At 65.0% G+C, this 54,061-nt stretch carries 57 protein-coding genes and 2 pseudogenes (2 of these 59 running past the window's edge); 30 read left to right on the plus strand and 29 right to left on the minus strand.

Annotated elements, in window-relative coordinates; translation table 11 throughout:
* The 3 genes in view from M1L61_RS21365 to M1L61_RS21375 are tightly spaced (each overlapping or abutting the next) and all read left to right on the plus strand, a layout consistent with a single transcriptional unit that may run on beyond the window.
* A protein-coding gene (locus M1L61_RS21365) for a Na+/H+ antiporter subunit E (protein WP_043399391.1) crosses the window boundary here: on the plus strand, positions 1-401 show its 3' portion. Its footprint begins 106 nt before the window's first position; the window shows 401 of its 507 coding nt (coding positions 107-507); its start codon lies beyond the left edge, outside the window; the stop codon is at positions 399-401.
* A complete protein-coding gene (locus tag M1L61_RS21370) occupies positions 398-682 on the plus strand; it encodes a K+/H+ antiporter subunit F (RefSeq protein ID WP_005411334.1) in 285 nt (94 codons plus the stop codon). Before M1L61_RS21365 ends, M1L61_RS21370 begins: the two co-directional genes overlap by 4 nt.
* Positions 679-1,068, plus strand: coding sequence for a Na+/H+ antiporter subunit G (locus tag M1L61_RS21375; RefSeq protein WP_010482673.1), 390 nt, complete (start codon positions 679-681; stop codon positions 1,066-1,068). The genes M1L61_RS21370 and M1L61_RS21375 overlap by 4 nt, the downstream gene beginning before the upstream one ends.
* 135 nt (positions 1,069-1,203) lie before the next feature.
* Here M1L61_RS21375 and M1L61_RS21380 read toward each other — a convergent pair whose 3' ends face one another.
* Positions 1,204-2,169, minus strand: a complete 966-nt coding sequence (locus tag M1L61_RS21380; RefSeq protein WP_159360658.1) for a sodium:calcium antiporter — start codon at positions 2,167-2,169, stop codon at positions 1,204-1,206.
* Between the two features lie 74 nt (positions 2,170-2,243).
* Positions 2,244-2,876 carry a hypothetical protein gene (locus tag M1L61_RS21385; protein ID WP_043399395.1) on the minus strand — a complete coding sequence of 211 codons (633 nt, stop codon included), beginning with the start codon at positions 2,874-2,876 and terminating at the stop codon, positions 2,244-2,246.
* Between the two features lie 125 nt (positions 2,877-3,001).
* On the opposite strand from M1L61_RS21385, the gene M1L61_RS21390 reads away from it, so the two are divergent.
* Positions 3,002-3,538: a hypothetical protein gene (locus M1L61_RS21390; protein WP_197601561.1), complete on the plus strand. Its 537-nt coding sequence runs from the start codon at positions 3,002-3,004 to the stop codon at positions 3,536-3,538.
* A 203-nt stretch (positions 3,539-3,741) separates the two neighbouring features.
* On the opposite strand, the gene hmgA is transcribed toward M1L61_RS21390, so the two are convergent.
* Both hmgA and hppD read right to left on the minus strand, forming a co-directional pair.
* On the minus strand, positions 3,742-5,049 hold the full coding sequence (gene hmgA / locus M1L61_RS21395) for a homogentisate 1,2-dioxygenase (protein ID WP_248854075.1): 1,308 nt from the start codon (positions 5,047-5,049) through the stop codon (positions 3,742-3,744).
* Between the two features lie 102 nt (positions 5,050-5,151).
* Positions 5,152-6,264, minus strand: a complete 1,113-nt coding sequence (hppD, locus tag M1L61_RS21400) for a 4-hydroxyphenylpyruvate dioxygenase (protein ID WP_191850138.1) — start codon at positions 6,262-6,264, stop codon at positions 5,152-5,154.
* Positions 6,265-6,393: 129 nt separating this feature from the next.
* Between hppD and M1L61_RS21405 the strand changes: the two genes are divergently transcribed.
* Entirely contained in the window at positions 6,394-6,888 is a 495-nt protein-coding gene (locus M1L61_RS21405; protein ID WP_010482680.1) for a MarR family winged helix-turn-helix transcriptional regulator, read from the plus strand.
* An 81-nt stretch (positions 6,889-6,969) separates the two neighbouring features.
* On the opposite strand, the gene M1L61_RS21410 is transcribed toward M1L61_RS21405, so the two are convergent.
* The 4 genes from M1L61_RS21410 to M1L61_RS21425 all read right to left on the minus strand — a co-directional run bounded on the left by M1L61_RS21410 (position 6,970) and on the right by M1L61_RS21425 (position 11,492).
* Entirely contained in the window at positions 6,970-8,109 is a 1,140-nt protein-coding gene (locus M1L61_RS21410) for a hypothetical protein (protein ID WP_126560931.1), read from the minus strand.
* 201 nt (positions 8,110-8,310) lie between these two features.
* Positions 8,311-8,916, minus strand: a complete 606-nt coding sequence (locus tag M1L61_RS21415; protein WP_248854076.1) for a thioredoxin family protein — start codon at positions 8,914-8,916, stop codon at positions 8,311-8,313.
* A 19-nt stretch (positions 8,917-8,935) separates the two neighbouring features.
* On the minus strand, positions 8,936-10,435 hold the full coding sequence (locus M1L61_RS21420; RefSeq protein WP_248854077.1) for an oligopeptide:H+ symporter: 1,500 nt from the start codon (positions 10,433-10,435) through the stop codon (positions 8,936-8,938).
* A gap of 181 nt (positions 10,436-10,616) precedes the next feature.
* Positions 10,617-11,492, minus strand: coding sequence for a tryptophan 2,3-dioxygenase family protein (locus tag M1L61_RS21425; protein ID WP_019338596.1), 876 nt, complete (start codon positions 11,490-11,492; stop codon positions 10,617-10,619).
* Between the two features lie 336 nt (positions 11,493-11,828).
* Here M1L61_RS21425 and pdhA point away from each other — a divergent pair, with 336 nt between their 5' ends.
* The 4 genes from pdhA to M1L61_RS21445 are packed head-to-tail and all read left to right on the plus strand — an operon-like array spanning position 11,829 to position 15,705.
* The gene (pdhA, locus tag M1L61_RS21430) at positions 11,829-12,911 is read left to right on the plus strand and encodes a pyruvate dehydrogenase (acetyl-transferring) E1 component subunit alpha (RefSeq protein WP_019338597.1); all 1,083 of its coding nucleotides are present in this window, start codon (positions 11,829-11,831) and stop codon (positions 12,909-12,911) included.
* Entirely contained in the window at positions 12,904-13,971 is a 1,068-nt protein-coding gene (locus M1L61_RS21435) for an alpha-ketoacid dehydrogenase subunit beta (RefSeq protein ID WP_019338598.1), read from the plus strand. Before pdhA ends, M1L61_RS21435 begins: the two co-directional genes overlap by 8 nt.
* A gap of 1 nt (position 13,972) precedes the next feature.
* Complete coding sequence (locus M1L61_RS21440; RefSeq protein WP_005411349.1) at positions 13,973-14,326, plus strand: SH3 domain-containing protein; 354 nt, start codon at positions 13,973-13,975, stop codon at positions 14,324-14,326.
* The gene (locus tag M1L61_RS21445) at positions 14,323-15,705 is read left to right on the plus strand and encodes a dihydrolipoamide acetyltransferase family protein (protein ID WP_049480616.1); all 1,383 of its coding nucleotides are present in this window, start codon (positions 14,323-14,325) and stop codon (positions 15,703-15,705) included. The genes M1L61_RS21440 and M1L61_RS21445 overlap by 4 nt, the downstream gene beginning before the upstream one ends.
* Before the next feature lie 120 nt (positions 15,706-15,825).
* Here the strand turns inward: M1L61_RS21445 and M1L61_RS21450 are convergent, their stop codons facing one another.
* The 3 genes from M1L61_RS21450 to M1L61_RS21460 all read right to left on the minus strand — a co-directional run bounded on the left by M1L61_RS21450 (position 15,826) and on the right by M1L61_RS21460 (position 17,764).
* Complete coding sequence (locus tag M1L61_RS21450) at positions 15,826-16,212, minus strand: VOC family protein (RefSeq protein ID WP_019336706.1); 387 nt, start codon at positions 16,210-16,212, stop codon at positions 15,826-15,828.
* A 209-nt stretch (positions 16,213-16,421) separates the two neighbouring features.
* The gene (locus M1L61_RS21455) at positions 16,422-17,129 is read right to left on the minus strand and encodes a YafY family protein (RefSeq protein WP_126560933.1); all 708 of its coding nucleotides are present in this window, start codon (positions 17,127-17,129) and stop codon (positions 16,422-16,424) included.
* Complete coding sequence (locus M1L61_RS21460) at positions 17,129-17,764, minus strand: NAD-dependent dehydratase (RefSeq protein WP_248854078.1); 636 nt, start codon at positions 17,762-17,764, stop codon at positions 17,129-17,131. The genes M1L61_RS21455 and M1L61_RS21460 overlap by 1 nt, the downstream gene beginning before the upstream one ends.
* A gap of 107 nt (positions 17,765-17,871) precedes the next feature.
* On the opposite strand from M1L61_RS21460, the gene M1L61_RS21465 reads away from it, so the two are divergent.
* A complete protein-coding gene (locus M1L61_RS21465; protein ID WP_049453972.1) occupies positions 17,872-19,410 on the plus strand; it encodes a GGDEF domain-containing protein in 1,539 nt (512 codons plus the stop codon).
* 95 nt (positions 19,411-19,505) lie between these two features.
* On the opposite strand, the gene M1L61_RS21470 is transcribed toward M1L61_RS21465, so the two are convergent.
* Positions 19,506-20,432: a DUF808 domain-containing protein gene (locus M1L61_RS21470; RefSeq protein WP_043399421.1), complete on the minus strand. Its 927-nt coding sequence runs from the start codon at positions 20,430-20,432 to the stop codon at positions 19,506-19,508.
* Positions 20,433-20,593: 161 nt separating this feature from the next.
* Here M1L61_RS21470 and M1L61_RS21475 point away from each other — a divergent pair, with 161 nt between their 5' ends.
* Positions 20,594-22,285, plus strand: coding sequence for an AarF/UbiB family protein (locus tag M1L61_RS21475; protein WP_043399423.1), 1,692 nt, complete (start codon positions 20,594-20,596; stop codon positions 22,283-22,285).
* A gap of 240 nt (positions 22,286-22,525) precedes the next feature.
* A complete protein-coding gene (locus M1L61_RS21480; protein WP_241874078.1) occupies positions 22,526-24,631 on the plus strand; it encodes a phosphoglycerol transferase I in 2,106 nt (701 codons plus the stop codon).
* 533 nt (positions 24,632-25,164) lie between these two features.
* On the opposite strand, the gene M1L61_RS21485 is transcribed toward M1L61_RS21480, so the two are convergent.
* Positions 25,165-27,534, minus strand: coding sequence for a DUF3772 domain-containing protein (locus M1L61_RS21485; protein WP_126560840.1), 2,370 nt, complete (start codon positions 27,532-27,534; stop codon positions 25,165-25,167).
* Positions 27,535-27,675: 141 nt separating this feature from the next.
* Positions 27,676-27,924: a hypothetical protein gene (locus M1L61_RS21490; RefSeq protein WP_006474562.1), complete on the minus strand. Its 249-nt coding sequence runs from the start codon at positions 27,922-27,924 to the stop codon at positions 27,676-27,678.
* A 182-nt stretch (positions 27,925-28,106) separates the two neighbouring features.
* Between M1L61_RS21490 and M1L61_RS21495 the strand changes: the two genes are divergently transcribed.
* The 4 genes from M1L61_RS21495 to M1L61_RS21510 all read left to right on the plus strand — a co-directional run bounded on the left by M1L61_RS21495 (position 28,107) and on the right by M1L61_RS21510 (position 30,972).
* Positions 28,107-28,601, plus strand: coding sequence for a lipocalin family protein (locus M1L61_RS21495; protein WP_248854079.1), 495 nt, complete (start codon positions 28,107-28,109; stop codon positions 28,599-28,601).
* A gap of 121 nt (positions 28,602-28,722) precedes the next feature.
* Complete coding sequence (locus tag M1L61_RS21500; RefSeq protein ID WP_191863443.1) at positions 28,723-29,151, plus strand: SMI1/KNR4 family protein; 429 nt, start codon at positions 28,723-28,725, stop codon at positions 29,149-29,151.
* Between the two features lie 3 nt (positions 29,152-29,154).
* Entirely contained in the window at positions 29,155-30,363 is a 1,209-nt protein-coding gene (locus M1L61_RS21505; protein WP_248854080.1) for an FAD-dependent oxidoreductase, read from the plus strand.
* Between the two features lie 126 nt (positions 30,364-30,489).
* Positions 30,490-30,972: a hypothetical protein gene (locus M1L61_RS21510; protein ID WP_019661543.1), complete on the plus strand. Its 483-nt coding sequence runs from the start codon at positions 30,490-30,492 to the stop codon at positions 30,970-30,972.
* 83 nt (positions 30,973-31,055) lie between these two features.
* Here the strand turns inward: M1L61_RS21510 and M1L61_RS21515 are convergent, their stop codons facing one another.
* Positions 31,056-31,490 (minus strand): PepSY domain-containing protein, encoded by a 435-nt coding sequence (locus tag M1L61_RS21515; RefSeq protein WP_248854081.1) that lies wholly within the window; start codon positions 31,488-31,490, stop codon positions 31,056-31,058.
* A 151-nt stretch (positions 31,491-31,641) separates the two neighbouring features.
* Between M1L61_RS21515 and M1L61_RS21520 the strand changes: the two genes are divergently transcribed.
* The 3 genes from M1L61_RS21520 to M1L61_RS21530 are packed head-to-tail and all read left to right on the plus strand — an operon-like array spanning position 31,642 to position 33,907.
* Positions 31,642-31,932, plus strand: coding sequence for a PepSY domain-containing protein (locus M1L61_RS21520; protein WP_010482069.1), 291 nt, complete (start codon positions 31,642-31,644; stop codon positions 31,930-31,932).
* Positions 31,932-32,591, plus strand: a complete 660-nt coding sequence (locus M1L61_RS21525; protein ID WP_248854082.1) for a response regulator transcription factor — start codon at positions 31,932-31,934, stop codon at positions 32,589-32,591. The genes M1L61_RS21520 and M1L61_RS21525 overlap by 1 nt, the downstream gene beginning before the upstream one ends.
* Positions 32,588-33,907, plus strand: coding sequence for a sensor histidine kinase (locus tag M1L61_RS21530; protein ID WP_248854083.1), 1,320 nt, complete (start codon positions 32,588-32,590; stop codon positions 33,905-33,907). The genes M1L61_RS21525 and M1L61_RS21530 overlap by 4 nt, the downstream gene beginning before the upstream one ends.
* A 142-nt stretch (positions 33,908-34,049) precedes the next feature.
* On the opposite strand, the gene M1L61_RS21535 is transcribed toward M1L61_RS21530, so the two are convergent.
* On the minus strand, positions 34,050-34,370 hold the full coding sequence (locus M1L61_RS21535; RefSeq protein WP_006474656.1) for a DUF6122 family protein: 321 nt from the start codon (positions 34,368-34,370) through the stop codon (positions 34,050-34,052).
* 43 nt (positions 34,371-34,413) lie between these two features.
* Entirely contained in the window at positions 34,414-36,303 is a 1,890-nt protein-coding gene (speA, locus tag M1L61_RS21540; protein WP_021201931.1) for an arginine decarboxylase, read from the minus strand.
* A gap of 191 nt (positions 36,304-36,494) precedes the next feature.
* On the opposite strand from speA, the gene speE reads away from it, so the two are divergent.
* Complete coding sequence (gene speE, locus M1L61_RS21545; protein ID WP_049480036.1) at positions 36,495-37,346, plus strand: polyamine aminopropyltransferase; 852 nt, start codon at positions 36,495-36,497, stop codon at positions 37,344-37,346.
* 190 nt (positions 37,347-37,536) lie between these two features.
* Here the strand turns inward: speE and M1L61_RS21550 are convergent, their stop codons facing one another.
* On the minus strand, positions 37,537-38,442 hold the full coding sequence (locus M1L61_RS21550; RefSeq protein ID WP_029550749.1) for an aspartyl/asparaginyl beta-hydroxylase domain-containing protein: 906 nt from the start codon (positions 38,440-38,442) through the stop codon (positions 37,537-37,539).
* Positions 38,443-38,878: 436 nt separating this feature from the next.
* On the opposite strand from M1L61_RS21550, the gene M1L61_RS21555 reads away from it, so the two are divergent.
* A complete protein-coding gene (locus tag M1L61_RS21555) occupies positions 38,879-39,538 on the plus strand; it encodes an RIO1 family regulatory kinase/ATPase (RefSeq protein ID WP_217014450.1) in 660 nt (219 codons plus the stop codon).
* 125 nt (positions 39,539-39,663) lie between these two features.
* On the opposite strand, the gene M1L61_RS21560 is transcribed toward M1L61_RS21555, so the two are convergent.
* Entirely contained in the window at positions 39,664-40,002 is a 339-nt protein-coding gene (locus M1L61_RS21560; protein WP_005411374.1) for a P-II family nitrogen regulator, read from the minus strand.
* A 155-nt stretch (positions 40,003-40,157) separates the two neighbouring features.
* Here M1L61_RS21560 and M1L61_RS21565 point away from each other — a divergent pair, with 155 nt between their 5' ends.
* Entirely contained in the window at positions 40,158-40,409 is a 252-nt protein-coding gene (locus M1L61_RS21565; RefSeq protein ID WP_005411375.1) for an accessory factor UbiK family protein, read from the plus strand.
* Positions 40,410-40,535: 126 nt separating this feature from the next.
* A complete protein-coding gene (arr, locus tag M1L61_RS21570) occupies positions 40,536-40,970 on the plus strand; it encodes an NAD(+)--rifampin ADP-ribosyltransferase (RefSeq protein ID WP_043401276.1) in 435 nt (144 codons plus the stop codon).
* Here the strand turns inward: arr and M1L61_RS21575 are convergent.
* Together M1L61_RS21575 and M1L61_RS21580 are read right to left on the minus strand one after the other, a co-directional pair.
* Positions 40,963-41,409, minus strand: a complete 447-nt coding sequence (locus M1L61_RS21575; protein ID WP_248854084.1) for a DUF4279 domain-containing protein — start codon at positions 41,407-41,409, stop codon at positions 40,963-40,965. The two genes, arr and M1L61_RS21575, sit on opposite strands and share 8 nt — an antisense overlap.
* A 767-nt stretch (positions 41,410-42,176) precedes the next feature.
* Positions 42,177-42,779: a DUF998 domain-containing protein gene (locus tag M1L61_RS21580; RefSeq protein ID WP_248854085.1), complete on the minus strand. Its 603-nt coding sequence runs from the start codon at positions 42,777-42,779 to the stop codon at positions 42,177-42,179.
* Between the two features lie 649 nt (positions 42,780-43,428).
* Between M1L61_RS21580 and M1L61_RS21585 the strand changes: the two genes are divergently transcribed.
* Positions 43,429-43,785, plus strand: a complete 357-nt coding sequence (locus M1L61_RS21585; protein ID WP_197654073.1) for a hypothetical protein — start codon at positions 43,429-43,431, stop codon at positions 43,783-43,785.
* Positions 43,786-43,830: 45 nt separating this feature from the next.
* Positions 43,831-44,319 (plus strand): cold-shock protein, encoded by a 489-nt coding sequence (locus M1L61_RS21590; RefSeq protein WP_197654072.1) that lies wholly within the window; start codon positions 43,831-43,833, stop codon positions 44,317-44,319.
* Between the two features lie 63 nt (positions 44,320-44,382).
* On the opposite strand, the gene M1L61_RS21595 is transcribed toward M1L61_RS21590, so the two are convergent.
* The 7 genes and pseudogenes from M1L61_RS21595 to M1L61_RS21625 all read right to left on the minus strand — a co-directional run bounded on the left by M1L61_RS21595 (position 44,383) and on the right by M1L61_RS21625 (position 49,797).
* The gene (locus M1L61_RS21595) at positions 44,383-45,288 is read right to left on the minus strand and encodes an Abi family protein (RefSeq protein ID WP_248854086.1); all 906 of its coding nucleotides are present in this window, start codon (positions 45,286-45,288) and stop codon (positions 44,383-44,385) included.
* Between the two features lie 319 nt (positions 45,289-45,607).
* Positions 45,608-45,874, minus strand: a pseudogene (locus M1L61_RS21600) (DDE-type integrase/transposase/recombinase); the annotation flags it as partial.
* Between the two features lie 54 nt (positions 45,875-45,928).
* A complete protein-coding gene (locus M1L61_RS21605) occupies positions 45,929-46,693 on the minus strand; it encodes an IS6-like element IS6100 family transposase (RefSeq protein WP_001389365.1) in 765 nt (254 codons plus the stop codon).
* Positions 46,694-47,199: 506 nt separating this feature from the next.
* The gene (locus M1L61_RS21610) at positions 47,200-47,700 is read right to left on the minus strand and encodes a GNAT family N-acetyltransferase (RefSeq protein WP_000376623.1); all 501 of its coding nucleotides are present in this window, start codon (positions 47,698-47,700) and stop codon (positions 47,200-47,202) included.
* Between the two features lie 127 nt (positions 47,701-47,827).
* Positions 47,828-48,667 carry a sulfonamide-resistant dihydropteroate synthase Sul1 gene (gene sul1, locus M1L61_RS21615; protein ID WP_000259031.1) on the minus strand — a complete coding sequence of 280 codons (840 nt, stop codon included), beginning with the start codon at positions 48,665-48,667 and terminating at the stop codon, positions 47,828-47,830.
* The gene (locus M1L61_RS21620) at positions 48,661-49,008 is read right to left on the minus strand and encodes a quaternary ammonium compound efflux SMR transporter QacE delta 1 (protein WP_000679427.1); all 348 of its coding nucleotides are present in this window, start codon (positions 49,006-49,008) and stop codon (positions 48,661-48,663) included. Before M1L61_RS21620 ends, sul1 begins: the two co-directional genes overlap by 7 nt.
* A 156-nt stretch (positions 49,009-49,164) precedes the next feature.
* On the minus strand, positions 49,165-49,797 hold the full coding sequence (locus M1L61_RS21625; RefSeq protein ID WP_000186237.1) for a type B-3 chloramphenicol O-acetyltransferase CatB3: 633 nt from the start codon (positions 49,795-49,797) through the stop codon (positions 49,165-49,167).
* Positions 49,798-49,980: 183 nt separating this feature from the next.
* On the opposite strand from M1L61_RS21625, the gene M1L61_RS21630 reads away from it, so the two are divergent.
* From M1L61_RS21630 to M1L61_RS21650, 5 genes and pseudogenes are all read left to right on the plus strand, one after another.
* On the plus strand, positions 49,981-50,232 hold the full coding sequence (locus M1L61_RS21630) for a type II toxin-antitoxin system prevent-host-death family antitoxin (RefSeq protein ID WP_032492621.1): 252 nt from the start codon (positions 49,981-49,983) through the stop codon (positions 50,230-50,232).
* Positions 50,229-50,483, plus strand: a pseudogene (locus tag M1L61_RS21635) (Txe/YoeB family addiction module toxin). The gene M1L61_RS21630 and the pseudogene M1L61_RS21635 overlap by 4 nt, the downstream one beginning before the upstream one ends.
* Before the next feature lie 83 nt (positions 50,484-50,566).
* Positions 50,567-50,839, plus strand: a complete 273-nt coding sequence (locus tag M1L61_RS21640) for a hypothetical protein (protein ID WP_063945332.1) — start codon at positions 50,567-50,569, stop codon at positions 50,837-50,839.
* A gap of 136 nt (positions 50,840-50,975) precedes the next feature.
* The gene (gene intI1 / locus M1L61_RS21645; RefSeq protein ID WP_000845054.1) at positions 50,976-51,989 is read left to right on the plus strand and encodes a class 1 integron integrase IntI1; all 1,014 of its coding nucleotides are present in this window, start codon (positions 50,976-50,978) and stop codon (positions 51,987-51,989) included.
* A gap of 539 nt (positions 51,990-52,528) precedes the next feature.
* Entirely contained in the window at positions 52,529-54,034 is a 1,506-nt protein-coding gene (locus M1L61_RS21650; RefSeq protein ID WP_248854087.1) for a YifB family Mg chelatase-like AAA ATPase, read from the plus strand.
* 7 nt (positions 54,035-54,041) lie between these two features.
* Here the strand turns inward: M1L61_RS21650 and M1L61_RS21655 are convergent, their stop codons facing one another.
* On the minus strand, positions 54,042-54,061 hold the end of the coding sequence (locus tag M1L61_RS21655) for a hypothetical protein (RefSeq protein ID WP_031269210.1). The gene runs 277 nt beyond the window's last position; 20 of the gene's 297 nt are visible here — the last part of the coding sequence; its start codon lies beyond the right edge, outside the window; it ends in the stop codon at positions 54,042-54,044.

Consider the following 54,061-nt stretch of genomic DNA (forward strand, 5'->3'; position numbering starts at 1 on the left):
AGATCGTGCTGGGGCTGGTGCTGGGCGTGGTGGTGCCGCTGTTCGCTGCACGCCTGGACCGCGAGTTCGCGCGCATCGGCACCCTGCGCCCGTTGCCGAAACTGCTGTGCGTGACCCTGTGGGACATCCTGATGTCCAACATCCGCGTCGCCCTGCAGGTGCTGGGCCCGGAGAAGAACATCCACCCGGGTTTCATCTGGTTGCCGCTGGACATCGCCAACATCCACGGCATCGCCGCGCTGACCAGCATGATCACTCTGACCCCGGGCACGGTCTCGGCCGCGCTCAGTGACGACCGCAAGTACCTGCTGGTGCACGTGCTGCACCTGGAGGACCCGCAGGACCTGATCGATACGATCAAGCGCCGTTACGAGGCGCCGTTGATGGAGATCTTCCCATGACCGGTTTTGAAGTCATCCAGACCACCCTGGTGGTGTGCATGCACGTGGTCGGCCTGGCGATGCTGCTGGCCACCTGGCGCCTGCTGCGCGGGCCGACCGTGCCCGACCGCATCCTCGCGCTGGACACCCTGTCGGTGACCGCGATCGCCGAGCTGATGCTGTTCGGCATGTACCTCAACTCGCCGATCTACTTCGAGGCCGCGCTGATCATCGCCATGCTCGGCTTCGGCAGCACCGTGGTGCTGAGCAAGTTCGTGCTGCGCCGGGACATCGTCGAATGATCACCGCGATCCAGATCGGCCTGTCGATCCTGCTGCTGTTCGGCTGCTTCTTCATCCTGGTCGGCGCACTGGGCCTGGTGAAGCTGTCCACCTTCTTCAAGCGCCTGCACGCACCGACCAAGGCCAGCACGCTGGGCGTGGGCTGCGTGCTGGTGTGCTCGGTCTGCTACCACATCTTCCTCGGCCAGGACCCGCAGCCGCGCGAGCTGCTGATCACCGTGTTCCTGTTCATCACCGCGCCGATCAGCGCACACATGATGGCCAAGGCCGCGCTGTCACTGCTAATGGAAACCCGCCCCAGCCTGCCGGGCAACGAGCCGGCCGCCGAAGAGCAGCTGCCGCCGCCGGAACCGGTGCGGGAAGAAGAGACCACGCAGGGCCGGTAAATCCGGTAGCGGCCGACCTTGGTCGGCGCATTGTTTGCGCGAGTGCCAACCAAGGTTGGCACCCACCGGGTGATCGGTGGTGGGTGCCGACCGTTGGTCGGCACGAAATCAACCGCATCCACGCATGGCGTGGATCTACAACGCCGGTGCGCCCACCAGCAGCAGCTCCAGCACGAACCAGCCGACGAACGCGACCAGCAGGATTGCGCCCTCGCCGCGGCTGATCTTCAGGTCGCCACGCAGCATCGGGTACAGCACCAGCGCGAACGCCAGCAGCGCCGGCAGCTCCAGGCGCACGAACGAGGCCGGCAACGCCAGCGGCTGCAGCACTGCCATCGCACCAATCACCAGCAGCAGGTTGACCACGCTGGAACCCAGCACGTGGCCCAGCACCATGTCGCCATGCCCGCGACGCGCGGCGGCGATGGCGGTGGCCACCTCCGGCAGTGCGGTGCCGATTGCCACCGGCAGCAGGCCGACCAGCAGGGGCGTCCAGCCCAGGGCTACGCCGAAGTCCGCGGCGGCGCCCACCACCAGGCGCGCGCCCCAGTACAGGGCCAGCACGGCGATCAGCACCCGCAGCACGTTCAACGGCAGGCTGGTGCGGCTCAGTGCGGATTCGGCGATGGCCGCCTGCACCTCGGCGCTCTCGCTACGGCCACGGCGCAGCAGCAGCACCTGCACCACGATGAAGCCGGCCAGCAGTATGCCGCCCTCCCAACGTGCGAGGCCGCCATCAAGCCCGAACAGGATCAGCAGCACACCCGCCGCCAGCAGCGACCACCACAGCACCGTCTGCAGGCGTGCGCGCAGCAGCAGGGGCGCAGCCATGGCCGCCACGGCGAGGGTCAGGCCCAGGTTGACGATGCTGCTGCCCACCGCGTTGCCCAAGGCCAGCTCCGGTTGGCCCACCGCCAGCGCGCGCGCATTGACCGCCAGTTCCGGCAACGAGGTGGTTACCCCGAGCAGCAGCAGCCCGGCAGTGAACGGGCTGGCCCCGAAACGTTGGGCCAGGCCGGACACGGCCTTGACGATGGAGTCCCCGCCCAGCGCCAGCAGCAGCAGGCCGAGCAGGAACCAGGCAATGGCAATGGCGATCATCGAGCACTCCCCCCAGCAGTGGTGGCGCGATTCTACGCTTGGCCCGCACGCGCGGCTGGGCCGTGGATCAAGGATCAGCCACACCCTTCCGCATAATCGACCTGCGGGGTCTGCCCGACGCGCCAGGCACCCACCCGGCCATCGGCACCGAGCGCGAAGTCGATCACCGCCCCGCCCTCCTGCGCCGGGCGAACGCGCAGGTGCTGGGCCTTCTCGTCGTACTTGTCAGGGCCGACATCGGCCCGCTCCGGGTACAGCACCTGCAGCTCACCCAGGGTCATGCCGACCTTGCCGCCGCCTGGTGCGGTGATGGCGGCGCTGCGCACGTCGTAACGCACCAGCTTGCGGCCTTCGATCATCAGGCGCGGGTCCTCGGCATCCTGCGGGCGCAGGAAGTAACAGCCATCGTTGCCATCGTCAGCCGGCAGCGGCTTGCCGGCGGCATCGGTGCCCAGCCCCTGCAGGGGCTTCCCGAAACCGCTGCGGACTTCGGCAATGCCAGCGCCCAGCTTTACGCCGGCGAAGCCATCCAGCTGCGCCGGGCTGTCGGTGCGAGGATCGGCCGGCGACTGGGTCGCCAGATCGGCATCAGCTGTGGCAGCAGCCGGCGTAGCGCCCTTGGCCGAGGCATCAGCAGGTGTCTCAGGCGTGCGGTTGCAAGCGGCAAGTGACAGCAACAACAGACCGGCAATCGGAAGGTGCTTCATCGGTGCGGTTCCCTGGCACGAAGGTAGCTGCACGCTAGCGCAGCACACGTGCAGATGCTGCATTGTCATCGCGGTTTCATCGCCTTCGTTCAGGCTCGGCGAGCACCGACCTGGCCGTCCCTTCCATGCAACCGCGCAAGACCGATCTCGCCCGAACCGCGCTGCAGGCCCACCGCGCGCCGCTGGACATGCGCCAGCGCCGGCTGCTGATCCTGTGCGACGGCCAGCGCACCGTTGCCGACCTGACCGGCCTGCTCGGCCAGGAAGCACCGGCCATGGTCATCCAGCTGGTGCAGGCGGGATACCTGAGCACCGGCACTGGCGCCACAGCCCCGGCACCGTCGCCCGCAGCCGCGGTAGCGTCGGTGCCCACAGCACCGGCAGCGGCGCCTGCTACACCCGCGATCGAACGTCGCCGCTCGCTGGTGGCCGCGCGCATCTACGTGCTGGGCATATTGGAGATGCAGCGCCACCCGCAGGCGGCAGCACTGTTCCGCGACCTGCAGCAGGCGCGTGCGGAAGAAGAGGTGCTGCAGCGGCTGCAGTCAGCGATGCAGATGCTGCCCGGGCTGACCTCGGAGGGCTATTGCCAACGCGTGCGGCAGCGCCTGCTGGAGGCGTTGCCGCTGGAGCATTGCGACGCGTTCGCCGAAGTGGCGTAAGCGCAAGTTCCGGCGGAGAGCATCCACGCATGGCGTGGACCTACTGCATCACGACCGCCTTTCGCTAGATCCACGCCATGCGTGGATGCGATCAGGATCCGTGCCGACCAACGGTCGGCACCCACCGAGGCAGCGGTTGGTAGATCCGCGCCATACGTGGATGCGATCACGATCTGTGCCGACCAAGGTCGGCACCCACCACGCTAGCGGGACGACCGGAAGTTGTTACGCAGGCCGTTCCAGCACTGCTGGTAATCGCCCTGGCGGTGGCCGGCGGCCAGCGCCTGTGCGGTCGGGCGGATCACCGCACGGGTCTCGAACATGAAGGCCATCGTGTCCTTGATCACATCGGCCTTGGACAGATCGGCATTGGACGCCTTGTCAAAGGTCGGCGCGTCCGGGCCGTGACCGCTCATGCAGTTGTGCAGCGACGCGCCACCCGGCACGAAGCCTTCGGCCTTGGCATCGTAGGCGCCATGCACCAGGCCCATGAATTCGCTGGCGATGTTGCGGTGGAACCACGGCGGGCGGAACGTGTTCTGCGCCACCAGCCAACGCGGCGGGAAGATCGCGAAGTCCATGTTGCTGGTTCCCGGCGTGTCGCTTGGCGAATGCAGCACCAGGAAGATCGACGGGTCCGGGTGGTCGTAGCTGATCGATCCGATGGTGTTGAAGCGACGCAGGTCGTAGCGGTACGGCGCGTAATTGCCGTGCCAGGCCACCACGTCCAGCGGCGAATGGTCGATCGGCGCACGCCACAGGCGGCCTTCGAACTTGGCGATCAGTTCGAAGTCGCCATCCACATCCTCGAACGCCGCATGCGGGGTCTCGAAGTCGCGCGGATTGGCCAGGCCGTTGGAACCGATCGGGCCGAGGTCGGGCAGCTTCAGCAACGCACCGTAGTTCTCGCAGATGTAGCCGCGGCTCGGGCCATCGGGCAGTTCGACGCGGAAACGCACGCCGCGCGGAATCACCGCGATCTGCTGCGGCTCGATCTCGATCACGCCCAGCTCGGTCAGCAGGCGCAGCGCGCCCAGCTGCGGCACGATCAGCAGTTCACCGTCGGCGTCGTAGAAGTAGCGGCCGACCATGTCGCGGTTGGCAGCGTAAAGGTGGATGCCCACGCCGGCATGCGCGTCGGGCGAACCGTTGCCGCCCATCGTGTACAGGCCTTCGACAAAGTCGGTCGGCAGCTCCGGCAGCGGCAGCGGGCTCCAGCGCAGCTGGTTCGGCGAGGCCGGCTGTACGCCGAAATCACACTGCAACTGCGACTGCGCAAACGGAGTGAACTCGCCATGGGTCACCGCCGGGCGGATCCGGTACAGCCAGCTGCGGCGATTGCTGCCACGCGGCGCGGTGAAGGCGGTGCCGGTCAACTGTTCGGCGTACAGGCCGTGGGCCACCTTCTGGGGCGAGTTCTGCCCGACCGGCAGCGCGCCGGCGACGGCCTCGGTGGCGAATTCGTTGCCGAAGCCGGACTGGTAGCCGCGGGCGGTGATGGCGGGGGACATGGGGGCTCCTGGGTACGGCGAGACCGGAACGGAAAGCAGCCGAGCATGGCCCGGCTCTACAGATGGGCAGGCGCCGGGACTGGCCCGGCGCTACCGATGACCTTACAGCACGCCGCGGCGGATCTGGTCGCGTTCGATGCTCTCGAACAGCGCGGTGAAGTTGCCTTCGCCGAAGCCTTCGTTGCCCTTGCGCTGGATGATCTCGAAGAAGATCGGGCCGATGCAGTTCTGGGTGAAGATCTGCAGCAGCTTGCGCTGGTGGGTTTCCGGATCGGCATCGATGAGGATCTTGTTCTTCGCCAGGCGCGGCACGTCTTCACCGTGGTTCGGCACGCGCTGGTCGATCACATCGAAGTAGGTCTCCGGCGTGTCGAGGAAATCCACGCCCTGCGCGCGCATCGCTTCGACGGTCTCGTAGATGTTCTCGGTGAAGCAGGCGATGTGCTGGATGCCTTCGCCCTTGTACGCGTCCAGGTACTCGTTGATCTGGCTCTTCGGGTCGGACGATTCGTTCAGCGGAATGCGCACGATGCCGTCCGGCGCGGTCATCGCCTTGGACACCAGGCCGGTCTTCAGGCCCTTGATGTCGAAGTAGCGGATCTCGCGGAAGTTGAACAGGCGCTCGTAGTAGTCCGACCACTGCTGCATGTTGCCGAAGTACAGGTTGTGGGTCAGGTGGTCGATGAAGGTCAGGCCGAAGCCCACCGGGTGCAGGTCGGCACCGGCGATCGGCTCGTAGTCGCCGTCGTAGATGCTGCCGGCCGCGCCGTAGCGGTCGACCAGATACAGCATGCAATCGCCGATGCCCTTGATGACCGGGGCGCTGACCGCCTTGCTGTCCGGCTTGAAGGCGATGGCTTCGGCACCGTTGCCCAGCGCGGTCTGGTAGACCTCCTGGCCCGGCTTCTTGAAGCGGATGGCGAAGCCGCAGGCGCACGGACCGTGCTTCTCGGCGAAGTCGGCGGCGAACGAATCGGGGTCTTCGTTGACCAGGAAGTTGACGTCGCCCTGGCGATAGACGGTAATCGGACGCTGCTTGTGCTTGAGCACCGCGCTGAAGCCCATCTTCCGGAAGTACTCGTGCAGCTCCTGGCCACGGCCGGCCGGGGCGGCGAATTCGACGAACTCGAAGCCGTCGATGCCCATCGGGTTCTCGAAGGTGGTGACCTGCATGCCGGGGTTGGGGTGCGAGGCGGTCGGGACTGCGGTATTCATGGCGTGGCTCCGAATCGGTACCGCATCGGTACAAACCAGGTGCGGGCAGGTAGGGACCCGGCGAGAATGCAGGGTCTGGACCTACCCCTTATAGTTACACTTGAAACCACCAGCAAGGTGCACCGCAACATGAGCCCCGCCGATCCCGCCTCGACCCGCCTGCGTGCCTCGCACGTCCTGCTCGACCTGGAACAGTTCCTGCCGTACCGGCTGAGCGTGCTGTCCAACCGGGTCAGCGGCAACATCGCCAAGCTGTACGGTGATCGTTACGGTCTGGCGATTCCCGAATGGCGGGTCATCACCATCCTGGCGCTGTACCCGGGCTCCTCGGCCAGCGAGGTCTCCGACCGCACGGCGATGGACAAGGTGGCGGTCAGCCGCGCCGTGGCCCGCCTGCTGGAGCGCGGCTTCATCAAGCGCGAGACCCACGGCGACGACCGCCGCCGCTCGGTGCTGGCGCTGTCCGCAGCCGGCTTCGAGGTCTACGAGACCATCGCGCCGATGGTGATCGAGATCACCCGCAAGCTGATGTCGGTGCTGAGCGAGGAGGAGGAGCAGCTGCTGGAAAAGCTGATCCTGCGCCTGGCCGGTGACGGCCTGGAGCGGATGGGCGAAGGGGTCTGAAAGAAAAAGGGGACGGAGGGGATTAAGTCGTTTCAGGCACACGAGTGCTGATTACGGCTTAATCCCCTCCGTCCCCTTATTTCAGCTCAGATGCTTGCGGCGCGCATGGATCCACGGCACCGCCAGTGCGGCAATGGCACCGCCGGCGAAGCCGAGCGAGGCGGCAACCGTGGCCGCTTCGACCGCCCCCGGCAGCGCCAGCGCGGCAGCTACAAGCAGCAGCGACGGCAGGCCGACGAAGGTGCCCAGGAAGAAATGCCAGCGCGGCGACCAGGTGTTGAGCTGCAACAGGCTGACCGGCTGCCAAGCATCGGATGCGGCATCTTCGGCGATCTTCGCCACCGCCTTGGCCAGGTCCACTTCCGGCAGCGCGCGCCCCTGCCGTGCGATCGCCAGCAGCTCGGCCACGGCCTCCACCGGCGGGAAACTGGACGGCCACGCAACCGGCGCCGGCACGCCATAGGCGGTCAGCACCGGCACGCTCAGCCACGGCGCTACCAACGGACGCATGCGACGGCGACCGTGCACGCACCAGATCTGCGACTGGCCGTGCGCGGTGACGCTGTACAGCGCCAGTTCGTTGGCCGGCGGATAGCCGAGCATGGTCACCCGTGCCGCCAGGCTGTCCTGGCCCATCGCGCGCAGGAAACCGGGGCGGCTGCGCCCTTCCTGCATCCACGCCAGGCCGAGTGCACCCACCAGATAGGCCTCGGCCACGTCCTTGCTGCCGGCGGCGGCGCGTTCGTCGCTAGCCAGGTACCAGGCCAGCGATTTCGGTTCGGACACATCGTCCAGGCCCCAACGGCTGTCGTCCCCCAGCACATGGCGCACTGGCAGGCGCGCGGGCGCGGTTTCGCCACGCTCGCCTGGCTGCAGGAACGGCAGCACGCCCTGGATGAAGGTGGACAGTTCGATCGCACGCACGCCATGGCCCTGCCATTCCGGCGGCAGCAACCCGGCCAGCTGGCCGTCGGCGGCCAATGCATCGAGCCGTGATTTCTGCTCGACCAGTTTCTGCACCGCCCCCTTCAGCACCACGTTGTCGGGCAGCGCGATCTGCGGCAGGCGATGGCGCGGCGGGGCCAGTTCAACACTGTCCTCGCCGGTACCGGCGTCATCCAGCAGCGCCTCCTGCGGCGGCAGGGTCACACCCTCGCCTGCTTCGCCTTCGGCCAGAGTACTGGCAGGTTCGGGCAGTCGTTCGGCGTGGTCGCTGTGCATGGGCGTTCCGGTAGGTTGCATCGACGGGTGTCGACTGAGGTCCTTGCCGGTAACGGCGAGCGCGTTGCGATATTGAGATGCCGATTTCGGGAATGTGACCGCAACCACAGTAGATCCACGCCATGCGTGGATGCGACCCGACATCAGTGCCGGCCAACGGTCGGCACCTGCCGAGCATGCCGGCCAGCAACCGGCACTACCCTATTCCGGTTTGTCAGGTGCCCACTGCTTGAGGAACGCGGTCACGCGCGCGGGCTGGAAGGCTTCGCCCTTGCGCAGCTCGCCGGTGGCCTGCGACACCAGCAGTCCGCCATCGGCATCGAGCACCAGCAGGTACGGGTAGTCGCGCTCCATCATCGGGAACTGGCCGAAGAAAGCGGTATTGGGTTGTTCGTCGCTGGCGTTGACCTTTACCCACACGTAGTGGGCATCGCGGAAGCGGCGCAGATCACCGTTGCCTTCCACCAGCTCGTCCAGCGCCCGGCAGCGATCGCAGGCGGCATTGCCGACCTCGAGCAGGATGCGCTTCTTGCCGCGCTGGGCTTCCACCTTGGCGGTGGCCAGATCGTCGGCGGGGTTGCGGGCCGGGTCGAACTGCGCGCCGAGCCCGGCGATGGCGGCAATATCCGCCGCCACCGGGGTGTTGCCCGAGGCCACCGGTTCGCTGGGGTCAGCGACCGGTGGCTCGGTGGGTCGGGTATCCAGCGGCTGCGTAGGCTCGGCGGCGGCAGGCGGTTGCGGTTCGGAACAGGCGCCGATCAGCGCCGCACAGACCACCACCATTGCACCACCGAGCTTGCTGCGCATGCCTTCTACCCTCTCATCATCATTTGACGCCGTGCATCAGCTTGTTGATCAGCGGGGCGACCAGGAACAGCACCACGCCGGAGCCGATCAAGGCCCAGAACCCGAAGGTATACCCCTTCAGGGCCGACTCGACCGTCATGCCGCCTTCACCACTGACAACGCCAGCGAAGATGCCCGACAGGTTGTTGCCGATGCCGGTGGACAGGAACCAGCCACCCATGCCGAAGCCGACCAGGCGCACCGGGGCCAGCTTGGTCACCATCGACAGGCCGATCGGCGACAGGCACAGCTCACCCACCGACTGGATGACGTAGACCATGAACAGGGTCCAGAACGGGATCTTGCCGTCCACGACCATCTGCGACAGCGCGTACATCAGCAGGGCGAAGGCGGCGCCATTGAACAGCAGGCCCAGGCCGAACTTGCGCGGGATGGACGGATTGGCGCGGCCCATGGCCACCCAGATCCAGGCGATGATCGGGGCCAGGGTGATGATGGCCACCGAGTTGACCGACTGGAACCACGCGGTCGGGAACGTCCATTCACCGAACTGGCGGTTGACGATGTTCTCGGCCAGGAAGGTAAACGAGCTGCCGGCCTGTTCGAAGAACATCCAGAACATCACGTTGAAGGCGAAGATGATCAGCATGGCGATCACGCGGTCGCGCTGCACCTTGCCCTCGCGGATGCCCTCGACCAGCAGCAGGATGGCCAGCGCGGTGAACATCGCACCCAGGATCCAGGCCAGCGCGGTGGCGCCGGTGGCCAGCAGGAAGTACGCGACCGGGATGGCGACCACGGCACCGGCCAGCACCATGATGATGCGGCCGAAGCCTTCAGCGCCGGCCGGCGGTGCACCGATGCCCTTCAGGCCGGCGCGACCGATGTAGAACCACACCAGCGAGATCAGCATGCCCACGCCCGAAGCGATGAACACGACCTTGTAGGACGGCATGGCATCGGTACCGAAGACCTTGCGGGCCAGGTACTCCGTCAGCACCGGGGCGATCATCGCGCCAATGTTGATGCCCATGTAGAAGATGGTGAAGCCCGAATCGCGGCGCTCGTCCTTCAGGCCGTACAGCTTGCCGACCATGGTCGAGATGTTCGGCTTGAACAGGCCATTGCCGACGATGATCGTGGCCAGGCCGAGCTTGAAGATGTGCTCCTGCGGCAGCGAGATCATGAACAGGCCGGCGGCCATGATGATCGCGCCGGTCAGGATCGATCGCTGATAGCCCAGTACCCGGTCAGCCACGTAGCCACCGAAGATGGCTGCGGCATACACCAGGGCCAGGTAGGCGCCGTAGATGCGGCTGGCGTCGCCTTCACCGGCAGCGCTGCCGTTGTAGAACTGGGCAACGATGTACAGCACCAAGGCCCAGCGGATGCCATAGAACGCAAAGCGCTCCCAGAACTCGGTCATGAACAGCATCCACAACGGGCGCGGGTGGCCCAGCGTGGTCTTGAAGTCCGGCAGCGCCGGCTCTGGGGTGTTCGCAGTGGCGTTTACGCTCATGCGGGTTTCCTGGTTCGGTGGATGACGAGCACGTCCGCTGTGCAGTTGGAGCAACGCGCGAGGATCACCGACTTCTGGCGTTCACGTCAAATACACGCCGTTTGAGGCAGGTGCCAGCCTGCTCGCTGAACTTGCATCTGAAACGATCCAGCCAGTGGCCGGGATCCAAGCTGAATACGGATCAGCCCTGCGCTGACGGGGGCCCGGCCTGCAGGCTGGTGCGCACCTGGAACAGCTCGGGAAAGAAGGTCAGTTCCAGCGCCTTGGCCAGGAAGCCCACCCCGGACGAGCCGCCGGTGCCGCGCTTGAAGCCGATCACCCGCATCACGGTGCGCATGTGTCGGAATCGCCATAGCTGGAAGGCGGTCTCAAGGTCCACCAGGTCCTCGCACAGCGCGTACTCGCGCCAGTAGCGGTCGGTGTCCTGGTAGATGCGTTCGAAGACCGGCTGCAGTGCGTCGTCGGCCACATGCGGCTGGGTCCAGTCGTGGTTTTCATACACGGCCGGTACGGCGTGGCCGAAGCGGGCCAGGTACTTCAGGAACTCCTCGTACAGGCTGGGCGCCTCCAGCACGGTGCGCAGCTGCGCCTGTCCGGCCGCATCGTGCTCGAACACCTGCAGCATCTGCGCGTTCTTGTTGCCCAGCAGGAACTCGATGTAGCGGTACTGCAGCGACTGGAAACCCGACGACGGGCCCAGCACGTCGCGGAAGCCCATGTATTCGGACGGGGTCAGCGTTTCCAGCACCGACCACTGCTCCGTCAGCTGGCGCAGCACCTGCTTGCTGCGCGCCAGTACCTTGCGGCACTGCCAGACTTCATCGCGCTGCAGGAAGCCGATTGCGGCGCGCAGCTCATGGCCCAGCAGCTTCAGCCACAGCTCCGAGGTCTGGTGCTGGATGATGAAGAGCATCTCGTCATGGTGCGGCGGGTTGGACAGCGGCTGCTGCGCGCTGAGCAGCTGGTCCAGCCGCAGGTAGCCGCCGTAGGTCAGGCGCCCCTGCAGGTCGGTGTGGATGCCGGCTTCGAGATCGCGTTGGTTGTTGTCGACGGACATGGGTGCGGCCAGATCGGGGGCGGCAAGGGTAGCGCGTTGCCAGCCGCGCGGGCAGCCGCGCTGTCCATACCGGGGCGTGCGGTGCCCCGTGGAGCATTGGCCGATGCGGGGCCTGCGCGTGGAACCGATCGGGTCGTTGCGCCAGCAGTCAGCCAGAGGCGTATTCTGATGCTTTGCAGCAACGACTGAATACGTTGTTGTTATTGGCCCCCCACCCGCCGGCAGGGGTAAAACAGGGCGTTGCCGTGTTGCGGCGCAGGAAGGCTATTCCGTACGCGTTCCTTAACATGGCGATTCATATCATTTGTAACTTCTCTGTCGAAGGTGCAGTACGCAATGACGGTTGCCGCTGAATTCAAGATCGAATACCTGCAGTACCTGGACGCGGACGGCAAGCTCGTCCGCGATGACCTGCCCGCGTCGCTGCGCGACCCAAAGGTCCTGGTACCGCTGTTCAAGCAGATGCTGTTCGTACGTACGTTCGACAGCAAATCCATCGCGCTGCAGCGCACCGGCAAGCTGGGCACCTATGCCGCCTGCCTGGGCCACGAAGCGGCGCACGTGGGCATCGGCGCAGCGATGCAGAAGGACGACGTATTCGCGCCTTCGTACCGCGAGTATGGCGCGATGTTCATGCGTGGCGTGCGCCCGCACGACGTGCTGATGTACTGGGGCGGCGACGAACGCGGCAACGATTACGGCGGCAACGCGGCCAAGGATTTCCCGTTCTGCGTGCCGATCTCCACCCAGTGCCTGCATGCCGCAGGCGCCGCGCTGAAGTTCAAGCTCAACAAGGAACCGCAGATCGCGGTGGCCGTGTGCGGCGACGGTGGCAGCTCCAAGACCGACTTCTACGCGGCACTGAATTCGGCCGGCGCCTACAAGCTGCCGCTGATCCTGTGCATCGTCAACAACGGCTGGGCCATCTCGGTCCCGCGCTCGGCCCAGACCGGTGCCGAAACGCTGGCGCAGAAGGGCCTGGCCGGCGGCCTGCACTGCCTGCAGGTGGACGGCAACGACCTGATCGCCGTGCTGGCGGCGATGGAGCAGGCACGCGAGCGTGCGCTGGCCGGCGACGGTGGCACCGTGCTGGAACTGATGACCTACCGCCTGTCCGACCACACCACCGCCGATGACGCGCGCCGCTACCGTGACGACGCCGAGGTGAAGGATGCCTGGCAGCGCGAGCCGATGCTGCGCCTGCGCAAGTACCTGATCAACGCCGGTGTGTGGAGCGAAGAAGAGGAAACCGCCTGGGTTGCCGAGTGCGGCACGCGCGTGGACGAGGAAGTGAACCTGTACCTCAACACGCCGGTGCAGCCGGTCGAGGCGATGTTCGACTTCCTGTATGCCGATCCGCCGCCGGACCTGCTGGCCCAGCGTGCCCAGGCGATCGCCCTGGAGAAGCGCCATGGATGAGATCAAGAACGGCGCGCCCGGCGCGCACACCAACGCCGCCGACAGCGCTGCTGTCGCGCGCGGAGAAGAGAGCATGACCACCACGCCGATCACCCTCATCGAAGCCATCACTCAGGCGCTGGCCTGGGAGCTGGAGCACGACCCGTCGGTGCTGGTGCTGGGCGAGGACGTGGGCGTCAACGGCGGCGTGTTCCGCGCCACCGCCGGCCTGCAGCAGCGCTTCGGTTCCGAACGCATCCTCGACACCCCGCTGGATGAAACCACCATCGCCGGCCTGACCATCGGCCTGGCCGCGCAGGGTATGAAGCCGGTGGCAGAAGCCCAGTTCGATGGCTTCATGTACCCGATGGTCGACCATATCGTCTGCCACGCCGCACGCCTGCGCTACCGTACCCGTGGCCGCCTGCACTGCCCGATGGTGCTGCGCGTGCCGTGGGGCGGTGGCATCCGCGCGCCGGAACACCACAGCGAAGCCAACGAGGCGATCTTCACCAACGTGCCGGGCCTGCGCGTGGTGCTGCCGTCGTCGCCGCAGCGTGCGTACGGCCTGCTGCTGGCCGCGATCCGCGAACCGGATCCGGTGATCTACATGGAGCCCAAGCGCATCTACCGCCAGTACAAGGAAGTGGTCGTCAACGACGGCGAAGCCTTGCCGCTGGACGTCTGCTTCGTGCTGCGCGATGGCACCGACGTGACCCTGGTGACCTGGGGCGCGCAGGTGAAGGAAGCACTGGAAGCGGCTGACAAGCTGGCCGGCGAAGGCATCAGTGCCGAAGTCATCGACGTGGCCACGCTGCGCCCGCTGGACTTCGCCACCATCGCCGAATCGGTGGCCAAGACCGGCCGCTGCGTGATCGTGCAGGAGGCCCCGAAGACCGCGGGCTTCGGCGCCGAGATCGCCGCGCGCCTTGCCGAGGAATCGATCTACGACCTGCTGGCGCCGGTCGAACGCGTCACTGGCTACGACACCCACATTCCGCTGTTCCGCCTGGAAATGAAGTACCTGCCGAGCGTTGAGCGGATCGTGGCTGCAGCCAAGCGCGCGGTGGCGGCCGGCTGACGTGCGGGCCCGCCTTCTGGGGGCTTACCGCAGCCAGTATCCCAACCCGCTCCGGTTCCACACCGGCCAGATCGTCGAAGTAGGTGTCCGTGACGAGGAATGGCCGGCGTTTGCCTGGGTACGCACCAACGATGGGCGCGCTGGATGGGCGCCCATCGCCTGGTTGCAGCTGCTGGACGAGGGTCGCGCCGAAGCCCTGTGCGACTACGACGCCCGCGAGCTGGATGTGGAAAGTGGCGAGATGGTGAAGCTTCATCACGAACACGGTGGGTGGTGGTGGTCCGAGCGCGCCAATGGCGCGACGGGCTGGCTGCCGGCCCGCGAACTGGAACTGCTGGAAGAGAACTGCAAATGAGCCAGACCAAGAACTTCAACCTGCCCGACCTGGGCGAAGGCCTGCCGGACGCGACCATCGTCGAGTGGTTCGTCAAGGAAGGCGATGTGATCAAGCTGGACGAGCCGCTGGTGTCGATGGAGACCGCCAAGGCCGTGGTGGAAGTGCCCTCGCCGTTCTCCGGCAAGGTGCTGAAACTGTCCGGCGGCGCCGGCGATATCATCCCGACCGGCTCGGTACTGGCCAGCTTCGAACTGGACCCGAACCTGCCGCAGCGTGCCGATGGCCAGGACACCGGCCACAGCCATGGCCACGCAGCGCCTGCAGCCGCCCCGACCCCGCCGCCGCTGCCGGCTGCACCGGTCGTTGCGGAAGAAGCCAAGCCCGCCGCTGCCGAGCGTGATGACGCCGGTACCGTGGTCGGCGCGATGCAGAGCTCCAACACCGTGCATGCCGAACAGGCGCTGGCCGTCGGCGGCGTCAAGGCCGTGCCGGCCGTGCGTGCGATGGCGCGCAAGCTGGGCGTGGACCTGAGCCGCGTGGCCGCTACCGGCACCGATGGCGCGGTGACGATGGCCGACGTCAAGCAGGCCGCCGCCAACGGCACCGCCAAGCTTGGCGCCGCTCCGGCACCGGTCGCTGCCGCGGCGTATGCAGCGCCGGCCCCGGCGCAGGTGTCTGCCCCGGTGCAGAGCGAAGCCCGCACCCCGCTGTCTGCCGCCGGCAAGCCGATGCGCACCCAGCCGCCGGGCGTGGTCGCCAAGGGCCAGCCGGAACCGCTGAAGGGCGTGCGCCGCAACATGGCCCGCGTGATGGCCGACGCACACAGCAAGGTCGTGCCGACCACGCTGAACGACGACGCCGACATCCACGCCTGGCTGCCGGGCAACGACGTCACCGCGCGCCTGGTGCGTTCCATCGTGGTCGCCGCGCAGAAGGTGCCGGCGATGAACGCCTGGTTCGACGGTGAAGCGCTGACCCGTACCCTGCACGCGCAGGTAGACATCGGCATCGCGGTGGACACCGACGACGGCCTGTTCGTGCCGGCCCTGCGCAATGCCGACATGCTCGATGCACGCGGCATCCGCGAGGGTGTAAACCGCCTGCGCGAGCAGGTGGAATCGCGTTCGATCGCCGCCTCGGAACTGAGCGGCTACACCATCTCGCTGTCCAACTTCGGCATGTTCGCCGGCCGCTACGCGACCCCGGTCGTGGTGCCGCCGTGCGTGGCCATCGTCGGTGCCGGCCGCGCCCGCCACCAGATGACCCCGGTGATGGGCGGCGTGGAAGCACACAAGGTGATCCCGCTGTCGGTCACCTTCGACCACCGCGCGGCGACCGGCGGCGAAGCCGCCCGCTTCCTGCGCGCGATGATGGACGACCTGGCGCTGGCCAGCTGATCCAGCTGATCGGTGGGTGCCAACCTTGATTGGCACATGAACTGGAAAAACGCCGGGCACTGCCCGGCGTTTTTTTGTGCCCGCATCCACGCATGGCGTGGATCCACAAAATGCCCGCGATCAATCGCGAGCGACCATACCCTCGGCGCGGCTGTAGACACGCAGGCGGTGCCCGTCAGGATCCGCTCCGACGAAGGTGTGGCCGAACTCCAGCGTCACCGGCGCCTGCAGGATCTCCACACCGAGCGCGCGCCACGCATCGTGCGTCTGCTGCACGGCGACGGGGTTGGCGACCACCATCGCCAGTTCCGCCGCGCCGGCCTGCGCCGACACCGGCGGTTGCACATCGTCGCGCTGCCACAGGCCCAGTGCGGCGCCATCGCCGAGCAGGAACAGCGCAAACCCGGGCGACTGTTCGACCGGCGGCTTGCCGAGGATGCCGCTGTAGAAGGTGGCGCTGGTGGCGACGTCGCGCACGTACTGCAGCAGGGTGCTGGGCGTGAACATGGGGAGGCTCCGTTGTTGGGAGCCTCCATGGTGGTACGCGCCTGCTGACAGTTTCTGTCAGCAGATTCATCTGTCGGTGGATTCGTCTGTCGGTAGAGTCGACTGTTAGTCGACTGCTCTTCCTTCAGCCTGCTTGAAACCCCGCGCTGCGCGCGATGGTCGACCAACAGTCGACTCTACCCCCCGCCCGCTTCCCGCTGTTGCTGTGGCTACGAACGGTCCAACCAGTCCGGCGCGATGCCCTGCGCCTTCTGCCAGCGCCGCAGCAGCGTGGCGCGTGGCACGAGGTAGTGATTCTCCAATGCGCGCACCTGGCGGATGCGGTCCAGCCGGAAATGGCGGAAGTCCTCGCGGCTCTCACACCACGCCGCCAGCATCGGCACTTCGTCGAAATAGCCTAGCGCGAACGGCCAGACGATGCGCTCGCTGCGCTGGCCGTGCGCGTCCTGGTAGCCGAACTTCAGGCGCTGCTGCGCGCTGACTGCTTCACGCACAACCTGCAGACGTGCGGCGGGCACCTTGGTTCCCATGCGCGAAGGGCCCACGCGCAGGCCGCTATCACGCAAGGCTTCCCGGCGCGCGGCTGGCAGCACATGCGCGATACGCGCCAGGGCGTCACGTGCTGCCTCGGCCAGCGCAGGCTCGGTGCGGGCCGCGACCCAGCGCAGGCCCAGCACCAGCGCATCGATCTCGGCCGGTGGCAGGGTCATCGGCGGCAGGGTATCGCTCGGCGCCAGCTGGTAGCCGACGCCGGCCTCGCCACGCAGGTCGGCGCCCTGCTCGCGCAGGGTCTCGATATCGCGGTACAGCGTGCGCAGGCTGATACCCAGCGCATCGGCCAGCACCTGCCCCGCGACCGGCCGTCGATGACGACGCAGCAGCTGCAGCAGCTGGGTCAGGCGCAGCGCACGCGACATCAGCCGACCAGCGCGCGCGATGCCACCACGTGCTCGCCCGGTTGCGGGGCCAGCGCGGCCTCGACCAGTACTTTGGAGATTTCAGTGGCCGGATTGATCCGCCACGCACGCGGCAACACCGGCCCCAAAGCACCCAGCACCGTCAGCGCTAGGCGCTCGCCACGACGCACCTCGTTGCGCTCGCCCCCGATCAGTCCTGGACGGACCAGGGTCAACGAGTTGAATCCCAGCGCGCGCAGGTCACGCTCCAGCTCGCCCTTCACCCGGCTGTAGAAGATCGACGACTGCGGGTTGGCGCCGGCCGCGGAATTCAGCACATAGGTACTGGCCCCCTGTGCCTGTGCGAGCCGTGCGAACGCCAGCGGATAGTCGTGGTCGATGCGATGGAAGGCCTCGCGGCTGCCGGCCTGGGCAATGGTGCTGCCCAGCGCGCAGATGACCGCGTCTACGCGCGCCCATTCGGGCGAGGTGGGCAACGCGTCGAAGGCCAGCACCGGGTTCTCCAGCTTCCCGTGGGTTACGCCCAACGGGCGGCGGGTGGGCGCCACCACGGCGCTGCAGCGCGGGTCGTCCAGCAGCCTGGGAAGGGTCAGCCCGCCGACCAGGCCGGTCGCCCCCAGCAACATCACGCGCATCACCACCTCCACTGCGGCATCCTGTCGCCCATCCTAGCCGTTCAAGCCGTCGGCGGCCGCGCCGATATGCTGGAACCAGTCCCTGCCAGCCCCCCAGGATTCGCTCCATGACGGACCAGCCCGACCACCGCCCTGCCCCCGGCACCGCCCTTGGGCCGCCGGCACGCGTGCGCGCGGTGGTGGACGATGGGCTGGGTGACCGCGTGGTGCTGCAGGGCGGCGGTGGCGTGGCCCTGCAGCAGCTGTTCGCAGGCGCCGACGCGCCGGAACCGCTGCTGGCGGCGTTCGCCAACGGCATGGCCACCCTGCCGGGCGAGCTGGGCGACATGGGCGACCGCCTGCAGTCGGCGCAGGCCAGCGCCGATTGGCCGCGCTACGGCCGCGCGATGCGGCAGCTGATCGACAAGTACATCCGCACCATCGAGCAGCATTCGCCGGACGGGCAGCCGGAAAGCCTGCGCTTGTCCGAGCAGCTGCGGTTGCTGCTGGGCGGTGCGGTGGTGGCCCTGCTGCAGCACGACCCGGACCTGCGCGAGCAAGCGCAGGCCCTGGCCACGCGCCTCCGCCAGTGGCAACCGGGTACCGCACTGGAGCCGATCGAACAGGGCGTGCGCGAACTCGGCCACCAGGTCGGCGTGCGCGCCGAGAGCTGGCAGGAGCAACAGGCGCTGCTGCTGGAGCTGTTCGCCCTGTTGCTGGAGAACGTGAGCGAGCTGCTGGATGACCGCAGCTGGCTGCAGGGCCAGATCGCGGCGGTGCGCCAGTTGCTGGACGGTCCGTTGGAAGCCGAAGCGGTCGAGCGCACCCGCGCCGAGTTGCGCGAAGTGATCTACAAGCAGGGCCTGCTGCGCCAGGGCATTGATGATTCGAAGGCGGCGATGCGCGGGTTGATGGGCGAGTTCATCGAGCGCATGGATGGCATGGCCACCAGCACCGGTGAATACCACGACCGCATCGGCAGCTACGCGCTGCAGCTGCGTGAGGCGCGCAGCATCGCCGACCTCAACCAGCTGCTGCAGGAGGTGATGCGCGATACCGGCAAGGTGCAGCAGCAGGCCGCGCAGGCCCGCGATCATCTGGCCAGCGCGCGGCAGGAAGTGGAACGCGCAGAGCAGCGCATTGCCGAGCTGGAGCAGGAACTGCGTGCTGCTGGTGACCTGGCGCGTATCGATCCGCTGACCCAGGCACTGAACCGCCGCGGCCTGGACGAACTGCTGCAGCGTGAGCTGGCGCGTGCCATGCGCAACAACTCGCCGCTGGGCGTGGCGGTGATCGATCTGGATGATTTCCACCTGACCAACGAGGCGCACGGTCACGCGGGTGGCGATGCTTTGCTGCAGCACCTGGTGGCCGTGTGCAAGCTGCTGCTGCGCGCCACCGACGGCATCGCACGGTTGGGCGGCGACGAGTTCGTTCTGGTACTGCCGGAAACCCAGGGCGCCGACAGCATGGCCACCGTGCAGCGCCTGCAACGTTCACTGGCGCACCGCGTGCTGACCGTGCAGGACCGGCGGGTGCCGGTGCATTTCAGCGCCGGGCTGGCGCAATGGCAGCCCGGTGACGATACCGAGACCCTGCTGCGCCGCGCCGATGACGCGCTGTATGCGGCCAAGCGGCAAGGCAAGAACCGGGTGCAGGCGGGCTGATGATCCAGCGTGCAGACGCTGTAGCGCCCGAGCCCATGCTCGGGCGGCGGCGCGCAGCGCCGTAGAGCAGCCGAGCGTGGGCTCGGCTCTACAGATCACTTCCCGCGCAGCTTCTGGAACCCGGTCACCGCCGCCAGCACGATGGCGCCGGCGATGATGCCGACCACCATGTTGGCCGCAGCACTGATCAGCCAGCCCCACTGCCCTTCACCGCCCAGCGCCTGCACCGCGTGGTGCAGCGCCGGCACGTTGTGCACCAGGATGCCGCCGCCGACCAGGAACATGGCGATGGTGCCAGCCACCGACAGGAACTTCATCAGCCACGGCGCCGACGCCACCAGACCGCGACCGAAAGCGGCAATGGCTCCGCCCTTGCGCGACAGGTACAGGCCGACGTCATCAAGCTTCACGATGCCCGCGACCAGCCCATAGACGAACACCGTCATCGCCAATGCAACCACGGCCAGCGTGACCACCTGGTTGGTGAACGGCGCGGTGGCCACCACGCCCAGGGTCAGCACGATGATCTCGGCCGAGAGGATGAAGTCGGTGCGGATCGCGCCCTTCACCTTGTCCTTCTCCCACGCCACCATGTCCACCTGCGTATCGGCCAGCGCCTTGCGCCGTTCGGCCTGATGCTCGGCGTCGTCCTCGGCTGAGTGCAGGAAGCGGTGCGCCAGCTTCTCCACGCCTTCGAAACAGAGGAAGGCACCACCGATCATCATCAGCGGCACGATCAGCGGCACGTTCCAGCCGCGGCTGTGCAGCCAGGCCTCCAGGGCGCTGATCGCCAGTGCTGCCGGTACCAGGATCACCTTGTTGACCAGCGAGCCCTTGGCCACCGCCCACACCACCGGCAGCTCGCGGTTGGCGTTGACCCCGGTCACCTGCTGCGCGTTCAGCGCCAGGTCGTCGCCCAGCACACCGGCGGTTTTCTTCGCCGCGACCTTGGTCAGGACCGAGACATCGTCGAGGAGGGTGGCGATATCGTCGAGCAGGGCGAACAGGCTGGCACCGGCCATGGGAAGTCCAGAGAGGGAATGAGCGGATTCTGACCGATACCGGGGCGGCTGCGGAAGCGGTCGGATTCACCGCGTGCCTACCGCCCCCCGGCGACACTGCGGAATCCGGACATTGCTGGCCAGCGGCCGGCACGACCGTCTTTGCCGCATGGGAGTTCCGCTTGAGCAATCCGCCCACCGCCAATGGCAATCCCCCGCTGGTCAAAGGCATGAACCGGCGCAGCCAGATCCTGCGCCTGTTGATGCGCTACCGCCATTCAGGCGTATTTTCCGGCATGAACCTGGATGCCGCGGGCAATCCGGCCGACGTACCGGCAGATGGCAACCCGGAACAGTTCGTCAGTGACCTGGAAGCCTTGGGGCCCACCTTCGTCAAGCTGGGCCAGATGCTCTCTACCCGCCCGGACATGGTGCCGGTGGAGTTCGCCACGGCGCTGGAGCGCATGCAGGAGAAGGTGGCCGAGATTCCGGTCGAGCGCATCCATGCCATCGTCGAGCAGGAACTGGGCGCCCCGGTGAACAAGCTGTTCGCTGCGTTCGATCCCGAGCCACTGGGCTGCGCGTCAATCGCGCAGGTGCACCGCGCGGTGCTGCACGATGGCCGCCAGGTAGCAGTGAAGGTGCAGAAGCCTGAAGTCGCCGCGCAGCTGCGCTCGGACCTGGAGGCGCTGCGCAGCTTCGCGCTGGCCGCCGACCACCTGACCCAGGTCGGCCGCCGCGTGCGCCTGCGCGACTGGCTCAACGAGTTCGCCAAGACCCTGATGCAGGAGCTGGACTACCACGCCGAGGCCGAGAACCTGGCCCGTTTCGGCCGGCACCTGAAGCCGTTCCGCCGCCTGTGGATACCGCAGCCGCTGTGGGACTACAGCAGCCAGCGCGTGCTGACCATGGAACTGGCCACCGGCGTGCGCGTGGATGCGATTCCCGATGTGCGCCGCACCGAGCAATCGATGGATCCGCTGGCGGCGGCGCTGATCCGCGGCTACCTCGACCAGATCTTCGTGCACGGCGAGATCCACGCCGACCCGCACCCCGGCAACCTGCGGGTGATGCCCGATGGCCGGCTGGCGATCTTCGACCTGGGCATGGTCGCGCACATGCCGCCGCGCCTGCGCGAGCGCTTGCTGAAGATCCTGTTCGCCGCGGTCGACGGCCGTGGCGAGGAAGTGGCCGACGACCTGATCAGCATCAGCACGCGGCTGGAGGCGTTCGACGAGGAACGTTATCTGCGCGAGACCGGCCAGTTGATCGCGCGTTACGCCGCCAGCGGCACGTTCTCCGAAGGCCGCGTGGTGCTGGACATGGTGCGCATCGCCACCGCCTGCGGGCTGCGCACGCCGCCGGAACTGAGCCTGCTGGGCAAGGCACTGCTCAACCTGGAAACCGTGTGCCGGCTGCTGGCACCAGAGCTGGAAACACGTCGCATCGTCGAGCGCCAGCTGCAGCACGTGATGCGCGCACGCCTGAAGAAATCGCTGTCTGCCGCCAACCTCGCCAGCGAGGCGATGGAGCTGCAGCAGCTGCTGCGCGATGGGCCGCGCAAGCTGTCGGACATCATGGCCCTGCTGGCCGAAAACCGCCTGCAGATGAAGGTGACCGGCCTGGAAGAATCGCGGTTGATGGAGAACCTGCAGAAGATCGCCAACCGCGTCGCGGCCGGCATCATCAGCGCCGCGTTGATCATGGCCGCCGCGATGATGATGAAGATCGACACCGGCTGGCATCTGTTCGGCTACCCGCTGATTGCGCTGATTCTGTTGTTCATCGGCGTGGTGCTCGGCCTTGGCATCGTGACCAGTGCATTGCTGTTCGACCGTCGCGCACGGGCACGCGAAGAACGCGGGCATCGCTAGCGCATCAACGAAAACGCCGTATTCATGCGGTTTTTAATGCAATCCAACGTAGCCTTTCACGCTCGTTTTACCTTCTGAGCGCGATTTCGCGCGCGTCATTCCAACAAACATTTCAGTCAGGTTCGTGCATGCACTATCGAGTCATCGGCCTGTCATGTGCATGTGCTTGCGACAGCGCCGGTCGGATGGACACGCGTCGGTACGACGTCCATCAACATCCCGTCACTGCCGAAGCTGCCTATGCTCTGGATACTGTTGTTGTCGTTGTTGCTGCTGTGCTGGCTGTTCCTCGCGTCCGACAAGTGGGTGTGGTGGAAGGCCAGCGCATTCTCGCTGCTGCTGCTCATGCTCAGCGCATGGTGGCTGATCGACAAGCTGTCCGGTGATGGACTCAACGCTGCAACCCTGTACCACCTCGGCGCCGACATGGAAGGCGCCGGTGTCTCCGACTTCAAGGGCTACATCGCCGGCTTCATCGTGCTGGCGCTGGTCTCGCTGCTGCCGCTGTTCGCCACGCGGGTGAAGCGCTGGCGCCGGCCCGGCCACGGTGGCGCGTTGTTCGCCGGTTTCGCGGCCGTGTGGGTGGCCACGATCATGATCAGTCCACTGGCCCGCGACGGCCAGCGCCTCTACCAGCAGCTGCGCCCGGTCGACTTCGCCCGCATCGCCCCCGAGTACCAGGTGCCGACGCAGCCGCTGCAGCGCCCGCGCAACATCGTCTGGATCTACGGCGAAAGCCTGGAGCGCACCTACCTGGATGAGAACGTGTTCCCGGGCCTGATGCCCAATCTCAACCGGCTGGCCACAAAGTCGCTGGACGTGCGCGGGCTGGCCTCGGCCGAAGGCAGCGGCTGGACCATCGCCGGCCTGGTGTCGTCGATGTGCGGCGTGCCGTTGACCACCTCGCAGGGCGATGAGAACAGCATGGACCGCATGGGCAGCTTCCTGCCCAAGGCGGTATGCCTGGGCGACTACCTGAAGCAGCAGGGCTACACCAACCACTATCTGGGCGGTGCCAACGGCCAGTTCGCCGGCAAGGGCCAGTTCCTGGCCAGCCACGGTTTCGATGAAGTGCATGACCTGGCCTGGTTCAAGCAGCAGAAGAAGATCGGCCGCATCCACTACTCGGCCTGGGGCGTGCACGACGACGTGCTGCTGGACACCGCCTACCAGCGCTTCGAGCAGCTCTCGCGCGCCGGCTCGCCGTTCATGCTGACCACGCTGACCATGGATACCCATCACCCAGCCGGCCATCTGCCGGTGTCGTGCAAGGGCGAGCGCTACCAGAGCCAGTACGGCAACATCAACATGCTCAACGCGCTCAAGTGCAGTGACCGGCTGATCTCGCAGCTGGTGCAGCGCATCCAGGCCAGCCCGTACGGCAAGGACACGTTGATCGTGATCGCCTCCGATCACCTGGCGATGCCCAACGATCTGACCCACATTCTGACCCGGCAGAAACGCGAGAACCTGCTGCTGTTCCTGGGCGATGGCATTGCCCCGCAGCAGCTCAGCGCCGACGCCGGCACCACCCTGGATTCGGGTGCGACCCTGCTCAGCCTGCTGGACTCGAACCTGAAGACGATGGGCTTTGGCCGTTCGCTGATCGATACCCAGCGCGCGCCGAGCGCCAGCGTCGCCGCACGCCGCGACGGTGGCCGCGACTACCCGCAGTATCTGGCCTTCGCCCGTTCACTGTGGCTGGGTGAACCGACCCGCGAGCTGAAGATCGACGGCGACGACCAGGTGGTGGTCGGCCTGCAGCACGTGCAGCCACCGGTGCTGCTGGAGTACGACAAGGACTGGGGGTTGAAGTCCGTGTATCTGGAAAACACCTCGCGCCAGTTCGATGATGCCAACCCGGACAACACCCTGGCCTATGTCGACCGTTGCACCGCGTTCGAGGACGGCTCGGCCGACGGTGACTGGTGCGCCCTGCTGGTCAACCGTGACAACGGCATCAAGCTGTACCGCGACAACGACCTGCGTGGCGGCATTGCCGTGGATGCGCCGCTGGACGCCTTCCAGGGCCCACGCCCGAGCGTGCGCCAGGCACACATGATCACCCAGAAGGGCCGCCGTACCCGCGCCGGCCAGTACATGCTGCAGCTGGTGGCGAGTACGCGCCCGGATCGTGGTTTCTGGATCGAAGCGGTGTCGTCGCAGCGCAAGGTGGTGCTGGCCCAGCAGTGGGTGCAGCCCGATGCCAACGGCAAGATCAACGTGTCGTTCGGGCTGGATCACGAAGTGGACGATCTGGAGATCCGCGCGTGGTTGAACCACGCCGAGAAGCTGGCAGTGGATACGTTCGCACTGGTGCCCTCGCGCAGCCGACCGCGGGGGTAGGGTTCTTTGCAGGGCTGCGCCCTGCCACCCGCCGAAGCAACAGCCGAAGCAACAGCAACAGCAACAGCAACAGCGGGCATTCTGTGGGATGGCGGGGCGGTGTGGGTTGGCAGGACACGCCGTAAACCCGTCCCTGGGGGCTCGATGGCGCCATCCATGGCGCCAACGGTCCTGCCAACCCACACCACCCCACCTCTGACAGATTCCGTGTGCTGTTGGTGGGTGTCGACCTTGGTCGACACAATCTGTCAGATATCGAAAATCAAAATGGGGTCAGATCCGTTTTCCTACGGAAAACGGATCTGACCCCAAAAGCAATTCCAACAGATCGCGGAAATCTGTCGAAGGCGGGGTGGGGCCGGTTGCGGGAGTGTCCGCGGCATGGATGCCGCGGCCAAGCCCCCAAGGATGGGTTTACGGCGTCTCCCGCAACCGGACCCACCCCGCCAATCCTCGGAATGCCAGCTTTTGCTGTTGCTCTTGCGGTTGACGTTGCTTCGGCGGGTGCAGGGCGCAGCTCTGCAAATAAACCCCTACTCCTGCGGATCGCGGGTGATGTGGATATCCGTCGGGGTCGACAGCGGAATGTTCCGCTCGGCCAGGATCTGCAGCAGGCTGAAGTACAGATCGCTGCGGGTCGCATACACCTGCCGCGGGCTGGCTACGTACGCGAAGCTGTTGATGGTGATCTGGCCACCGGCAATGCTGTCGATGTAGACCGTCGGTGCCGGCTGATTCAGCACGTTGGTGTGCGCGGTGTACGCATCCAGCAGCGCCTGCCGCAGGTTGCCGACATCGGTGCTGGGCGGCACCGCGAACTGGATCTGGATGCGGCCCTGGTTGTTGCCCATCGTCATGTTGCGCACGGTCTTGGTGACCAGCTCGGAGTTGGGCACGATCAGCGTCGACTTGTCGCCCACCTGGATCTCGGTCGAACGCAGGCTGATGCGGCGGATGTCGCCCTCCTGGTCACCCAGCTTCACCCAGTCGCCGATCTTCACCGGCCGCTCGGCCAGCAGGATCAGGCCGGAGACGAAGTTCTGGGTGATCACCTGCAGGCCGAAACCAATACCCACCGACAGCGCGCTGACCAGCAGGGCCAGCTTGCTCAGCTGCAGCCCCATCGCGCTCAGCGCCCAGATCACCGCGATGATGATGCCGACGTAACGGGCGACGGTGCTGACCGAATTGCGTGCGCCCAGATCCAGTTCGGTCTTGGGCAGGTAGGTGTCGGTCAGCCAGCGCTGTACCAGCTGGGTAACGGCCAGGCCAGCCAGCAGCACCAGCACCGCCAGCACGATGCGCACCGGCTCCAGCTTGGTTCCGCCAATGTCGAATCCAGACGTGAACAGCGAGGAGAAGCGCTCCACCACCGCGCCGATGTTGCCGAACGGTGCCACCAGCGCCAGCAGCGCGATCAGTACGACGATGGTGCGCAACGCCGCCGACAGCAGCACGCCGGCCTGCTCCAGGCGCGACACGCTCAGGCCGGTGCTGAGCAGGATGGTCTGGCCCACCTTGCTGTCCGCGTTGAGCATCCACGTGCTCAGGTCATCAACGAACTTGAACAGCAGGGTCGCTGCCAGCACCACGATGCTGCCGCCGATCAGCTGCTGGTTCACGAACTTGGCGAAGTTCAGGTAGCCCAGCAACGTCGCGACGATGGCGGCCACCACCGCGACGTTGCCCGCCACGCGTGCCAATACCAGCCAGCTGCTGCGGCGCACCGGCGTGGCCGCGCCCACGCCATCGGCCTGTGCCTCCAGCTTGGCCTCGGCCTCGGCGGTCTGCCGGCGATGCAGGCGTGCCAGGGTCACCAGCATGGCCATGATCAGGCCCAGGTAGGTCAGGGCAATCAGGCCATCCAGCGCCACCGTGGTGACATCGCTGGTGCGCGTGGCCTGGTCGAGGGCCATCAGCACCGTGCTCAGCCAGGCCAGCGCCGCCGCGCCCCACGCGTACTTGCGCAGCTTCAGCGCGGCGGTGTCGTCCAGGTTCAACAGCCGCCATGACGGGCGCTTGGGCACCAGCATGCAGGCGCTGAGTGCAGCGATGAAGGCGGCGCGGAAGGTGGCCGTCTCCAGGCCGTCGGCCACCACCTGCAGGCGCGGCGCGATGGCATCGATGGCGTCCAGCGCCGCCATCAGCACCACCACGGCATAGCCGGGCAGCAACGTGCCGACCAGCAACAACCACATGGCCAGGCCGGAACGGCGCAGGCGTCCATCAGGCGCACGATCGGACGCGGCGAACTGCCGCCCCAAGCGGCGCAGCCACAGCCGCAGCGGGAACATCATCACCAGCGCGGCGATCAGGCCCAGCAACGGCGTGCCCCAGCCATTGGCCCGGACGCCGGCAACGAACGTATCGCGCCCCTGCTCGGCCAACGGCGCGACGCGTGCGATATCGATGGGCAGGCGCTCGGCCACCTTGCTCCACAGTGCCGGAGACAACGGCGAGGCGACCTTCTTCCCCATGTCTTCGGCGCGCTGCGCAGTGCGCTGCTGGTCGATGTCGGCTGCCAGCTGCTGGGCACGCACGGCACTGGTCTTGGCCTGCGCCACCGATGCGGCCAGGCCGTCGCGCTGCTTGTTGATCGTGCGCCGTTGCGCCGCCAGTTCGGGCGGCTCGGTGGTGCCCTCGGCAGGCGTGCCCAGCTGCGCTAGCTGTTCGTCGAGACGGTCCAGCTGCGGCTGCAGCGACTTCTCCAGCGCCTCGGCGTCACGCCGGGCCTTCGAAGCGTCCTCGGACAGCATGGCCAATGTTTCGATGGCCGCGGCATCACCACGCTTGCGGTCGACTTCCTTCAGCTTCGCATCGATATCCGCCAGCTGCTGCTTCGGCGTGGGGTCTTCATCCTGTGCCAGCACCGGCGCGGACAGCAGGAGGGCGGTGCACAGCATCAGGACCCACCAGGGGCCCCGTGCACGGATCGATCGCAGGAAAGAAGACACGCCAGCCACACCGGTTCGCGCGGACCACCGCGCCTGCGCGCGACTATACGGCACAGGCGGTAAAGGGCGGATGGGCGACGCGCAGCAGCATCAGTACTTCAGGCGCAGCTCTTCCACGGTCGGCTGCTGCAGCGCGTACCAGTCCTGGAACTCTTCCTCGGTGATCTCATCGGGCGCATACACCGCCACCGGGTGCCAGTCGTGGTCGGTCGGCAGCGGCTGGCGCGGCCCGGCACGCAGGCTGTAGCTGACGCCCTCGTAGTCGACCAGGTCATCGACCTGCGGCCACTGTTCGCGTGCGAACGCGGATTCACTCTTCAACAGGATCACCTGGTACATCGGCACCTCCACTTCGGTTGGATCAGGAAAACACGGCGCTGGCGGCAGCATACCGCCGCACCGGTGACAACGGGCACGCCGCAGCAGCGACGGAACGTTCTGGACACGGCCATCGCCCCGGCTTCACCCGCCCATGGCAAGGCCATCGGCATCGTGGAGGCCCCCCCCTGCCACGACCGCCGATGACCGAGCACCCGCCGCTGAAGACCGTTGCCGACCTCAAGCTGCCCCGCTACCTGGGCACCTGGTACGAGATCGCACGCCTGCCAATGCGCCATGAACCGGAAGGCTGCACCGACGTGTCGGCGCACTACACCCTGCTCGACAACGGCAACGTCGGTGTCACCAACCGCTGCCGCATGGACGGCGAGATCGAAGAGGCCACCGGCGAGGCTTGCGCGATCGACAACGACAGCGCGCGCCTGGAGGTCAGTTTCCTGCCCAAGGGCCTGCGCTGGCTGCCGTTCGCCAAGGGCGACTACTGGGTGATCCAGGTCGCCCCGGACTACAGCGTCGCGCTGGTCGGCAGCCCGGACCGCAAGTACCTGTGGCTGCTGGCCCGCGAACCGCGGCTGGACGCCACCGTGCAGGACCATTATCTGGCGTCCGCCCGCCTGCAGGGCTTCGATCTGTCCGAACTGATCCAGACCCCGCATACCGGCCAGCCCACGGCCTGATCTACGGGCAATGGTGGACGCCAACCGACTCCGCCCATGACGTTATCCCCCATCGCGACATTCATCAGCAGCAGGCAAACTTCTGGTTTAACCAGTCCCCGAGAGACATGGAAGAGCAGTCATGGAATATCACCTGACAGAGGGACAGCTCAATGGCCCGGCTGAAATGTCGGCCATTGCTGATCTGTCAGCCCGCGTGGGAGTGGCACTTCCCGAGAGTTACCTTGAATTCCTTAGGGCGCACAACGGTGGCGAAGGATTTATTGGCGACAACTACATTGTCTTCTGGAAAGCGGAAGAGGTGGTCGCCTTCAATCGTGAGTATGAAGTTGAATCATACGCGCCGGGCATATTCCTGTTCGCGTCGGACGGCGGCGGGGAGGGATTTGGATTCGACACACTGGACGCAGCAATGCCGGTAGTGCGGATTCCATTCATTGGCATGGAACGTCAGTACGCCCTCCCGGTAGCGCGCGACCTCCCCGACCTGTTTGCTCGACTGCTTGCAGATCAGCCTGAGGACGAGCATGAAATCAATCCGGCAGGCTGACCCATGGACCTGAAGAGTGGCTACCCGTGGTGGGCGGTTCGCAATGGCCTGATCCACGCCTTCCCGCCGCTGCAGCAGGACCTGCGCTGCGACGTGCTGGTGGTCGGCGGCGGCATCACCGGTGCACTGATTGCCGACGAGCTGTCCCGGCATGGCCACGACGTGGCGGTGATCGAACAACGCGACATCGGCTGGGGCAGCACGGCGGCCAGCACCGCGCTGCTGCAGTACGAGATCGATACCCATCTGCTGGAACTGGCCCAACGCTATGGCCAGGACGCCGCCGCGCTGGCCTACCGCGCCTGTGCCGAGGCCATTCCGGCGCTGGGCGAGGTCGCTCGCGGCCTGAAGGACGTTGATTTCCAGCGCATGGACAGCCTGTACCTGGCCAGCCGCCATCGCGACGTGCCGCGCCTGATGGCCGAGGGCGATGCCCGTCGCGGTATCGGCCTGGATGCCCGCTGGCTGGGCCCGGAGGCACTGCGGGAACGTTTCGACGTTGAGGCCGGCGGCGCCCTGCTGACCCGGCAGGCGGCCCGGGTTGATCCGTATCGGCTGACCTATGCGCTACTGCAGCGCCTGCGTCGGCGCGGCGGCCATGTGCATGACCGCACCGTACTGCACAGCCTCGATGCTACCGCGCGCGGGGTGGCCGCCCGTACCGAAGCCGGTGCCACCATCCGCGCACGCCACGTGGTGCTGGCCATGGGCTACGCCAACCAACGCTGGCTCAAGCAACGGGTCGCACGCAACCGCAGCAGCTACGCCTTCATCACCGATCCCATCGATGCGGACGTGCTCGGCCGGCTGCGCACCACGATGGTCTGGGAGAGCGCCCGCCCCTACCTGTACCTGCGCGCCACCGGCGACTGTCGCCTGCTGGTCGGCGGGCTGGACGACGCCATCGACATCCCCGCCCGCCGCGACCGGCGCGTTCAGAGCAAGGCCGACCAGCTGATGAAGCAGCTGCTGCGCTGGTTCCCACGGCTGGACCCGGTGCCGGCGTTCTCCTGGGGCGGCACCTTCGCCGAGACCGCTGATGGCCTGCCGTTCTTCGGCCCGCACGAACAATGGGGCCCGCGGGTGCACTTCGCCATGGCCTACGGTGGCAACGGCATCACCTATTCGATGATCGGCGCGCAGCTGCTGCGCGCCCGGATCGAGCGGCGCACGCATGCGCTGGAGGGGCTGTTCGGGTTCGGCCGGTTGTAGCCTGCAGCCAGGCATGGCCTGGCTCTACCGTAAGCGGGCGCCGACAGGCATCATTCAAGCAACCCCTGCTAGCGTCGGCCTGTACCGCCGCGTGTTGCGTGGCCACCTGTCCGCTGGAGCGCCGTCATGATCCGCCCCCTGACCCTGCTGCTGTGCCTGGCCCTGCCGGGAACCGTGCTGGCCCAGTCCGCCGCAGGTGCCACCGCGCCGCAGGCGGCCGGCCTGGACCTGACGCTGCCTCAGGCGCCGATGCGCTACCTCAACGACCCAGCCCTGCAGCAGGACCCGCCGGGCACGTACTACGGCGACAAGAGCGGCCCGCGCGTGCACGACGACGCGAAGATCGCCGACGTCACCGACGACAAGGTCAAGGTGTCCGGCAGCTTCACCACCGGCATCGGCTATTCCAAGAACGGTGGCAACAGCCACTACAACGCCGCCACGCTGAACCTGAGCAAGAACTACACCACCGATGAAGGCAAGACCCACGGGGTCAACGTCAACATCCACGTGAGCGAAGGCAAGGGACCGGGCTTCTTCGGTCCGTATGGCGGCTATTACGGCCGCGGCCCGGGCTATTGGGACTACCCGCCGCCGTACGGCTGGTAAGCCAGCTCCTGTAGAGCCGAGCCCATGCTCGGCTACGGTTGGCCGCAAAGCCGAGCATGGGCTCGGCTCTACATGGGCAAACGTCAATCCAGCCAGCCATCGCGCTCGCTGTGCAGGATGCGGCCGTCATAACCGCTCAGGCGCACGTCCACCTTCTGGTTGCGTGCATTGCGGGCCTCCAGCGACCAGGTCGCACCATCGCGTTCCAGCGAATGGATCTCGCGCAGGCCATGCGCCTGTGCCCGTGCCAGCACCTGCTCGGTGGTCAGCAGCGCGCGGCCGCTGTGCTCGTCGAAGATCTCGCCGGTCTTCGGGTCCACGTAGACCTCGCTGAAGCGGCCATCGGCGCCGCTCACGTCGGCCTCCCACAGGCCATCATCGCGCTCGATCTCGTGGATCTGGGTGTAGCCGGCCTTGCGCAGGGTCTGTTCAACCTGGGCCATGCCCAGCGGCGCGGCCTGTACGGCCGGCGCGACGGTCAGCAGGGCAACAGTGGCGAGGGTGAGCGACTTCAACATGGGGGTTCTCCTGTTCGTGTTCGTGGCCGGACCATCCCGGCAACGCCACAATGCACCCCGTGGTTAACAGCGCCTTAGCCGGCACTGTTAGCCAGCTGTTAGTCACCCCCGGCACACTCACGCCTGTTCCTACAGCCCTCCCTGCGCCCCGATGCTCTCCACCCTGCCCCTGCTGCTGGCCCTGGCCAACGCTCCTACCGCCGCCGCGCCCGTCCAGGACCCGGCACAGCAGGTCGCGCGCCGTGCCGTGCAGCAGGGCCGCTACGTGCCATTGGAAAGCGTGGTGCGCGATGCACTCAAGCGCTTTCCGGGGCAGCTGCTGGAAGTGGAGCTGGACGATGGTGTCTACGAAGTGGAGATCCTGCGCGGCGACGGCGTGGTGGTGGAGCTGGACTATGATGCGCGCAGCGGAAAGCTGCTGAAGACGGAGCTCGACGACTGATGCGCATCCTGTTGGCCGAAGACGATGCCGCACTGGCACAGCGCCTGGTGCCCCTGCTGGAGCAGGCCGGCTACGTGGTGCATGTGGTTGCCGATGGCCGCCAGGCCGAGGAGATCGGCCAGATCGAGGACCTGCAGGCGGCCATCGTTGACCTCGGCCTGCCCGGCCTGGACGGACTGAGCGTGATCGAGCGCTGGCGCGGCAATGGCCGCAGCTTTCCGGTGCTGGTGCTGACCGCACGCGGGCGCTGGCACGACAAGCTGGCCGGCTTCGATGCCGGTGCCGACGACTACCTGACCAAACCGTTCCAGGCCGACGAACTGGTGCTGCGCCTGCGCGCCCTGATCCGCCGCAGCCATGGCCACGCCAGCCCGCGCCTGCACTGCGGCCCGCTGCAGCTGGACGTCAACGCCGGCCGCTTCGAACTGGACGGACAGCCGCTGGCGCTGAGCCCGCAGGAGTTCCGCCTGCTCAGTTACTTCATCCACCACAGCGGCCAGGTGATCGGCCGTGATCGTCTGGGCGAGCAGGTGTTCGAAGGCGGCCACGACCCGGACTCCAACGCGCTGGACATGCTGCTGGTTCGGGTCCGCCGCAAGCTCGGCATCGATCTGATCCAGACCGTGCGCGGCCAGGGCTGGCGGCTGGCCGCGCCGTGAGCCGGCAACCGTCGCTGCGACGGCGCCTGCTGCTGGCCGGCGGCGTCGGCCTGCTGCTGGTCTCGCTGCTGGCCAGCGCGCTGCTGGGCGAGCTGTTCAAGCGCAGCGCGCGCGACCGCCTCGACCACGAACTGCAGCAGGACATGCTGACCCTGCTGGCGCAGGCCGAAGTGGACGCGGACGGACAGCTGCGCCTGCGCCAGGAACCCAACGATGCACGCTTCCAGCGCGTGTTTTCCGGCGCCTATTGGCAGATTGCCGGTGCCGATGGCCGCGTGCTGCTGCAGTCGCGCTCGCTGTGGGATGAAACCCTGCCAACCACGGCCACAGGTGCCGCCACCCGCAATCTGGCCGGACCACTGCAGCAATCCCTGCGCGCACGCGTGCAGCAGGTGCGCCTGCCACGCGCCAGCGAACCGTTCGTAGCCGTGGTCGCCACCGATCGCAGCGCGCTGGATGCCGATGTCGCGGCGTTCCGCAAACGCACCGCCATCGCCCTGGGCGTGCTGGTCGCGGCGTGGCTGGCGGTGCTGGCCAGCCAGGTGCACTTCGGCCTGCGCCCGCTGCATCGCCTCGGTGCGCAGCTGGAACGGGTACGGCGCGGTGATGCGCAGCGCGTCGACACGCAGGAACTGGGCGCGGAAGTCGCACCGCTGGGTGAAGAACTCAACGCGTTGCTGGACCACCAGCAACGCATGGTCGCGCGTGCGCGCAACAGTGCACAGGATCTGGCGCATGCGCTGAAGACCCCGCTGAGCGTATTGGCCACCGAAGCTGACAGCGACGGCACGCATTGGCGTGCCACCGTGCGCGAGCAGAGTGCGCGCATGCAGGCCAGTGTCGACCGCTACCTGGCCGCAGGGTTGGCCGCAGACCATCGCCAGCGCACCGACGTGGCGGCCGTCGCACAGGCGCTGTGCCGGCTGATGGCACGCGTGCATGGCGAACGTGGCATCACGTTCACGGCGGCAGGCATCGATCCGGCGCTGCAGTTCGCCGGCGCCAGTGCGGATCTGGAAGAGATGCTGGGCAACCTGCTGGACAACGCCGGGCGCTGGGCACAGCAGCAGGTTCACGTCAGCGCGGATGCCGACGAAGGCCAGTTGCGCATCGAAGTACACGACGACGGCCCCGGTCTGGCTGCGGACGCCCTGCAACGGGTCACCCAGCGCGGCGTGCGGCTGGATGAGCGCGAGGGCAGCAGTGGATTGGGGTTGGCGATCGTGGGGGATATCGCCGCCAGCTATGGCGGACGCGTGGCGCTGGAGAATGCGCAGCCGGGCCTGCGTGCAACGGTGTGGTTGCCAGCAGGGTGACTCGTCAACGCTGGAACACCAGGCCGGTAGAGTCGACTGTTAGTCGACTGCTCTTGGCTGCGGTGCCGGGAAATCCCGCGCTGCGCGCGAAAGTCGACTAACAGTCGACTCTACCGCCTTCGCCGGGCATTCTAGTTCCCCATCAGCGGTGATGCATCCACCAGCAATCAATCGCGTCCAGCACGATGTGGATCATCAAACCGATGCCGAACAACCGCGTTTTCTTCGGCACGCACAGCCCGGCATAGACCGCGATGGCCGGTGCAGTGTGCAGCGGGTGGAAACCGATGCTGCAGCGGTTCGGTGCATAGATCGGATCGGCCAGCAGGTGGTCCAGATCGATGATCCAACCCAGCAGCATCAACAACCACGCCGAGGCGAAACGCTTGCGCCAGAACAGCCATGCCAGCAACGCTGGCACGGCGGCATGCAGGAACAGGTGGAAGATCGCGCGTGCGCTCATCGGGACCGGTAGCGCCGGGCCATGCCCGGCGTTCCCGTAATCATCAGACCAGCGGTTCGTCGGACAGGTAGGTGTAGCCGGTCAGGCCGGCTTCCAGTGCGTCCGACAGCTCCTGAGCGCGTTCCGGCGACAGCTGCGCCTCGGCCACGCGCTGCGCATAGGTCGCACGCAGTTCGTCCAGGCGGTAACCCACGTAATCCAGCATCACGTCGGTGGTGTCGCCGCGGCGCTGCTGGGTGATGGCGTAGCCATCGGCGTCGGCCAGCACTTCCACCGCGTCGGTATCGCCGAACAGGTTGTGGATGTCGCCCAGGATTTCCTGGTAGGCGCCGACCATGAAGAAGCCGATGCGGTAGCTCTCACCCGGCTTCATCTTGTGCAGCGGCAGCGAGCTGTCCAGGCTCTCGTTCTCGACATAGGTTTCCACCATGCCGTCCGAGTCGCAGGTCATGTCGGCGATGATGCCGCGGCGGTCCGGGGTTTCGTCCAGGCGCTCGATGGGCACGATCGGGAACACCTGGTCGATCGCCCACACGTCCGGGATCGATTCGAACACGCTGAAGTTGACGAAGTACTTGTCGACCAGGCGCTCGTTCAGTTCGTCCAGCACCGGGCGATGGCTCTTCTCGTCATAGCTCAGGCGCGCACGCACGCCGTGGGCAATGGCGTAGAACAGATCGTCGATGCGCGCACGCTGCGGCAGGTCGATCTGGCCCAGCGCGTAGCTGGCCAGACCTTCGGCATGGAAATGCTGCGCTTCCTGGAACAGCTCCACCGCCGGGCGCACGTCCAGTTCGTCGTGGATCTCGCGCAGGTGGCGGATCGCCGCCGGCTCGTCATCGTGCTGGTCCGGCACGCGGCCTTCCTGCGCCTCTTCCACTTCCGACACGTTGGCGATCAGCACAGCGTGGTGCGCGGTCATCGCGCGGCCGCACTCGGTCACGATGCGCGGCGGGGTCAGGCCGAACTCTTCGCAGGCATTGGCCAGCGGCTGCACGATGTTGCTGGCGTAGGAATGCAGGCCGTAGTTGATCGAGCAGAAGCTGCGCGAGCGGGTGCCTTCATAGTCCACGCCCAGGCCACCACCCACGTCGACGTGGGTGATCTTCGCGCCCAGGCGCGACAGCTCCACGAAGTAGCGGGTGGCTTCGCGCATGCCGTTGGCGATGTCGCGCACGTTGGAGATCTGCGAGCCCATATGGAAGTGCAGCAGGTTCAGGCAGTCGGCGTACTCGGTGTCACGCAGCGACTTCCACAGGTCCAGCAGCTGGCGCGGCGACAGGCCGAACTTGGCCTTGTCGCCACCGCTGTTCTGCCACTTGCCGGCGCCCAGCGAGGCCAGGCGCATGCGCACGCCCAGGCCCGGCTTCACGTCCAGCGCCTTGGACTCTTCCAGCACCAGCTTCAGCTCGGACGGCTTCTCGATGACGATGAAGGTCTGCAGGCCCAGCTTGCGGCCGATCAGGGCCAGGCGGATGTACTCGCGGTCCTTGTAGCCATTGCAGACGATCAGGCCACCCGGACGCGACAGCGCCAGCACGGCCATCAGCTCGGGCTTGCTGCCCGCTTCCAGGCCGAACCCCTCGCCGTGGTGGCTGGCCAGGGTGCCGGCCACGCCACGGGTCTGGTTGACCTTGATCGGGTACACGGCGGTGTAGCCGCCGCTGTACTCCCAGTCCTGCTGGGCCTGGGCGAAGGCCGCCTGCAGCTTGCCCAGGCGCTGGCCGAGGATGTCCGGGAAGCGCACCAGCAGCGGCAGCTTGGCGCCCGCCGCGCGCGCAGCGTCGACCACCTTGGGCAGCGACACCACCGGGCCGTCCGCCCCGGTCGGTCTCACCACCATGTGCCCGGCCTGATCCACGTCGAAGTAACCGTCCGCCCAATGCGGGATCGAGTAGGTCTTGCGGGCTTGGTCGAGGGACCAATCGGTCATTTCAGTCGGCCTTGTTGGCAATAAAAGGGGGGGCATGATAACGCCTATATGCCCACAGGTTCGTTATCATGCGCGCCCGCGCCCGTGACAGGTTTCAACCTGAACGGGCCGATCCGTCCGGATGTGGCATCTGTGCCACGCGGCCCCGCCCGCCAGCCCGGCTCCACCCCTCCGAACAGGACTGTTTTCCAATGACTGACAGCAACAACTGGTACATCGAACACTTCGAGCGCACCGGCTCGGCCATCGGCTACCGCATCACCGGCAAGCTGGACGAGGTGCAGTCGCCGTTCCAGAAGATCGAGATCTTCCAGACCACCGACTGGGGCAACCTGATGACCATCGACGGGGCCATCATGCTGACCAGCAAGGACAACTTCTTCTACCACGAGATGATCAGCCACCCGGTGCTGTTCACCCACGCCGCGCCCAAGCGCGTGGTGATCATCGGCGGCGGCGACTGCGGCACCCTGCGCGAAGTGCTCAAGCACAAGGGCGTGGAGAGCGTGACCCAGTGTGATATCGACGAGCAGGTCACCGTGATGGCGCGCAAGCACTTCCCGGAACTGTGCGACTCCAATGACGACGCCCGCGCCGAGCTGCTGTTCGACGACGGCGTGGCCTACATGGCCAACTGCCCGGCCGGCAGCGTGGACGTGGTGATCGTCGATTCGACCGACCCGGTCGGCCCCGGCGAAGGCCTGTTCAACAAGGCCTTCTACGAGAGCTGCTTCAAGGCCCTGAAGGACGACGGCATCCTGGTGCAGCAGTCCGAGTCGCCGCTGATGCAGCTGGAGCTGATCAACGAAATGCGCACCGAGATGGGCAAGGCTGGTTTCGGCTCGTTCAAGACCCTGCCGTTCCCGCAGCCGTGCTACCCCACCGGCTGGTGGAGCGTGACCATGGCGCGCAAGGGCGACAGCAGCTTCGACTTCCGCCAGGCCGACTCGGCCGCCAAGACCTTCAACACCCTGTACTACACCGCCGCGCTGCACACCGGCGTGCTGGTGACCCCGCCCTTCGTGCAGGCGGCACTGAAGTAAGGCGTGCCGACCAACGGTCGGCACCCACCCAATGAAAAACCCGCGCTGGCGACAGCGCGGGTTTTTGCTTTCTGTAGAGCCGAGCCCATGCTCGGCTGCATTTCGCGCAGAAGCAGCCGAGCATGGGCTCGGCTCTACAACATGCCCCGCGGAATCCGGTAGCGCCGGGCCAAGTCCGGCGGCGGTTCGCTCAGAGCGCCCAGATACCGGCAATCACCGCCACCACCAGGCCCCACTTGATCACCTGGTAGGCCACCACGCTGCGCTCGCGCAGCGCTTTGGCCTTCAGGCGCACCTTGTAGACGCTGCCGAACGCCTTGTTGACGCCACCGGTCGGGTCACCCGGCAGGTTCGGCGAGGCACCACCGGCCAGCAGCGTGGCCGCCACCGCACGGTTGAACAGGCCCGGCAGGCCGAAGCGCAGCGGGCGGGCGATGTCGCAGAACAGGATCACCCGGTCATCGGGCGTCTCGTTGTGCGCATGGTGGATGTAGGTCTCGTCGAACATCATCCACTCGCCATCGCGCCAGCTCTTCTTGATGCCGTCCACTTCGATGTAGCAGCCGTCGTTGTTCGGCGTGGCCAGGCCCAGGTGCAGGCGCAGCGAACCGGCGAACGGATCGCGGTGGGGACGCAGTTCGCTGCCCGACGGCAGCTGCGCGAACATCGCCGCGCGCACGTCCGGCAGCGACTCCAGCAACGCCGTGGTCTTCGGGCACATCGCCTTCGCCGACGGGTGCGACGGGCCATACCACTTCAGGTAGAAGCGCTTCCAGCCACGGCGGAAGAACGAATTGAAGCCGGCATCGTTGAACGTGCTGGAGGCCGCGATCTTCTGTGCATCGCGCAGCGCCAGCGCCTCGTCGCGGATCATCTGCCAGTTCTGGCGCAGCGGCTCCAGCTGCGGGAACTCCTTGGCCGGGTCCAGGAACGGCGTAGTCGGCACCTTCGAGAACATGTACATGACCACGTTGATCGGGGCCATGAAACTGGAGTGGTCCAGCAGCTGGCGCGACCAGCGCGCGCGAACCTTGCCACGGAAGTGGATGTACAGCACGCAGGCGACGAACAGCGCTGCAATGACGATTTTGATGATCAAAACACTTTCCTCCAGCCGCAGCCGGAACGGGAAACAGGGCGATGCACGGCCAAGCGGCCAGCACCGGTGGGGACCGCGGCAGGGAACGGGGACGTGCCAGGAAGGGGCGGCCGCCGATGTCGCGAATTAACAGCTTATGGTCGGCAGGCCGTGCGTCGGGGTCAAGCCGGACGTGCGTGACGTTCAGCGGGCCGCGGATGAACGAAGCGACGCGACGCCCAACCTATTGATTTTTAAAGAACCAAAGACGAAGTGAGACGGAATTGTCCGATCGGGTGCGACGAACTGTTCCAGCCACGACGCCGACATTTCTCCGACAAATCGTGGAATAGCGAACTGGCGAGTACTAAAATTAACGAAAACTTAGTAACTCCCTGTAACACCGGTTCGCTTGACGCTTTGCGCCACCCACCGGGTCGACCGAGACCCCGACATGCATCTCCCTGCCCTGCCCCCCTCCTCCTGCGGCGAAGACGCCGCCACCCCGCTGCTGCTCAAGCGCGGCGAACGCTTCCTGGCCCCCGACGTCTATCGCACCTGCCTGGACGGGCGCGAGGCGGTCATCAAGGACTACTCCCGCTACCGCGGCACCCCCGTTTCACTGATCGCGCGGCTGATGGTGCGCCGTGAGGCCCGCATGCTGCAGCGCCTGGGCGGCTGGAAGCATGCCCCCGCGCTGCTTGGCACCCTGGGCGGCCTGGCACTGGGCATGGAGTTCATTCCCGGCCAGACCCTGAGCACCGCGCAGGCCGTGGGAAATGAAGTGTTCGAGCAGCTGCAGCACGCGCTCAGCCGTTTGCATGCCGCCGGCATCACCCACAACGACCTGCACGGCACCAACGTGGTGGTCAGCGGCGGCGTGCCGGTGCTGCTGGACTTCACCTCCGCCTGGCGCGCCCCGCGCTGGCTGCGCCGCAACCCGCTCAGCCGGCAGATGCGCCGCAGCGACATGAAGAACCTGCTGAAGATCCGCCAGCGCATGACCGGCCAGGCCCCGAGTGCCGCGCAGGCCGCACTGGTGGCCGACCCCGGCTGGGTCGCTGCCGTGCGCCAGGGCTGGAAGCGGTTCTACACGTGGGCGAAGCGCCGGTAGGGGTCGAGCTCGCTCGACCGCTTTACCGCTCTTTGTAGAGCCGAGCCTACGCTCGGCTGCTGTTCCTGCATCACGCGAAATGCAGCCGAGCAACGGCTCGGCTCTACAACATCCCGCCGAACGGGTTACAACGCGTCCGCGTCCAGCTCACCGGTACGAATACGCACCACACTGCCCAGGTCGTACACGAACACCTTGCCGTCACCAATCTTGCCGGTGCCGGCGGCCTTCACGATGGCCTCAACCACGGCCTCCACCTGGTCATCGGTCACCGCCACTTCCAGCTTCACCTTCGGCAGGAAATCGACCACATACTCCGCGCCGCGGTACAGCTCGGTATGGCCCTTCTGGCGACCAAAGCCCTTCACTTCCGTCACCGTGATGCCGGTAACCCCACGCTCGGCCAGTGCTTCGCGCACGTCGTCGAGCTTGAACGGCTTGATCACCGCCATGACCATCTTCATCGTCTATCTCCTGTCTTCCGGCGTGGAGGATAGCGCCTGAACGCGGCCCGTGCGAAGCCGCTGCGGCCTGTCCGGGCAGTGGGTGCCAGCAGTATCCTTGTGCCCGATCGGCCTGCCCGCGCCGGATGCACGGGCCCACCCCCACGGAGTACCCCATGATCGACCTGAATCAAATCGATGACCTCGCCCGTCGCCTCAGCGACCTGGTGCCGCCGGGCCTGCGCGAATCGCGCGAGGAACTGCAGGCCACCTTCAAGAGCGCGTTGCAGGCGGGTCTGGCCAAGCTGGACCTGGTCACCCGCGAGGAGTTCGAAGTGCAGCGCGCCGTGCTGCTGAAGACCCGCGAAAAGCTGGATGCGCTGGAAACCGCCGTGCGCGAGCTGGAAGGGCGCGGCGCCGCAGAATGAAAAAAGGAGGCGCACTGCGCCTCCCGTTTACAGATTATTTCCCGGATAGGGCCTTGCAGCAAGGACCACCGGGCGCCCTAGACTCGCCGGCCTGTCGATCCGGCAGCACAGAGAGGGGCAGCAGCGATGGCGCAGGACACCGAATGGACACCCGTTTCGCATGACACCTGCGACCAGGTCGCCGGGCCGTTCTATCACGGCACCCGCGCCGATCTGGCGGTGGGCGAGCTGCTGAGTGCGGGCTTCCGCTCCAACTATCGCGACAGCGTGGTGATGAACCACATCTACTTCACCACAATTGCCAAGGGCGCTGGGCTGGCTGCGGAGATGGCCCGCGGTGAGGGGCGGCCGCGCGTGTATGTGGTGGAGCCGACCGGGCCGTTTGAGGACGATCCGAATGTGACCAACAAGAAGTTTCCCGGGAACCCGACGCGGTCGTATCGGAGTACGCAGCCGTTGCGGATTGTGGGGGAGATTGTGGAGTGGGAGCTGTATGACGCGGAGTTCGTCCGGCAGTTGAAGGCGTTTGTTGCTTCGGGGAGTGGGGAGATCATCAATTGATGACCTGCTGCCGCTGGGCGTTGCCCTCATCCTCACCGGCATCGTAGATGTCCAACGCGAGCTCGATGCCGCGCTGCCCCGGGGCAAGCAGCGCGCGGGACGAAAGCGAGACACCATCGTTGCTGCTGCCCATGAAGAGACCGCAGAACAGATCAGGCCGGAAGCGTGCCAATGACTGCCATACGGCGAGATCGCCGGTGAGTTGATCGAGGATCTGGAAGATCTGAGCTTTCAGATCTTCAGGCTCACGCCGAGGTGCACTGAATCGCCAGCTTCCGGTGTTGGCGATACGCACGGTGCCTGATTGGCTGCCTCTGAGTTCCTGACCCTTGTGACGCGAGGCGGTTGGAGTCGCCCCGAGCAAGGCACTGATTTTCTCTGGAAGGAAATCCTCCCCGAAGAATCGGAGCGTTACCAAGGACTGATCGAGTACTGCCATGCAAATCCAGTTGCCCTTTTCGGAATCTCTTCCAATCTAGACGTCCCATCGACGTCAGGTCAGCTATCGCCCAGTAGCGGACGCTCAACTCTGGAATTAAGCCGATTCGCGAGGCGAGTTCGGCTTGAATGAACTGTTATACCTCATGGTTGGCAATCACCGACAGCCAATGCACGCCCCCCCCGTATCTGCCAATGCGAAGTGTCCAAGAGCAGAGCTGTGGGCAATTGTGCCGTTGAACAACAGGGCATCCCATTGACCAGATGGACCAAACTCCTCTTGTACGAAGGTGAAGCGTGAACCTAAGGCTGACTCAGGAGTTTGCCCCAAGGCTCGGAGGTCATCAAGCATGCCTTGTACCAGAGCGAAAAAGCTCTCTGCGAGCTGGGAGTGATTTTTCGAATATCCGGCCCCTGCTCAAGGCGATCTTCTCGGAACTCATGCCAGGGTTCTCTTTCGTCAAGCCTTGGGGACTTCTGCACTTTGATCCGGTTGAGTACCCGGTTACGAAGGAGGAACTTGCCGGGTTTCAGAAGGCTGCCATGCAAAGTGGCGTGAACTTCTGCTTTCTCTCCACGTGGGAGCAGCGGCATGAAGACAAGGATCTGTTGGAGGTGTACAAGTAGGCGCCGGCTCGAAAATTCTTCCAAGGCTAATCTGTTTCGTGATTGGGCGTAGTTGAAGTATTGCTAGCGTCCGCCTTCAACTTCATCCCCATCTCAAAGCCACGCGCTCAACAGCCATCCATGCAACTGCATGCCCATCCATCAATGCGCAGGCTGCACCTTCAGCGCGCTTGAATCCCTTCGCAGCAGATACAGCGCAACCAGGAACGGCCACAGCGAGTTGATCGACGAGAACACGCGCTGGGTCAGCCCCCGGTAGCCCTCCGGGTCCGCGCCCACCACGTTCAACCAGAGATAGACGATGCCCCCGATGCTCACCACAGCGGTCACGGCGTATGCCCTTCGGTTGGCAGACCACGCACTCAGTTCAATGTGCGACATCGCCGGTGCAATGATGTTTGCGATGCCAATGGTGTAGAAGCCGTGCATCGGATGGCCCATGGGCCAGAGCCCGTTGGTCAGCATGGAGATGCCAAAGATCATCCAGCAGATCGCGCCTACGGCAATCCGGCGGCCGGACTCCCGCCATACCCCGATGGAGAACGCCACGAAGCCCAGACCGGAGCCGATAGCCGCGATCCTGCCGCAGATGCTTGCAAGCGTTGGTGCCTGCAGCAGCTCGCTGGCGTGCTGTGCAAGCGGGTTGTAGCCCGGCGCGAACAGGGCGGCAACGCTGGTCCAGAACAGGAACCACGGAAGCGGGACCAGACCCGCAGACAGAAGAAGTCGATTGCGGCGTAACACGTACAGTGATCCTTGTATTGGCCTGCGCCAGTGGGTGAAATCCGTTCAAACGCTACAAGACCGTCCTGCTGCGGGCAGAGCAGCCCCGCGCGACTACAGCGGTAGTCAGATTGCGCGCGGCACTCGGTAGATTCAATAGGCAGGAAGTCATTTAAACCATCCAGCCGGTGTCGCAGCGGTTCGGTTGCATGAGCGATCACACATGCCCGATGGGCGGGTGCTGTCGCATTTGCCGCGCCTTACATCTCTGGCAGAAGGTTCTGACGACTCCGTTCCAGAAGCGCCGCTGCGCCAAGCACGCCAAGGCTCTCGCCGCTTTCCTCGCTATGCGACAATGCCAAAAGCGTCTCGGGTTTTGGCGGCATTGCCCCCTCCCCCTTGGCATTCCCAACTACGTCAGGCAACTCTGGTATCGCCACCGAAAACGGGTGGCCGGGCCTCGAAAACCCGAGCTATTAGGATGTTGTTTGCACTTGCCAGCCGGCATCACCTTGCGTGGTGTCGGCTGGCATTCCGTCTGCCAGCTATGGCGGGCGGGGCGTGGGGGCCTTGTGCCCGCCGGTTTCTTCCTAATAGCCCGGTTTTCGAGCCACGCCCTGTCCGCCACCTTTATCGGTGGCGGCTTCTGCCTGCATGCACGGAGCCTGCCATGACCACGCCGCACTCCCCTCCCCCGCGCCCGATCCAGCAAGCGCCCTCTGCCGCTCCGACCCTGGATCCCAACAGCCTCATCGCCATCCTGCACGCCATTGGCGCGGGCGCTGCGGCCGACGGCCAGCCCTGGCCCGAGCGGCACCATCTACGCAGCCGGCAGATGGCGTTGTCCGACGCCGACTGCGCCCTCACCGGCCAGCGCATCGTGCAGGAGATCCTGCTGGCGGCCGAACGCACGCGCCAGAACGGTGAGCCCGAACAGTACGTCGGCGACCGGGTGATGGAGGGGCTGGTGATGGCCGATCTGGCGCTGACCGCCTTCATCCACGAACGGATGCGACCCAAGGACTGAGCGCGCTTACGGCGCGGAGTTTTCTGCCTGTGTGCGGGGTGACGAATGAAGATGCACGGCTTGGCCGCTGCGGTGGTGTGCATCGCGGTGATCGGCGCAGTATGGGCAGCATGGCCCGAGCCCGCAGGCGATCAGGTGTGGGCCTACCAGAAGCTGCAACCGGCCGGTTACCGGTTGCTGCACAGTGATGCGCTGGGCTTCGTCACTGCGAAGGCGCACGAGGGTTTTGAACTGCACGCGCGCCATGCCAGGGCGACGTCCTTCGAGATCCGGTGCAAGGGCGTGCTGGTGATGGACGTGGAGGATGCGCCCTCGCGCGTGCTGATCCGCATGCCTGCCGATGCCCGCTTGCGGGCGCCGGACATCGAGCGTCTGCGCATCAGCTTCGAGCGTTGGCTGGATCTGCACCAGAGCCAAGGGCGATTGCTGGTGGAAAGCGCTGGGCCTTCGTGGGTTGAGACGCGGTTTGGGCGCTTCAATGGGCTGGTGCTGGATGAGCAGCGGTGTCTGTTTGGGGTGCTGGGCCGCCATTGACCGCCCCCCCCCTAACCGGCCCATTCGCAACAAATGTCTGGAGGAAGCGGCGCCTCCTGGGACTTACCCGCGCCAAAGGCGATGGTCCTGCCATCCAGTCGCAGCCCCGATGCTTCTCGTTCGGACTTCGGTCGTCAGGCCAGCCGAGAGGTGGTTATCGACACGTTCACGCCAATCCCTGAAATCAGCGGTCGTCGCTTCCAGAAGTCTGCGAAGCAGGAGCAACAGAAAGAAGCAACGATTCGGTGCGTATGGCGCCTCGCGCTCAGACCATCCTGCCGACCGTGGACGAACTGCCGAAACACCGAGCTCCTTGTTCCATAACCTACTGTGGTGTGCAACGACGTTTCGCGCCACGCTGGTGACATGCAGCCAGTTTGCGAAGACCGGCGCGGCCAGCAGCATCTCACCCGCAACAGCCTTCTGTTCTCTGGAGTGCAGCGCTTTGTAGAAGCGAGAAAGCGAGCCGAGCGACATGACTTCTGTCGCCATCCAGATCGGTACTCTGGGGAATGCGGGTGAGGCGTACTTGTCCTTGTAGTGCCGAATAAACGCCTCCCTGGAGCGCGTCACTTCGCTTTCGACGCCGCCGAGCCAATCCGCATACTCCTGCCCGGTGAATGCCAGATTGCGCGGCTCCAAGTGGCCGAAGGCGCCATAGGCATGGGCAAAGTGGTACGTGAGCACGGTCCGCGTTGCGACCTCGATATGGCCAACGGCCTCCATTACCAGGTCTCGAAGGGCCCTATCGAATTCATAGAGACTGACCGCTTCTTCGAATGTCGCTTGAGCTCGGAAGCTGTCGTTACCGGGCACACGCTGTGTGTAGAGATAGCCCATGAGGCGGTAGTAGCCAACACGCTGCAGATAGCGTTTGGCATTGGCTGCGTCGCCGATGGCCAGCCCGCGCTGCTGGAGGAGATCCAACTGCTCCTGAATCGACAGGGGTGGTTTGCGGTAGTGAGTCATCCTGACTCCAATCAGCAGGCAAAAAAAACCCGCCAATTTGAGCATGTCGCGAACTAGCGCGTCAGAGGCTTGGCGGGTGTGTTGGGTGAATTTTAGCGCCCCTTTTGCTCACCTGTCATTTTCAGAAGACGACTGCACCAGTTGATTGGGCGTAATGGCTGTTGTGCAGCCAGCTCCTGACAGTTCAATATCAGAAGTGATCTGCACCAATCTCGACTATGCTCAATACTCGTGTGCACCAAAGCGAGGTGAGCATGGCGACGGAGGCTCTGTTGCAAAGATTGGCGGCAGTCAGAGGTAGGCTGTCGCTCTGCGCCGATCAGGCGGCTGCTGCGAAATGGTGGTTGAGCATGCCCATGGCCTCCGTCAGCGCCGAGGGCCCAATGCCAAAAGCTCTCTCCACAAGGCGCACCTCGCCCCTGATGCCGGGCTGCAGGCACCAGGGGCGAGCCTGTCCTTTGCGCAGGGCTCGCATGACTTCGAATCCCTTGATCGTGGCATAGGCCGTGGGGATCGATTTGAAACCGCGCACCGGCTTGATCAGTATCTTGAGCTTTCCGTGATCGGCCTCGATCACGTTATTGAGGGCTCTGTTGCAAAGATTGGCGGCAGTCAGAGGTAGGCTGTCGCTCTGCGCCGATCAGGCGGCTGCTGCGAAATGGTGGTTGAGCATGCCCATGGCCTCCGTCAGCGCCGAGGGCCCAATGCCAAAAGCTCTCTCCACAAGGCGCACCTCGCCCCTGATGCCGGGCTGCAGGCACCAGGGGCGAGCCTGTCCTTTGCGCAGGGCTCGCATGACTTCGAATCCCTTGATCGTGGCATAGGCCGTGGGGATCGATTTGAAACCGCGCACCGGCTTGATCAGTATCTTGAGCTTTCCGTGATCGGCCTCGATCACGTTATTGAGATACTTCACCTGCCGGTGGGCCGTCTCCCGGTCCAGCTTTCCTTCGCGCTTCAATTCGGTGATCGCTGCACCATAGCTCGGCGCTTTGTCGGTATTGAGCGTGGCAGGCTTTTCCCAGTGCTTCAGGCCTCGCAGGGCCTTGCCCAGGAACCGCTTCGCTGCCTTGGCGCTGCGGGTCGGCGACAAGTAGAAATCGATCGTGTCGCCCCGCTTGTCGACTGCCCGGTACAGGTAGGTCCACTTGCCCCGCACCTTGACGTAGGTTTCATCCAGGCGCCAGCTCGGATCAAAGCCACGCCGCCAGAACCAGCGCAGCCGCTTCTCCATCTCCGGGGCGTAGCACTGGACCCAGCGATAGATCGTCGTATGGTCGACCGAAATGCCGCGTTCCGCCAGCATTTCCTCAAGGTCGCGATAGCTGATCGGATAGCGACAATACCAGCGCACCGCCCACAGGATCACATCACCCTGGAAATGGCGCCACTTGAAATCCGTCATCGTTCCGTCCGTCCAATCTCCGCCAAGCATGCTCAAGCTTCACGATTTTTGCAACAGAGCCCACACGAGTATTGAGCATAGTCGAGATTGGTGCAGATCACTTCTGATATTGAACTGTCAGGAGCTGGCTGCACAACAGCCATTACGCCCAATCAACTGGTGCAGTCGTCTTCTGAAAATGACATTTGGTATCTCTCATAAACGGATGTTTTTGAGAGAACTATCTTCGGCCTTCACACGCACGAAAGGCGGCGAAGCTCCGCCGTTAATCCGTCCGCCGGAGATCTCGCCCAGGCAGGCTGAAGGCCGAGCAAGCCTGACAGGCCCGAAAAGCCCGGCACGGGCGTCGGCGGCGATGACGGCGGCGGCATTATCCAGGGTTGATGATGGAAGTGGAGGATATCGACAACCTCTCGCGCAACCAAGACATCGCGGTCGGACTGCAAGTGATCTTGAAGCCACGGGCCCGTCCCACCCCGACATGGACCTCGATGCCCGAACGGACGTTAGATTTCGAGTTCTAGGCGTTCTGCGATGAAGGTTGGATCCCAGCCGGGATTGAAAGTGTCGACGTGGGTGAATCCGAGCCGCTCGTATAGGCCACGCAGGTTCGGGTGGCAGTCGAGCCGCAGCTTGGCGCACCCCTGCGTTCGCGCGGCATGGCGGCAAGCCTCGATCAGCGCGGAGCTGACACCCCGGCCCGCATGTGTCCGTCGCACCGCGAGCTTGTGCAGATATGCGGCCTCCCCCTTGAGGGCGTCGGGCCAGAACTCGGGATCCTCGGCCGACAAGGTGCAACAGCCGACGATGCCGTCGCTGCAACTCGCGACTAGGAGCTCGGATCTCAGGACGAAGGTCTCCGCGAATGTCCGGTCGATCCGCGCGACGTCCCAGGCGGGCGTTCCCTTGGCGGACATCCACGCCGCAGCGTCGTGCATCAGCCGCACAACCTCGTCGATATCACCCGAGCAGGCGACCCGAACGTTCGGAGGCTCCTCGCTGTCCATTCGCTCCCCTGGCGCGGTATGAACCGCCGCCTCATAGTGCAGTTTGATCCTGACGAGCCCAGCATGTCTGCGCCCACCTTCGCGGAACCTGACCAGGGTCCGCTAGCGGGCGGCCGGAAGGTGAATGCTAGGCATGATCTAACCCTCGGTCTCTGGCGTCGCGACTGCGAAATTTCGCGAGGGTTTCCGAGAAGGTGATTGCGCTTCGCAGATCTCCAGGCGCGTGGGTGCGGACGTAGTCAGCGCCATTGCCGATCGCGTGAAGTTCCGCCGCAAGGCTCGCTGGACCCAGATCCTTTACAGGAAGGCCAACGGTGGCGCCCAAGAAGGATTTCCGCGACACCGAGACCAATAGCGGAAGCCCCAACGCCGACTTCAGCTTTTGAAGGTTCGACAGCACGTGCAGCGATGTTTCCGGTGCGGGGCTCAAGAAAAATCCCATCCCCGGATCGAGGATGAGCCGGTCGGCAGCGACCCCGCTCCGTCGCAAGGCGGAAACCCGCGCCTCGAAGAACCGCACAATCTCGTCGAGCGCGTCTTCGGGTCGAAGGTGACCGGTGCGGGTGGCGATGCCATCCCGCTGCGCTGAGTGCATAACCACCAGCCTGCAGTCCGCCTCAGCAATATCGGGATAGAGCGCAGGGTCAGGAAATCCTTGGATATCGTTCAGGTAGCCCACGCCGCGCTTGAGCGCATAGCGCTGGGTTTCCGGTTGGAAGCTGTCGATTGAAACACGGTGCATCTGATCGGACAGGGCGTCTAAGAGCGGCGCAATACGTCTGATCTCATCGGCCGGCGATACAGGCCTCGCGTCCGGATGGCTGGCGGCCGGTCCGACATCCACGACGTCTGATCCGACTCGCAGCATTTCGATCGCCGCGGTGACAGCGCCGGCGGGGTCTAGCCGCCGGCTCTCATCGAAGAAGGAGTCCTCGGTGAGATTCAGAATGCCGAACACCGTCACCATGGCGTCGGCCTCCGCAGCGACTTCCACGATGGGGATCGGGCGAGCAAAAAGGCAGCAATTATGAGCCCCATACCTACAAAGCCCCACGCATCAAGCTTTTGCCCATGAAGCAACCAGGCAATGGCTGTAATTATGACGACGCCGAGTCCCGACCAGACTGCATAAGCAACACCGACAGGGATGGATTTCAGAACCAGAGAAAGAAAATAAAATGCGATGCCATAACCGATTATGACAACGGCGGAAGGGGCAAGCTTAGTAAAGCCCTCGCTAGATTTTAATGCGGATGTTGCGATTACTTCGCCAACTATTGCGATAACAAGAAAAAGCCAGCCTTTCATGATATATCTCCCAATTTGTGTAGGGCTTATTATGCACGCTTAAAAATAATAAAAGCAGACTTGACCTGATAGTTTGGCTGTGAGCAATTATGTGCTTAGTGCATCTAACGCCTGAAATAAGCCGTGCCGCGAAGCGGCATCGGCTTGATTGAATTGTTAGACGGCAAACTCGAGCCAATACTTGTGCAGGCCAACAATATTAGACGAGCACAGCATGGGCATTGCCGCTTTGATCTTCTCCAGTGACCAATTCCACCACTCCATCTCCAGAAGCAATGAAATTTCCTCATCGGTGAAGCGTTTCTTAATCTTCTTAGCGGGATTGCCGCCAACGATAGCGTAAGGCTCCACATCTTTTGTCACCAACGAGCGGCTGCCTATCACCGCACCGTGCCCGATCTTGATTCCGGGCATGACCATTGCCTCAGAGCCGATCCAAACGTCATTGCCAATGACAGTATTACCTGCTTTTTGGAAGGCATCGAGTGCGCTTGAGAATGCAGGTTCTTCCTGCATATAAAAGAACGGGAAAGATGATGCCCAGTCGTACCGATGCCCCTGATTGCCAGCCATGATAAAGGAAGCCCCACTCCCGATAGAGCAGAAACTACCGATGATCAACTTATCAACGTCATCACGGTCCGGAAACAGATACCGTGCGCAGTCATCGAATGAGTGCCCATGATAGTAGCCAGAGTAATAGCTGTACCGCCCAACTTTGATATTGGGGTTCTTCACTTGCTCAGAAAGCAGCTTGCCTTTGAAGGGGCTATCAAAGTAGTTGGTCATAAGAGATCCCGCGGTCTGTGACTTTGCCGTCTAACGTTTGAAATAAGGGGCGCCGAGCGCCAGCGAGGGGAGCCAAAAGCTTGCTTTTGGCCGTCCCGACTTGATTGAAGGGTTGGGCGTTTTTTTGCCTCGCCTTCGAGTTGCTCTTGTTGTACAATTTTCTGTACATGTACGGAGGATGTTATGGACGCTATCACTTACACACACGCCCGCGCCAACCTGGCTGGAACCATGGATCGTGTTTGCAACGATCATGAGCCGGTGATCATCACACGTAACGGCGACCAATCGGTTGTGATTCTCTCGCTGGAAGATTTCCAGGCGCTGGAAGAAACTGCGTATCTGCTGCGCAGCCCCGCCAACGCCAAGCGGCTTTTCAAGTCGATCGAGCAACTTGAAGCGGGCCGAGGACAGGCGCGGGAGTTGGCCGAATGAGATTAATTTTTTCCGATGATGCATGGGAAGATTATCTGTTCTGGCAAAAACAAGACCGCCGCATGGTTGATCGAATTAACAAGCTAATTAAAGAAACCACCCGAGAGCCTTTCTCTGGAGTGGGCAAGCCAGAGCCATTAAAACATGCTTTGGCCGGTTATTAGTCTCGTCGAATTACGGATGAGCACCGAATGGTTTACAAAGTGGCGGATGATGCCCTTTGGATCGTTCAACTCAAGTACCACTACTGAAAAGACGCCCAACGCCCCGAGTTCAGCCGCGCCGCAGGCGTCGGCTGGAATGAATTGTTAGCACTCATCCACAGGAGAATGAAATGCGAGTGTTGAGCAGCACGATACAGACAGCGCGCAAGCACTACCCGTGCGACGCGTGCCACACATTCTTGCAGTCGAACTATGGACGCGACAATGTGAGCGCGGACGATTGGCTTGTGATCGAAGGCGCGCAGGCTGACCGCTGGAAAATCACGCCCGGCAGCAAGTACCGGAAGACGGTACTGAAAGACGGCGATGACATCTTGACCGTGAGGAACAGGCTTGACGTTGAGTCGGTGTGTAAGCGCAATGATCTTTTTGATGAGTGCTAACTTTGTTTTAGGGCGACTGCCCTGCTGCGTAACATCGTTGCTGCTCCATAACATCAAACATCGACCCACGGCGTAACGCGCTTGCTGCTTGGATGCCCGAGGCATAGACTGTACAAAAAAACAGTCATAACAAGCCATGAAAACCGCCACTGCGCCGTTACCACCGCTGCGTTCGGTCAAGGTTCTGGACCAGTTGCGTGAGCGCATACGCTACTTGCATTACAGTTTACGAACCGAACAGGCTTATGTCAACTGGGTTCGTGCCTTCATCCGTTTCCACGGTGTGCGTCACCCGGCAACCTTGGGCAGCAGCGAAGTCGAGGCATTTCTGTCCTGGCTGGCGAACGAGCGCAAGGTTTCGGTCTCCACGCATCGTCAGGCATTGGCGGCCTTGCTGTTCTTCTACGGCAAGGTGCTGTGCACGGATCTGCCCTGGCTTCAGGAGATCGGAAGACCTCGGCCGTCGCGGCGCTTGCCGGTGGTGCTGACCCCGGATGAAGTGGTTCGCATCCTCGGTTTTCTGGAAGGCGAGCATCGTTTGTTCGCCCAGCTTCTGTATGGAACGGGCATGCGGATCAGTGAGGGTTTGCAACTGCGGGTCAAGGATCTGGATTTCGATCACGGCACGATCATCGTGCGGGAGGGCAAGGGCTCCAAGGATCGGGCCTTGATGTTACCCGAGAGCTTGGCACCCAGCCTGCGCGAGCAGCTGTCGCGTGCACGGGCATGGTGGCTGAAGGACCAGGCCGAGGGCCGCAGCGGCGTTGCGCTTCCCGACGCCCTTGAGCGGAAGTATCCGCGCGCCGGGCATTCCTGGCCGTGGTTCTGGGTTTTTGCGCAGCACACGCATTCGACCGATCCACGGAGCGGTGTCGTGCGTCGCCATCACATGTATGACCAGACCTTTCAGCGCGCCTTCAAACGTGCCGTAGAACAAGCAGGCATCACGAAGCCCGCCACACCGCACACCCTCCGCCACTCGTTCGCGACGGCCTTGCTCCGCAGCGGTTACGACATTCGAACCGTGCAGGATCTGCTCGGCCATTCCGACGTCTCTACGACGATGATTTACACGCATGTGCTGAAAGTTGGCGGTGCCGGAGTGCGCTCACCGCTTGATGCGCTGCCGCCCCTCACTAGTGAGAGGTAGGGCAGCGCAAGTCAATCCTGGCGGATTCACTACCCCTGCGCGAAGGCCATCGGTGCCGCATCGAACGGCCGGTTGCGGAAAGTCCTCCCTGCGTCCGCTGATGGCCGGCAGCAGCCCGTCGTTGCCTGATGGATCCAACCCCTCCGCTGCTATAGTGCAGTCGGCTTCTGACGTTCAGTGCAGCCGTCTTCTGAAAACGACATCACCTTCAAGTAAATGTGTGTAGTTCCGGTGAAATGTAAATGCCTGTACGAAAAGCACTTCATAGGGAATTTTCTTGGATTTCCGCAGTCTCGCGGGCGCAGATCCAGTGAGGTGAAAGGCCGGCCCGGGCGAGCGGCAACGGCCTATTCCCCGGCGTTGTTCCACGTCATACCGGTTGAGTTCCGACACTCGAACGCGAACACCGGCCGCTACGAAGCGCGCAGGCGCACTCCAACGGTCTGCAGGAATCCCCCTAGCCGCTTCGCCGGCAATTCCCGATAGTCCCTGCAGAGCACCTGCCGCACCATCAAGCGTCTTTCTGCAGGAATCCACACATGAGCCTGGCGCTGGTCCACAGCCGTGCCCGCGCCGGGGTCGATGCCCCGCTGGTGCGGGTGGAAGTGCACCTCTCTGGCGGCCTGCCTGTCACCCAGATCGTTGGCCTCGCCGAGACCAGCGTGCGCGAATCACGCGAGCGCGTGCGTGCCGCCCTACTCTGCGCACGCTTCGACTTTCCGCAGCGGCGCATCACGTTGAACCTGGCGCCTGCCGACCTGCCCAAGGAAGGCGGCCGTTACGACCTCGCCATCGCGCTGGGCATTCTGGCGGCCAGTGGCCAGGTCGATCCGCAGTCGCTGCTTCAATACGAGTTTCTGGGCGAGCTGGGCCTGACCGGCGAGCTGCGGCCGGTAGCCGGTGCACTACCGGCCGCGATTGCAGCCGCTGACGCCGGGCGCGTCCTGGTGGTGCCGCCGGGCAATGCGGCAGAAGCCGCACTGGCCGAGCACGCCGATGTGCGCGTAGCGCGCACGTTGCTGGAGTGCTGCGCCGGGCTGGGCAATCCGCGCCTGTTGCCGCCCGTGGAGCGCGTGGACACGACGCCGTTGCCGCTGCCGGATCTGGCTGACGTGCGCGGGCAGGCGCACGCACGGCGCGCGTTGGAAGTGGCCGCTGCCGGTGGGCACCATCTGTTGTTGATCGGTAGTCCTGGCTGCGGCAAGACTCTGTTGGCCTCGCGCCTGCCCAGCCTGTTGCCGGATACCGAAGAGACTGAGGCGCTGCAGCTTGCCGCGATTGCGTCGGTGAGTGGCGAAGGGCTGGACCCAAGACGTTGGCGGCAGCGGCCCTTTAGAGCGCCCCATCACAGCGCGAGCGCGGCGGCGCTGGTGGGTGGGGGCAACCCGCCCTGCCCCGGTGAAATATCACTGGCCCACCATGGAGTCCTCTTCCTTGATGAGCTCCCAGAATGGAACCGCAGCGCGCTGGAAACCCTGCGCGAGCCACTGGAATCCGGCCACATCCGCATCGCCCGCGCGGCGCGCAGCGTGCAGTACCCCGCGCGGTTCCAACTGGTGGCTGCGATGAATCCCTGCCCGTGCGGCTGGGCCGGTGACCGCAGCAACCGTTGCCTGTGCAGCGACGAGCGCATCAACCGCTACCGTGCGCGAGTGTCCGGCCCGCTGCTGGACCGCATCGATCTGCATATCGGCGTAACGCGAATGGACGCGGTGGAGCTGCGGGAGAGCACGCCGCTGGGTGAGCCCAGTGCTGCGGTACGTGCACGGGTGGAAGCCGCCCATGCCCGGCAGCAGGCACGTGGCGGGCTCAATGCACATCTGCCGCCGGCGGCGCTGCGGGCGTGCACGAAGCTGAGCGAGGCCGATCAGGATCTACTTGAGCAGGCGATTGAACGTCTGCAGCTTTCCGCACGGGCGATGCATCGAATCCTGCGGGTGGCGCGCACGATTGCCGATCTGGCTGGATGTGAGGACATCCAGACTGCGCATCTGGCTGAGGCGATTGGCTATCGGCAGCTGGATCGGGGAAAGCCGGGAGTATGACGAAAGATCACATCAGGATGAAGGAGG

Source organism: Stenotrophomonas sp. NY11291, from assembly GCF_023277365.1.
GTDB classification, from domain to species: Bacteria; Pseudomonadota; Gammaproteobacteria; order Xanthomonadales; family Xanthomonadaceae; genus Stenotrophomonas; species Stenotrophomonas geniculata.

What these genes read in the sequence shown, in the direction of transcription:
- M1L61_RS21370 (WP_005411334.1), top strand. Translation starts at nt 398, where the DNA reads ATGACCGGTTTTGAAGTCATCCAGACCACCCTGGTGGTGTGCATGCAC.
- M1L61_RS21375 (WP_010482673.1), top strand. Translation starts at nt 679, where the DNA reads ATGATCACCGCGATCCAGATCGGCCTGTCGATCCTGCTGCTGTTCGGC.
- M1L61_RS21380 (WP_159360658.1), bottom strand. Translation starts at nt 2,169, where the DNA reads ATGATCGCCATTGCCATTGCCTGGTTCCTGCTCGGCCTGCTGCTGCTG.
- M1L61_RS21385 (WP_043399395.1), bottom strand. Translation starts at nt 2,876, where the DNA reads ATGAAGCACCTTCCGATTGCCGGTCTGTTGTTGCTGTCACTTGCCGCT.
- M1L61_RS21390 (WP_197601561.1), top strand. Translation starts at nt 3,002, where the DNA reads ATGCAACCGCGCAAGACCGATCTCGCCCGAACCGCGCTGCAGGCCCAC.
- hmgA (WP_248854075.1), bottom strand. Translation starts at nt 5,049, where the DNA reads ATGTCCCCCGCCATCACCGCCCGCGGCTACCAGTCCGGCTTCGGCAAC.
- hppD (WP_191850138.1), bottom strand. Translation starts at nt 6,264, where the DNA reads ATGAATACCGCAGTCCCGACCGCCTCGCACCCCAACCCCGGCATGCAG.
- M1L61_RS21405 (WP_010482680.1), top strand. Translation starts at nt 6,394, where the DNA reads ATGAGCCCCGCCGATCCCGCCTCGACCCGCCTGCGTGCCTCGCACGTC.
- M1L61_RS21410 (WP_126560931.1), bottom strand. Translation starts at nt 8,109, where the DNA reads ATGCACAGCGACCACGCCGAACGACTGCCCGAACCTGCCAGTACTCTG.
- M1L61_RS21415 (WP_248854076.1), bottom strand. Translation starts at nt 8,916, where the DNA reads ATGCGCAGCAAGCTCGGTGGTGCAATGGTGGTGGTCTGTGCGGCGCTG.
- M1L61_RS21420 (WP_248854077.1), bottom strand. Translation starts at nt 10,435, where the DNA reads ATGAGCGTAAACGCCACTGCGAACACCCCAGAGCCGGCGCTGCCGGAC.
- M1L61_RS21425 (WP_019338596.1), bottom strand. Translation starts at nt 11,492, where the DNA reads ATGTCCGTCGACAACAACCAACGCGATCTCGAAGCCGGCATCCACACC.
- pdhA (WP_019338597.1), top strand. Translation starts at nt 11,829, where the DNA reads ATGACGGTTGCCGCTGAATTCAAGATCGAATACCTGCAGTACCTGGAC.
- M1L61_RS21435 (WP_019338598.1), top strand. Translation starts at nt 12,904, where the DNA reads ATGGATGAGATCAAGAACGGCGCGCCCGGCGCGCACACCAACGCCGCC.
- M1L61_RS21445 (WP_049480616.1), top strand. Translation starts at nt 14,323, where the DNA reads ATGAGCCAGACCAAGAACTTCAACCTGCCCGACCTGGGCGAAGGCCTG.
- M1L61_RS21450 (WP_019336706.1), bottom strand. Translation starts at nt 16,212, where the DNA reads ATGTTCACGCCCAGCACCCTGCTGCAGTACGTGCGCGACGTCGCCACC.
- M1L61_RS21455 (WP_126560933.1), bottom strand. Translation starts at nt 17,129, where the DNA reads ATGTCGCGTGCGCTGCGCCTGACCCAGCTGCTGCAGCTGCTGCGTCGT.
- M1L61_RS21460 (WP_248854078.1), bottom strand. Translation starts at nt 17,764, where the DNA reads ATGCGCGTGATGTTGCTGGGGGCGACCGGCCTGGTCGGCGGGCTGACC.
- M1L61_RS21465 (WP_049453972.1), top strand. Translation starts at nt 17,872, where the DNA reads ATGACGGACCAGCCCGACCACCGCCCTGCCCCCGGCACCGCCCTTGGG.
- M1L61_RS21470 (WP_043399421.1), bottom strand. Translation starts at nt 20,432, where the DNA reads ATGGCCGGTGCCAGCCTGTTCGCCCTGCTCGACGATATCGCCACCCTC.
- M1L61_RS21480 (WP_241874078.1), top strand. Translation starts at nt 22,526, where the DNA reads ATGCTCTGGATACTGTTGTTGTCGTTGTTGCTGCTGTGCTGGCTGTTC.
- M1L61_RS21485 (WP_126560840.1), bottom strand. Translation starts at nt 27,534, where the DNA reads ATGCTGTGCACCGCCCTCCTGCTGTCCGCGCCGGTGCTGGCACAGGAT.
- M1L61_RS21490 (WP_006474562.1), bottom strand. Translation starts at nt 27,924, where the DNA reads ATGTACCAGGTGATCCTGTTGAAGAGTGAATCCGCGTTCGCACGCGAA.
- M1L61_RS21495 (WP_248854079.1), top strand. Translation starts at nt 28,107, where the DNA reads ATGACCGAGCACCCGCCGCTGAAGACCGTTGCCGACCTCAAGCTGCCC.
- M1L61_RS21500 (WP_191863443.1), top strand. Translation starts at nt 28,723, where the DNA reads ATGGAATATCACCTGACAGAGGGACAGCTCAATGGCCCGGCTGAAATG.
- M1L61_RS21505 (WP_248854080.1), top strand. Translation starts at nt 29,155, where the DNA reads ATGGACCTGAAGAGTGGCTACCCGTGGTGGGCGGTTCGCAATGGCCTG.
- M1L61_RS21510 (WP_019661543.1), top strand. Translation starts at nt 30,490, where the DNA reads ATGATCCGCCCCCTGACCCTGCTGCTGTGCCTGGCCCTGCCGGGAACC.
- M1L61_RS21515 (WP_248854081.1), bottom strand. Translation starts at nt 31,490, where the DNA reads ATGTTGAAGTCGCTCACCCTCGCCACTGTTGCCCTGCTGACCGTCGCG.
- M1L61_RS21520 (WP_010482069.1), top strand. Translation starts at nt 31,642, where the DNA reads ATGCTCTCCACCCTGCCCCTGCTGCTGGCCCTGGCCAACGCTCCTACC.
- M1L61_RS21525 (WP_248854082.1), top strand. Translation starts at nt 31,932, where the DNA reads ATGCGCATCCTGTTGGCCGAAGACGATGCCGCACTGGCACAGCGCCTG.
- M1L61_RS21535 (WP_006474656.1), bottom strand. Translation starts at nt 34,370, where the DNA reads ATGAGCGCACGCGCGATCTTCCACCTGTTCCTGCATGCCGCCGTGCCA.
- speA (WP_021201931.1), bottom strand. Translation starts at nt 36,303, where the DNA reads ATGACCGATTGGTCCCTCGACCAAGCCCGCAAGACCTACTCGATCCCG.
- speE (WP_049480036.1), top strand. Translation starts at nt 36,495, where the DNA reads ATGACTGACAGCAACAACTGGTACATCGAACACTTCGAGCGCACCGGC.
- M1L61_RS21555 (WP_217014450.1), top strand. Translation starts at nt 38,879, where the DNA reads ATGCATCTCCCTGCCCTGCCCCCCTCCTCCTGCGGCGAAGACGCCGCC.
- M1L61_RS21560 (WP_005411374.1), bottom strand. Translation starts at nt 40,002, where the DNA reads ATGAAGATGGTCATGGCGGTGATCAAGCCGTTCAAGCTCGACGACGTG.
- M1L61_RS21565 (WP_005411375.1), top strand. Translation starts at nt 40,158, where the DNA reads ATGATCGACCTGAATCAAATCGATGACCTCGCCCGTCGCCTCAGCGAC.
- arr (WP_043401276.1), top strand. Translation starts at nt 40,536, where the DNA reads ATGGCGCAGGACACCGAATGGACACCCGTTTCGCATGACACCTGCGAC.
- M1L61_RS21575 (WP_248854084.1), bottom strand. Translation starts at nt 41,409, where the DNA reads ATGGCAGTACTCGATCAGTCCTTGGTAACGCTCCGATTCTTCGGGGAG.
- M1L61_RS21585 (WP_197654073.1), top strand. Translation starts at nt 43,429, where the DNA reads ATGACCACGCCGCACTCCCCTCCCCCGCGCCCGATCCAGCAAGCGCCC.
- M1L61_RS21590 (WP_197654072.1), top strand. Translation starts at nt 43,831, where the DNA reads ATGAAGATGCACGGCTTGGCCGCTGCGGTGGTGTGCATCGCGGTGATC.
- M1L61_RS21595 (WP_248854086.1), bottom strand. Translation starts at nt 45,288, where the DNA reads ATGACTCACTACCGCAAACCACCCCTGTCGATTCAGGAGCAGTTGGAT.
- M1L61_RS21605 (WP_001389365.1), bottom strand. Translation starts at nt 46,693, where the DNA reads ATGACGGATTTCAAGTGGCGCCATTTCCAGGGTGATGTGATCCTGTGG.
- M1L61_RS21610 (WP_000376623.1), bottom strand. Translation starts at nt 47,700, where the DNA reads ATGGACAGCGAGGAGCCTCCGAACGTTCGGGTCGCCTGCTCGGGTGAT.
- sul1 (WP_000259031.1), bottom strand. Translation starts at nt 48,667, where the DNA reads ATGGTGACGGTGTTCGGCATTCTGAATCTCACCGAGGACTCCTTCTTC.
- M1L61_RS21620 (WP_000679427.1), bottom strand. Translation starts at nt 49,008, where the DNA reads ATGAAAGGCTGGCTTTTTCTTGTTATCGCAATAGTTGGCGAAGTAATC.
- M1L61_RS21625 (WP_000186237.1), bottom strand. Translation starts at nt 49,797, where the DNA reads ATGACCAACTACTTTGATAGCCCCTTCAAAGGCAAGCTGCTTTCTGAG.
- M1L61_RS21630 (WP_032492621.1), top strand. Translation starts at nt 49,981, where the DNA reads ATGGACGCTATCACTTACACACACGCCCGCGCCAACCTGGCTGGAACC.
- M1L61_RS21640 (WP_063945332.1), top strand. Translation starts at nt 50,567, where the DNA reads ATGCGAGTGTTGAGCAGCACGATACAGACAGCGCGCAAGCACTACCCG.
- intI1 (WP_000845054.1), top strand. Translation starts at nt 50,976, where the DNA reads ATGAAAACCGCCACTGCGCCGTTACCACCGCTGCGTTCGGTCAAGGTT.
- M1L61_RS21650 (WP_248854087.1), top strand. Translation starts at nt 52,529, where the DNA reads ATGAGCCTGGCGCTGGTCCACAGCCGTGCCCGCGCCGGGGTCGATGCC.